This window comes from Helicobacter zhangjianzhongii, from assembly GCF_030249855.1.
Lineage (GTDB): Bacteria > Campylobacterota > Campylobacteria > Campylobacterales > Helicobacteraceae > Helicobacter_B > Helicobacter_B zhangjianzhongii.
The window spans coordinates 1-57,671 of sequence record NZ_JANURN010000008.1 but is presented as its reverse complement, the minus strand read 5'-3'; the positions used below and the strand labels follow the sequence as shown (position 1 = coordinate 57,671).

Below are 57,671 nucleotides of genomic sequence, written 5' to 3'. Positions count from 1 at the left end.
TAATCGCAAGCAGGATAATCCCAAAGGTAGTCTCCATTGTCGTGGATTTGTAGAGATTATTTAGCACAATCTCACTCATCGCATCTCTTTTAAGCTCTATCACCACGCGCATACCCTCTTTATCGCTCTCATCGCGCACTTCAGCGATCCCTTCGATGACCTTATCACGCGCTAGCTCGCTGATTTGCTCTACAAGCTTTGCTTTATTGACTTGGTAGGGGATTTCATCGATGATGATGATGTCTTTGGTCTTGGTTTTTTCTATATGGGTTTTGGCGCGCACGCGGATCCTGCCTCGCCCTGTGCGGTAGGCATCGATTATGCCTTGCTTGCCATAGATGATCCCACCTGTGGGGAAATCTGGTCCCTGCACAAAGGAAAGCAGCTCTTCTAGTGAAGCTTCTGGGCTATCGATCACATACACAAGCGCGTCAATGATCTCATCAAGCCTATGCGGCGGGATACTTGTCGCCATACCCACAGCAATCCCACTTGAGCCATTGACAAGGAGATTTGGGATCCTGCTAGGCAGGACATCTGGCTCTTTTAGACTATCATCATAGTTTGCGACAAACTCCACCGTGTCCTTATCAATATCGCGCAAAATCTCTTCACTCGCAGCTGCCATACGCGCACCTGTATAGCGCATAGCCGCGGCATTATCGCCATCGATTGAGCCAAAATTCCCGTGCCCATCGACAAGTGGCAAGCGCATAGAAAAGTCCTGTGCCATACGCACAAGCGCGTCATAGACTGCAATATCGCCGTGGGGGTGGTATTTCCCTATGACATCGCCCACGATACGCGCGCTTTTTTTATGCTTGGCGCGAGAGTTTGCCCCTAGATCGTCCATCGCATACAAAATCCTTCTATGCACGGGCTTTAAGCCATCTTTGGCATCTGGGAGCGCGCGCCCCACAATCACGCTCATAGAATAATTTAAATAACTCTCTTTAATCGAATCATCAATATGCACATCAACGACACTTTGATCATCTAAAAGATGCTCCATAAACACTCCTTCACTACCCTGTATTGCTAAGTTTGTAAGCACAAATAAGGCAGGGATTGTAGCTAAAATTTGCTTAAAGCCAGCAGGGTGCGACCCCTTTGCTATCATCGCGAGCGAGTAAAATAAGCGTGGCGATCCACACTAGAATCCACTTTTTTAAAAATGTCTTTATCTGTCATTGCGAGCGGACTTGTCCGCGTGGCAAAGCAAGCGCAGCGCAGCTTCTTTAGTAATCCATACATTCTGCGCTAGCAGAATAATCATCGCTAGAATCCACTTTTCTAAAGAAGCTTCGCTTTGCGTTTTTTGTGCTTGTGGATTGCCACGCTTTGCTATCGCAAAGCTCGCAATGACAGAAAAAGGCGTGAAGCGTAAAAAAGGGCTTTAATGTCAAAAGTGGATTCTAGGATTTTGGAGATAGAATCGTGGCTTTTCGAGCCGCGCAAGGAGATAAGACTAGAGGTCTATCGACGCAGCGCGGCGATGAAATCCGCGATTCTAGCCCAAAAGCTGAATCCACCAGCCTCTAGAATCTGTATTCCATTTTCACCAGCCCACTCACCCCCATTCTCCCGCTCATAGTCGCTTGCAAGTTCGCCGCAGCCCCCAAAGTCAGCGCGCCCACTTTATAGTCCCCCATACAATCTAGCTTATATATCATCTCATCACCCTGCAACGCATAGCCGACAAAGCGATTTGCCCCATCTATCCCCACTTGCACATCGCCAGCCCTTGCAAAAGCCTTTTTCCCAGCTCCGCGAATGCTAAAGAAAAAGCTCTTATTTGTGTAGGCATACTCTAGCCCAGCAAGCCCACTTAGCGCGTAGTAGGTATAGTCATTGACCCTTAGCAGATCGAGCGTATATCCTGCCATCATATTCGCCACATACTCTAGCCCTAGCACCGGCTTTATCGCATTGCTCCTGCCTATCTCAAGCGCGTATTTATAAGTCGCATTGACCCCCACGCTATGATTAAGCGTCTCGATCCTATCCACATTTTGCGCGGATTTTTGGCTTAGGCTTGCGACATAGCTGCCATCAAGCTGCAGCTCATTTGCCCCAAGCTTCATCGCGCTATACAGCCCAGCCCCATAGTTCATCGCATTTTCCCTATACGCGCTATTGCTCCCAAAGCTTGCGCCAAAGCTTAGTAGCCCCCCTGCTACCCAGCTTCTCTCCCCACTGCCAAAGCTCCTATCATAGCCCATATTGGTGCTAGTGTATGCTAGATAGCCGCTGCTTGCGCTACCACCTGCGCCATTGAAATATCCGCCCCCAGCGTTGATCCACACATTATTGCGCAGTGGCTTGTTTAAAGCCGCCCTTGTGAGCGACTTATCTGGCACATCGCTTTTAAGCGCGGCAAGGCGGACAGCTTGATTTAGCGGCGCGTCTTTGCGACTAAGCCTAAGAGTGCTTATGCGGTTTGTGATGATATTGTGCTGCTCGTTGATTAGGGCTAGATTGGCATCTTGGCTGACATTTTTAGCGATTTGCTTGGCATTGCTATCAATCCTTTGGATACCTTGTAGCAGCTGCGTAGCCGCTGCGACACTATGCTTATTAAACGCCGCATCAAGCACAAGCTGATGATCTCTCTGTGCGAGTAGCAGGCTATCTAGCAAGATTTTCTGCCTAGAATCTATCTCTTTTATGCTCGGCAGTGTTTTGCTGATGTCGGCTAGGATTTTGCTAGGATCGACTTGATTTATATCTGTGAAGCTTATGTCTATGCCCGTGCTTGTGTGCGTAGCCACAGCCTGTCTTGTGCTGCGGCTAGTCTGCCCAGCAAAGCCCACGATGAGATCGCCCTTGGTCTCTAGCTTTTTAGCCTTTAGCATTGGATAGAGCTTGCTGCCATCGTGGTTTAGAGTCGTATCGGCGAAAAGCTCATCGTGCGTCTTGGCAAACTCCACCCACACACGCGCATTGCTAGCAAAGTGTAGGGTAGTGTTTGGTAAATTTAGGGCTAGGAAGCGATTGTCATCGCTAGTGTTTGCGGAGCTTGTGTCGCCGTTGCCGTTATTTGTGCCGCTTGTGCCACCGACATTGCTAAGGTGTAGCATATCTGTGATTGTAAGGCTTGCTATCGCGCCATTGCTACCGCTTGCGCTACGCGCGCTCGCATTGCTATGCCACGCCATATTCTGCCCTTGTGCGTGGTGGAGAGTCTGTGCCATTATGGTATTACTACCGCCATTGCTAGCAAAATTGATCTTGCCTAAGCTCGTGCTATCGCTCATATACTCAAACCATACTTTAGAGTTGCTTTGTAGGCTTATGCTAGGGATTTGAGAGTCTTTGGCGATATAGAGTGTGGAGTTTGTAGCAGTGATTGTGGGATTTGCTTGGGCGGCTGGGCTAGGAGTCGTGCTTCTAGCAGTAGGTGTTGTGGCGTTGCTTTTACTGAAGTCTTCTTTAGCGGTGTAGAGCGCAGTAAAGGGGCTATCTTTGATAGTAATGCCACTTGTTAGGCTTAGGCTAGAATCCTTATCTATCCATATTAAGCTTTCTACCTTATCAACACTCAAGGACTTCGCGCTAAAGGTGCTGCCATTAAGCAAGGTAAGCCCTCCTGCTAGGAGCTTTATATCATCGTTGGGAGCACTTAAGCTAGATTTATTATCCAAATATACACTTGCTTCAAAGCTTTTGATACCATTTTTGGATTCTATCTTTGAGCTATTTTTTGCGATTATATCGCCTTTATAGGTGATAGTGTCTTTTGTGTTACCATTGTTAAGACTTTGACTCGCTATGTTTTGATTTAGTTGTTTGCTGTCGTGTTTATCAATATAGAGCATTTTGCTATTAAACTCTAGGGTAGAGTTATCAAGTGTGATATTTGCTTTGACATCGGCATTTTTTTCTATATAGAGCTTTGAGCCGTTATCAAGGCTGATATTCCCGCGATACTCCCTTTGCAGCCAATCGGGCTGGTTGAAGCTTACGCCTTGAGTAGTCATATTAGGATATTGAGATTCATATCTATTGATATAATGCCCTACTTTGCACTCTTTAGGAATAGGGATAGGAAACTGACTACCACCTGTGCAACCACCCTCCCAAGTCGCGTGTGGCACAGGTTTGCCTTGCAGCACGATATGCTGACCGCTCCCCTTTAGCTCTTTTATAGCAAAGCCCCCATCAAAGATGATTGCCTTATTGTCGCTTGTGTTATTGTTAGTAGCCTGTGCTTGTATGGTGGTATTGCCGCTGATATGGGCGTGTATCATCGTTTTGCTTGTGTTATTGAGTGTGAGAGTGGAGAGCTTTTCTTCATTTTTATTAGTGATAAAAGCACTCGCATTATATGCTTTAACCCCACTCATCGTAGCATTAAAGCCATTGAGATTGAGTGTGCCTCCACTTTTGCTAAAGCTCACTTGATTATAATCGCTTATCGCCTTTTCATTTTCAATTATCAGCTCACCCTCTCTATTGCCTAGATAGACACTATTAAAGCTATTTTCAGCCCTTAGCCTTACCTTGCCCTCGCCCATACGCAAAGCACCATTTGTTTGCTTAGTTACTTCTAGCTCCCCTTTGCCGATTTTATGTAAATCCCCTTTGACTTCTATACCCCATACTACTTTAGAATCTTTATCATCTATATCTATCCCCGCACCTTTAAAAGAGCCGCTGCCTGTAATGTTAAGCGTTTTACCCCCCCCCTTAAGATTATTCCCCCTATGCCTTGATCTACTGCTTCATCAACCCTAATCGTGCCGCTTTCAGTATATACGCTGTCTTTATCTCGCTCTTGGTGATACTGCCCATCGTCTATTTGTCTTTGTTTTTCAAATTGTTTTTTAAAATTATCAAGCTCTTTTGGATTAACAACAGCCCAAAAAGTATTTACTACACTTTGGTATTTGGGATCTGCTGGCGTAGCACCGTGAACAGTCCCTATAAGCTCCCACTCCTTTGTTTTATTATTAAACACAAAGGCAGGACTCCCACTATCCCCTGTGTTGATAAGCCCTTTAAGAGGACCATAATGATTGCCATTTCGCTGTATCAATAACTGAGCATCGCTAATATTGCCCTTCTTGACAAAAAATAAGCCTCCTGCTCTAACTCCTGTTTTTACAGAATCTCCAGCTCCGGGACCACCATCCCAACGCTGGAAACTCATACGCCCACTACCGCTTCTATATACTAAAATATGCTCTTCGCCTTTATAGCGAGTCATATAATTTTCGGCATTTTGTTTTACATCACGGAGGCTTGTAACTTTATATCCTCCCTCTACGATAAATTTATTGACTCTTGTGTATGCGGAGTCACTTGCGTATATTTTATCCTTTTGATCAGCATACGATGAATCACCAAGCTTAATGTTTGGTTTTGGTATAAATTTATCTCTTGGATGCACGATATGCTTCGCAGAAGCAGTATAAGCTCCACCTACTGAAGTGCGGTTAGAGCCATCAAATTTAGAAAAGTCTGGGAAAGGTAAGTCTGGCAGATCAACTACCTGCCCATCTTTTCTAGTGATTGTGAGATTTTTCGCTCCCGGAGTAAATTGCCCCAAATTCTGCCCAAAGTCTAGGTAGTCGCGCGTATAAAAGTTGGCTTTATCCACATTCATCGCCCACGCCCACTGCGCCACCACCAGCGAGACACATAGCACCTTTACTTTCATACATATTCCTTGTTTTGTCGTTAAAAAGCCGCAATCCTAGCACACGCAACTTTAAGCCAAGCTATAAAAATAGATTGCCACGCTCGCCTTGCTCGCTCGCAATGACAGAGAGTAGATTGCCTCGCTCGCAATGACAGCTCTTTCTCCGTCATCGCGAGCAAGCGCGACAGCGATTGCGTGGCGATCCATTTATTACCAACACCTAGAATTTCTTCGTATTGACATCTTTGATGATTTCTTCTGCGATGTCGCCGACTTTTTGCGTGATGTCGTTTGTATGGCTGGCGATGGTGGCGTTCTCTTGGGTCGATCCCTCGATTTGGGCGATAGACTCATTGATCTGCGCTAGCCCTTCGGTCTGCTCTTTGATAGACTCGCTCATATCTACGATACTTTGGGCAAGCAGATTGACATTAGCTTCAATCTCGCCTAGAGACTTTGTAGTGCGCTCTGCTAGCTTTCGCACCTCATCTGCCACGACTGCAAAGCCCCTGCCGTGCTCTCCAGCACGCGCTGCTTCAATGGCGGCATTTAGGGCTAGCAAGTTGGTTTGGTCAGCGATGTCTTTGATAATGCCCACGATATTGCGGATATCTTCTGTCTGCTGGGTTACTTCTTGTGCCTTGGTGCTGACATTTTGCATAGAGGAGCTGATTTCTTCCACGGCAGCGGCACTCTGCCCTAGTGCTGCTGCTTGCTGGGAGCTAGACTCTGTGAGCCGCTGCATAGACTCTGCTAGCTCGTTTGATCGCTCATTGAGCGAGTTGGCAAAGCTAGCAGATGAGCTTAGCATTTTCTTAATCTCCTGCCCCAAAGTATTGGTTACAAGCTCGACTCGCCCATTTGCATTGGCGATTTCTGTGGTGAAATCAAGCTTCACAAAGCTATCAAACACGCGCTGGATCTCGTTCATATCGCGCCCGATGTGGTTCTGCAAGACATCGAGCATAGCATTTAGGACATTTTTTAGCTCCACTAGCTGGGGGTTATGGGGTATAGCGGTGATCCTAGCACTAAACTTGCCAGATTCTATATCCTTGGCAGTTTGGGCAGACTGGGCGATTGCCTGCTTATCTTGCTCTAAGCCTTTTTGCGTATTGGCGATGTTTTGGTTAATCGCTAGCACCATACCGCCTATCTCGTCATTTGCCTTTGGGGTTACAAGGCTAGGTGGCGTGCTTGTCTCGTGGTTTAGGTATTTGAAGAAATTTACTAATAGATTTGAGACGACTTTGAGCCGAGAGACTACCGCTTGCTTGATGTAGAAAAACACAGAGATGATCACAATCAGCAGGGAAATCACCACGCATAGCACGATCAAATTGCGCAGAGAATACACCGGCTGCATAATCACATCTAGCGGGGCTACCACCATAGCACTCCAATATGTCCCTGTGTTGTAGAGCTGCAAGGAGGATAGCCCTACTAGCGCGTCTCTTTTGTCTATGGTTTTGTATTCATAAATGCCTGAGTCGTGTGCCTTGGCGACTTGCTTTAGGGCTTGGGCGTGCTCATCGGCATTGACTTCTAAAATGTTTTTGCCAAGCGCGTCTTGGTGTGGATGCACGCCTATATCGCCATCTTCTGTCATTATGAAGCGATAGTCTCCATCAAACACGCTCAAATTGCCATTTTGCATCCAAGAATTTACTCGATCCATACTTATCACTAGCCCCACGACCCCTATAACCCTGCCTTGTTTGTCTTTGATAGGGATATTGAGCCCAGAGAGTAGCTTTTGCCCCTTGCCATCAAGATCGGCAAATGTCGGTGTGCCGATGGTGTTGCCCTGTGTTTTTAGAGCCTTTTGCAAGCTTTGGGACTGCAGGATTTGCTCGCTTGCTGGGATTGTGTATAGCCCGCCTTCGTTGTCGATATCGCTATCACCTCGCACGATCATAAACTCGCCGTTTTTCAGGGTGTTGATAGACTTGGAGGGCTTGAAGTGCTTAAGATACAAGTAGCCGAAGTTGGCGTTGTCGTTGGCATCTAGCATATCTTCGATGACTTTTTCTAGCTCAGCTTCTGTGGCTGTGCTGCCATTCAAATTTGCCTCGATAGAGTTATGCACGCCATCAAGAAATGCGAAGGTTTGATTCACACTTCCCATAAGCAAATTACTCATACGCAAGGAGACATTGGTAAGGAGCTTTTGCGCCTCGCGCTTTTGGATAGCGGTGGAAGAGCCGATGATGACGAAAGTCATAGTCGCCATACATACGATGATGATAGCAGCAAGTAGTAGCGATACTCTTGTGCCTAGGTTTAGGTTTTTCAGCATAGGACACCCCTTTAATGTTGTAAAGTATTGGTAAAGTGCGGTTATTGTAAAAACAAAAAAAAAAAAAAACAGCTTAAATTTTTCAAGTTTTGGCATTGCTGTTTCATTTTGCTACCTAGAATAGCACCAGCTTTGGAGTAGATTAAACGAACCTTAAACACTCCCCCTACACCAAGCCCAAAAAATCTGCATAGAATCTGCTATGATTGCAGCTCTATGTTACACAAGGATTGTAAAAAGTGGATTCTAGTAGATTTGGTGCGTTTGCTCATAGTCTGCGTATAGCTCTGCCATATACGCTCTCGATTTTTGTGGGCTATGTGCTTATGGGCGGGGTGTTTGGTGCGCTGCTAGCTCAAGCGGGATTTGGTGCGCTGTGGGCTTTAGGTATGAGTGTATTTATCTATGCGGGGGCTACGCAGTTTGCTTGCGTGGGGCTGCTGGCAAATGGCGTAGGGCTATTTGATACGCTTTTACTCACGCTTATGATCAATGCAAGGCAGATTTTTTACGCGATTTCGTGCTTAAATCTCTTTGCCCCTTATCCTAAGAAAAAGTGGTATCTAGCCTTTGCACTTACTGATGAGACATTTGCCCTAATCCACCTAAAAGCCAAGCAAGCAGAGATTGATACAGGGGCGTTTATGTGTGCGGTGGCGTTTTTGCACCATAGCTATTGGATCATCGGCTGTGTGAGCGGGGCGATCATAGGAGGATATATAGAGATCAATACACAAGGTATGGGATTTGTGATGAATGCGATTTTTATCGTGCTATTTATTGATGTGTGCAAAAGCACTAGATCTTACAAAGCTCCTTTTATGGGGGTGTTTGTGAGCCTAGGCTGTCTTTTGCTCTTTGGGCAAGAGCTGTTTTTGCTCCCGGCACTTGTGCTAATATGTGCTCTGCTGTTTTATGATGTTGTGAGAAAAAAGCCGATACAATAGACCCTTTGCAGTATAAGGATAGGAATGAGAATATGGCTCTTGCTTTTGTGTAGTGTGCTTGCTGTGCAGCCTATGTGTGCGCACCCCATAAGCGACATATCATTACAAAATAGCAAAGCCCACAAAGCAAGCGATAGCGTGCTATATGCCCCTCCTAGATTCTATGTCGCAAAAGCCTCCGCGCAAAACATCTCTTCGCCAAATCTCTCTCCCACAAGGCAAAAGCTGGATTCTAGCACCTCCCCTAAGCCCCCCCTTGCAAAAGCCCTAGAATCCACCTCCGCACTCCACGCTGCAAAATCTCCCGCTTACTACAAGCCAGACTCCCCTAGCACTTATCTTAATACCACCATAGGCTTGCTAGGTGGGGGGATCATTGTGAGTATTATTGGGCTTTACATTATGCCAGAGAGTGTTACAAATTGGGATCGCTCGCGCTTTGGCTTTAAGGCGTGGCTTCAAGATGTGCAAGTAGGACCTGTGATTGATAGCGATAATTTCTGGCTCAATGGTGTAGCGCATCCATATTTCGGCGCGGTGTATTATATGCAGCCGCGCGTGGCGGGATACTCTTGGGCAGAGTCGGCTCTGTTTTCTTTCATCACTTCATCGATTTTTTGGGAGTATGGGATTGAGGCATTTGTGGAGATCCCAAGCTGGCAAGATCTCATCTACACGCCGGCTATGGGCTCGATATTTGGCGAGATCTTTTACCAAAGCACCAAATATATCCAATCTAATGACAATCGCCTCTTTGGCTCTAAGATTCTAGGGCTGATTGTTGTAGGGCTTATGGATCCTATCGGCGTGATTATGCGCGATCTTGGGTTTGCTAAGTTTATGGGCGTGCGCGATGTGCGCGAGATCGCTTCTTATGCTAGCCCTACAAGCGTGGGCTTTGCTATGCGCTTTTAAGCAAAAGCCTGCTATAAAGCAAGTATTTTTACTAAGGATTATTTATGCATACTATTTCTAATCTTGCCAAGCTTCCTACGCGCTATGGCGATTTTCTTATCCAATCTTTTAGAGAGACCCTAGAATCCAGCGGCGCAGTGCTAGAGCATTTGGTCGTGATGACGCCACACCTCCCAGAGAGTCCGCTTGTGCGCGTGCATAGCGAGTGCCTAACCGGCGATGTCTTTGGCTCGTGCAAATGCGACTGCGGACCAGAGCTAGATCTAGCGATGAGAAAAATCGCCCAAGATGCTAAAGATGGAGCTAAAAATGGCGGTGAAAATGGCGGCGGTATGCTTATCTATCTGCGGCAAGAAGGCAGAGGCATAGGGCTATTTAACAAAGTCAATGCCTATGCCCTGCAAGACCAAGGGCTTGATACCGTGGAGGCAAATATCGCCCTAGGCTTTGCAAGCGATGATAGAAACTATGGGATTTTAGAAAAGATTTTTACGCATTATGGGATTAAGCAGGTGCGCTTGCTTACGAATAATCCGCGCAAGATACAAGCCATTAGCGCGTATGTGAAAGTAGAGAGAGCAAGTATCATTGTAGAGAGCAATGAGCATAATGCCAAATATCTTGCAGTAAAAAAGCAAAAGCTAGGGCATTTGCTCTAAAGGCTAGCAATGGAGACGATCACTCTTGCACAAGGTGGTGGCGGTGTAGCGACAAACGCGCTTGTTGAAAGAGTATTTCTCACACATTTGCGTGAATTTTTCGTGTCTTTGGGGGAGGATGCTGGGGTGTTTAGCCCACATAGTGCTATGGCGTGTAGCACAGATAGCTTTGTGATCACGCCTGTGGTGTTTGCTGGCGGGGATATAGGCAAGCTTAGCGTGTGTGGGAGTAGCAATGATGTGGCGATGATGGGGGCAAAGCCTGTGTATATAAACTTTGGCTTTATGCTAGAAGAGGGGCTAGAAATCGCCCTGCTAGAATCCATTATCCAAAGTATCGCTAAAGAATTGCGCCTTACAGGGCTTAAAATCCTTAGTGCAGATACAAAAGTCCTGCCAAAGGGCAGCATTGATAAGCTATTTATCAATACAACTTGTCTAGGTGAGATTCTCCTGCCTAATGTCTCTACGCAAGCTCTAAGTGTGGGCGATAGTATCATTGTTTCCGCGCCCATAGGTGCGCACGGGGCGAGTATCTTTGCCGCGCGTGAAAATATCAAGCTAGAATCCAGCGTGCAAAGCGACTGCGCCCAGCTCTATCCTATGCTAGCCCCACTTTTTGCCAAATGCCCTAGAATCCACACAATGCGCGATGCCACGCGCGGCGGGCTATCTGCGGTGCTACACGAATGGGTGCAAGATAGAGAGCTTTGCATTGAGCTTGATGAAGGGGCTTTGCCTATTGATGAGGGGGTGCAGGGGATTTGCGAGATCCTAGGGCTTGAGCCTAGCCACTTGGCAAATGAGGGCGTATGCGTGCTAGCTGTCGATAAGAGCGATACGCAAGAAGTATGTGATATACTGCGTGGGCATTCTCTAGGAAGCAAGGCTTGCGTGATAGGCGAGGTATATGCTGCAAGCAAGCAGACCAAATCACGCGTAGTGCTTATCAATGAGTGGGGCGGAAAACGATTTATGGAATATCCCCAAGGCGAGCTGCTACCTAGAATCTGCTGACACTAATCTGCCAACAAAGGAGAGATATGCAACCAAAGTGTAATAACCCCTACCCAAAGCTACTATTCATCGCGGATTGCTACAAATATACACACGCTGCAATGTATCCAAGAGGCGTGGAGGAAGTATATAGCGTGCTTTACTGCCGCAATCCTAGACTTGATCTAAGCACGCTAAATGGGCATATTGTAGCCTTTGGTATGCGCCAAGCGATACAAAAGCTTTATAGCTTATATGATGAGTTTATCAATACGCCTAAAGAGAGTGTGCAAGCAGGGCTAGCGTTTTTATATAGCGATTTTATGAAGCTAGATCCTACCCAAGAGTCTTATGCATTTTTGCTAGATAAGTGGCTTGCTTTGCCCAAGGATATGCCACTTCGCTTTAAGCTCCTGCCTGAAGGCAGTTTCATCACTTCAAACACGCCTATTATCACCATTTCTTGCGATCAAGCAAAGCACTGCTGGTTTGTGAATTTTGTAGAGACTTATTTGAATTCAGAGCTATGGAAGAGCTGCTTTGTCGCCACACAAGCCGCGCTGTTTAAGCGCATAGAATACGACTGCGCAGGCGGCTATATCGATGATAGCTATAATTTCCACGATTTCGCCCAGCGCGGTATGAATGGCATCGCTGATTGCTATGCTTCATCAATGGGGCATTTGCTCTTTTTCAGCGGGAGTGATTCTATGATGGCATTGCAAAATGTATGCGAAAACTACGGTGGTGATGTAAGTATGCTAGGCTCGATCCCTGCGAGTGAGCATAGCGTGATGTGCCTAGGCGGGGAGAGTGGCGAGCTGGAAAGCTTCAAGCGCATAATGCGCACTTTTCCTGCTTCTATGGTCTCAATCGTGGCAGATACTTGGAATCTATGGGCGATTATCCAAGCACTAAGAGATGATGAAGAAGCCTATATGATGATACAGAAGCGACCCCAGCCCATCGTGCTAAGACCGGATTCTGGCGATCCTTTTGCGATCCTTACGGGCGATGAAGGAGCAAGTGATCCCCGAGCGCAAAAGGGCGTGATCCGTTTGCTTGATGAGTATTTCGGGCTTGATAGAGTCAAAATCATCTATGGCGATGCGATCACGCTAGATCGTGCTAGGGAAATCTACAAATGGTGCAAGGATAATGCCTATAATCCTACGCAGTTTTTGTGCTTTGGCGTGGGGAGCTACGCGTATAACTCCGGCATACGCGATGATGTGGGGCTTGTGAGCAAGATGACTTGGGCTAGGATCAATGGCAAATCTCACAATCTCATCAAGCAGCCAATCACCGGAAATGAAAAGACCTCTTTGTCTGGCAAAGTCGCCCTAAACGCACGCTATGAGGTCGTGCAGTTTTTAGAGCAAGAAATCAGCGATGATAGGCTCAATACCGATCTTAGCCTGCCTAGCTTACGCGATTTGCGTGCGTTTTGTAAGCAAGAGTTCCTACGCGTGGTGAAATAATCTTAAAAATTTTATTTTAATGTGTGAGAAAACAAAATGGAAATACTTGAAAGCATTGTAGATTTTTTAAACAAGAATGATGAAAATGGTGCGACTAAAGAACAGATTTTGGAGAGTTTGGAAGGGCGGTTTTCACAAGAAGAATTTGAATGGGCTATGGGGCTTTTGCGAGAAAGGCTACTGAATGCTGGGTTATATAGGTCGTTAGGAGAAAAAAATGACAAGTATTGGCTTAGCTATGATGGAAAAAGACATTTGGTGGGGTTTTTACAAGAAAACAAGAAACGAAGATATAAGAATATAAAAGAGTTTCTCTATGATAGAAAGAGAGCTTTAGAAGAGAAAAGAGCAATACTAAACAATGGCACGCAAAATGATGAGATTGCGAAAATAATTTTAGGATTATTGCAAGAAAATGGTGGCTTAGAACTTAATGAGATTGTCAGCGAAATCGCAGAGATAAAAGACAAAAAGCACGGCGATGGATATTTGCTAGGTGTTAGGTCTGTGCTTGATAAAATAAGGATACAAGGGCTTGTTTCTCGTAACGGAAAGCAATTTCAAATCACAGAGATTGGATTACAAGTCTTAGCGGGAAAGGCTTTAGCTACTGAGATTTTTGAACCAAAAAATACAAATGAGTTAAAGCTATCTATTGAGCGAGGCATAGATTTAGGCAAGGTTTCTATTGCGTTTTTAGAAAATTTAGATGGCGTTTTTGAAAACTATACAGGCAGTTTAAGTGGCATTGAAAACTGGGAAGTTACACATATTACTTCAATGAATAGAACTTTTAAAAATGTAGATTTAAATGGGATAAATTTAAGTGCTTGGGATGTCAGTGGAGTTCAATCATTAAACGAAGCTTTTAAGGGAGCAAGAAATATAAGTGGTATAGAGCAGTGGCAAACAAAAAGCTTGGAATCTATGGATAGTGCATTTGAAAATTGTGAGAATTTTAATTTAAATCTTAGTGAATGGAGAACAGAACTTTTAAAATCCCTAAAATATGCTTTTAAAAATGCGAAAGACTTTGAAGGCTATATGCTAAATGACTGGCATTTAGATAGCTTTAATGCATTGGGTGCATTTGATGGCGCAAAATCAGAAGCGGAATGGGCTTATCATAAAAATGTAGAACACGAGTTTTATATCTATGAATTTGATAAAGATATTCCTAGTGATTTTAAGCTTTGCCCTAATGAGAATCTTTTAGAATTAAAAAGGCATTTAAATAGCGGAATTAGTTGGCTAAGAAGTGAAGTGAGAAGCAATATCAAATTTTATTTCAAAGACTTAGAGCAACAAAATGTATCAGGCAGAATCCTGTGAAATGAAGCGATTATTGAAGCCTTTGATAGAAAATATTATATAACTACGACAAAGATTAGTAAAAAAGAAGCCTTTGTGATTTATCTTAATAAATTGAATGGGGAAGAATTTGAAAATAATGATAATGGGGAAGAGTATGTTAATCCACTTATTAGACTGATTAAAAAAGGTGATTATTATTCTACTGGACAAAATAACGATGATATTTACTTTGGATATAAGGGGATATTTGTAGATTCCAAGCGTTTTTCTCTTGCTATGCGAACGATGATACTTTATATCATAGCAAGAGCATATAAAGAAAAGTTAGAAAGCTTTATTGAGGATTCTGCGAAAAAAGGGGCAAATTTGGAGAAAATCAACGAGGAGGCATCAAAATTTAACCTAGAAAAATACTTTTCTATGCCTGTTATTACAAGTGATGGGGCTTTGCAGGCTGGAATTTGGGCTAAGATTTTTGATTTGTATGAATTAGATACCACGCAAGCACAAATAGCGACAAAAATTAGCACAATGGCAAGTATATTAGCAAATAGACACTCCAAAACTCAACAATATATTATCGCTGCTGCAACTGCTATAATCACCGCATTTGTTGGTATCATACCATTGCTCAATGGACAAGTATTCTAAACTTTGAAGTGTGATTTCATAATGTGTAGCATTAGAAATGCAAAAGCACACTAGAAACAATAGTAAAATAAAGAAGCCATACCCTTGTGTCAAATCTTTGCGGAATGACACTACATATTGCCTATAAAAAAGCTTTTCAAGCGAGTATAAATATCTTTATTGCGTTTGTCTATGTCTTCTTTACGCCAGTCATTTTGAGGCAGCTTGGCTAAATCCTGCACTTCTTTTAGGTGGCTGTTTGCAGAATCTACATATTCTTTTTTCTTTTGAGCAAAGAAATTTTCAAGGCAGGCAAGATTGCTCGCACTAGGTAGCAAAATCTTATTGCCTATTTGCTCTAAATACTCTTTATGGCTCTCTTCATCCCAGCCATTAAAATTGGCATTCTGCCACCGCTTTGGCAAAATATGCTCAACTTGCAAATCAGCTACATCAATGGGCTGTGAAAAATCATCATACACATACGCATAAAGATAGAGAATATACTTGGCTTTATTGGCTCTATTTTCCCACATATTTTCAATAAAAGTCTCAAATGATGGGTAAGGAATTTCATCTATTTCTTTAGTTATAGCTTCATTGTTTAGCAGATTGGCGTTTAGTTTAAATACTAATTGATCAATTTTATTGCTAGTGGCTTCTAATCTCAAAAAGAGCAAACTTATTTTTTGAAGCAATTCTAGTAATGCTGCTTCAAATGATTGGCTAATTGCATTTTTGTCAATATTTTTTTGAAACAATAGCTCCTTATATTTCCATACCAAGCAGCTCACAAATGATTTCCAGCCCTTATTTTGAAAAATACTTAGCACATTCATATAGTAAAGAGACTTACCGCATAAGTAATATTGTGGTCGTAGCCAAAAGTCTGCAAGTAAAGCGATAAAAGGCATTGTTTCATCCTTATAAAGCCACTTTTGCGATGATCCCCAGATTTGTATTTTTTTGTTCCCAATTTTTTTAGACTCATCTTTTGAAGTAAAGAAGTCTAAAAATTTTATTGTTGTCGTATTAAAGTCTTTATTTATCGCCCTAATAATGTGCATATACTGCAAAAAGAGAAAATCAAGCCCTACATCTTTATTGCTCTCCACACTCTCTATATTTGTCTCAATCTCACTCCATTGATCAATAAAGCCATCGATATTGCCTTGCTCTTTGTAGTGTTTATATAAATATCCCTTGAGCACATCAGCATTGGAGAGTGGCATTCCGCGAGAATTAAGTGTGTTAAAAATTGTCATTGCAGATTCTTGGCTATCGCATACTACAAATAGCACAAATAAATTTTGCTCTAAAACAAAATCACAAAACTCTCCCCAGCTATTACTTTGGTCGTGCTTAAAGCTGTGTAATTTTTCCAAAAAATACAAATAATTCTGGACATAAGGCGAGCGATTATTTTTTATTTTCTTATTATCTTCTTCTAGGAACTTTTCATCAATTTTTTCACTTAAAATTTGACTAAGATTCTCTTTCTCTCTATCTGTGGCAACTTCGCTCTGTAAATGTCGCTCTGTAAATTCGAGTCCCTTATTATTTACATATTCCCATACGCAACTGCCAAACTCTCTTGGATAATCCTCTTTCTTTTTTTCTGTTTCAAAACATTCATAAAATGCCCGAAAAAGTAGGGTAAAAGTCGTGATTCTCTGTTGTCCATCAATAATTTGAAATTTATTTTTGAAATTGGGATTTGAAAAAGCAATAATAGAGCCTAGAAAATATTCATTTTTTCTGCCTTCATTCTCTCTAAAGGCATTAATAATATCGTTCCACAATGTTTCGCATTCATCTATCCCCCATTTATATGGGCGTTGATATGGTGGGATAATAAATTTTGCGCCCTTATGGCTTAGCATTTCTGCAATGTATTTTTGATCTGATTGAAAAGTCATACATACTCCTTTATATAGAATCTAACTTGGATTCTAACGCAAGGTCGTTTTTTTTTTTTTTGTAAAAATGCGAGAAAAATGGCGTAAAAGCGAGATTATGAGTAAAAAGGTAGCACAATAAACAAGATATAGGGAGATTTGCTAGCAATCGCACAGAGATCACAAGCAATGCAAGAGCTATGGATACTTTGAAACTACTTATGAAAACCTGCTAGAATCCAAATAGACACCAACAGATTCTAGCAGATCTACCCCACATACGCGGTTTTTTTATCAAGGTAGCGCACAAGCACAGATAGGCTAAAGCACACGACAAAATAAATGCTTGCCACCACGCCAATCATCACAAGAATCTCTTCAAAGCTTGTAAGCTGTGCTAGGATAATCTTAGACTGATAGGTAAGCTCGGCGATTTGTAGCCCAGCAAGAAATGAAGTATCCTTAAATGTCGTGATAATTTGTGAAAGCAGTGAAGGGATAACTTTTCTAAAAGTTTGGGGCAAGATGATATAAAACAATGTAAAAAACTGGCTAAATCCCTGCGAATACGCCGCTTCAAACTGCCCTTTTGGGATAGAGTTTAGCCCACCGCGGATAATCTCCGCCATAACCGAGCTTGTATAAAGTGAAAAGCCTATCGTCCCCCACACCGCAGGATCAGCCCTGCCAAAAAAGCTTGGCAAAACAAACACGGCTGTTAGCATCCATAAAAGCAAGGGTGTATTTCTAAACGCCTCTATATAGATAGCCGCTAGAGTGCGTGCGACCCTCCCACCATAATTACGCGTGATGGCAAGAAATGTCCCAAGAATGATAGAAATCACACAAGTAGCCACCGCTACAATAAGTGTCAAATACAAGCCATCAAGGAGAAAGTGGAAGTTGGTCTCATTAAATACATTTTCCATTTTAGATCTCCTTAACGCTTGAGATGGGCGTTTTTCAGCCTATCTTCATAAAATTTTGCAAAATACGCCAACGGATAGCACACGATAAAATACAGCAATGCAGTAAAAAGATAAGCCGGAGCATAATTGCTCGTATCTCCAGCATAGCTATCAGCCACATACATAATCTCCCCGCCCGCTACAATCAAAAGCACAGAAGTATTTTTGATGAGATTGACCATTTGATTTGTCAATGGAGGCAAGATAATTTTAATCGTTTGTGGCAGGATAATATAACGCATTTGCTGCGTGTAGGTGAATCCTTGCGAAGCAGAAGCTTCAAACTGCCCCTTTGGGACAGAGAGTATCCCGCTTCTCACCACCTCGCTCACATACGCGCCGTGATATGCTCCAACGCCCAAAACACCGACACTAAACACATCAAGGTGAATCCCAAGCGGAGGCAAGGCAAAATACAAGAAAAATATCTGTATCACAAGCGGTGTATTTTGAAAAATCTCAACATAAATGCGTGTGTAGGCTCGAAGAATCTTAAATCTGCTTGTCGCCATAACGCCACCGATCGTGCCAAAAATAAGCGCGATCAAAAGAGCAAGGCAACTTACCGATAAGGCATAGCCAAAGCCTGATAGAAACTCATCAGCGTGTGAAAGCATATCTGCAAACTTCCACAACGCAAATGGATTTGAGCTAGGATTGTCCTCATCGTATAAACCCACAGATTCTAAGAAGCTAAAGAGACCCTCCCCCAAAGTCTCACTCCCTGCCATTGCAGTATCCAAGCCTACACTCTCCACTTTTTATAGTCCCCACTTTGTAGCTAGCTCATCAATTTGCGCCTTATTGTCTTGCACAAATTTGTCAATAAATGTAGCAAACTCTTTGTCTTTCTTAGGGCTTACAATGCCGTATTCTTGCGGCTCAAAGCTATCTGGTAGTATCTCGCTCTTATCATCAACATAACCCAAAAGGATAGATTTATCCACGCCAAAGGCATCTACGCGTTTTGCATCAAGGGCTGCTTTGATACTTGGATAGTCTGGAAACTCATTAAACTTCACATTCACACCAAGCTTTTTTGCCGCCTCATCAATAGCTTTTTTTGAAGTTGCTGCTTGGGCTACACCGATGGTCGTATTTTTCATATCAGCGATAGATGCATATCCCTTTTCTTTTAGCACAAGTAAGCCCACAGCGTCCTTATAGTATGGCTGTGAAAAATTATAAGTGCGTTTGCGCTCTGGCGTGATCGTAAAGGTCGCAATAACTGCATCAATGCTACCATTATCAAGCAATGGTCCTCTTGTCTTAGCATTTACAGCCACTAGCTTAATCTTTTTCTCATCACCTAAAATGCTTTTTGCTAAAAGCTTTGCTACATCAACTTCGAAACCTTGAATCTGCTTTGTCTTTTGATCAAGCAAGGCAAAACGCGGCACATCATTTTTCACACCCACAACAATCTCACCGCGTTTTTTAATGTCATCTAGCATTCCTGCATTTGCCTGCAAAGCAAAAAGTCCCGATACAAGAAGCAAACCCGCTACCCTTAGCATTCCTTTAAAACCTAGTTTCATTACGACTCCTTTAAAATAAATTTAGCCTAGTGGCTCAAAATTTTACCCAAAAATGTCTTCGCACGCTCGGTTTTTGGCGATACGAAGAAATCTTTAGGCACGCTTTCTTCCACGATAGCACCATCTTCCATAAAGATGATCCTATCTGCCACCTCCTTGGCAAACCCCATCTCGTGCGTTACGACAACCATTGTCGTATTGCTTTGATGTGAGATCTCACGCATAACATCTAAGACTTCTTGTATCGTCTCGGGGTCAAGCGCGGAGGTAGGCTCATCAAAGAGGATATAGGGCTTTTGCGTGCAGAGACTTCTAGCGATTGCCACGCGCTGCTGCTGCCCTCCGCTAAGTGTCGCTGGATAGACTTGTGCTTTATCTCTTAAGCCGACAACTTCAAGGTATTTGTAGGCAATTTCTTGTGCTTCTTGCTTTGTCTTGCCTCGTAGCTTAATGGGCGCAAGGGTTAGATTCTCAAGCACGCTTAAATGTGGGTAAAGATTAAAATGCTGAAACACCATAGCACAATACTCGCGGCATATCTTTGTCTTTGTCTTGTGATTAAGCGGGATACCGCCGACAATCACTTCACCAGAGCTTACCTCTTCAAGCCCATTCATACAGCGGATTGTAGTGCTTTTTCCACTGCCACTTGGTCCAATGATGACAAGCTTTTCACCATCTTTGATTGTGAGATTTATATCTTTTAGCACGCGGTGCTTACCATAGTATTTATTGACATTTTTTAGCTCGATCACGACTATCCTTGGTTTTGATTTGGTGGGGAAATTGCGAAACTCTAGCACATAAAACCACACAGAACTAGCATAATGCTATAAAATTATGCCTTGCAAGCAAATATTGTTACAAATTGCTATGTTCTTAATCTGCTACTAGAATCTACGCGCTATTTTACACCAAAGAGCAAGCTAGAAAAACTCTCTAATAAGTAGCTGTGTAGAGATAGCAAAGCATAGCACGATCACTGCTGGGCGGATAATCTTAGCCCCGTGCTTGATAGCAAGCTTTGCCCCTAGGCTTGCGCCAATCATCTGCCCCACACACATCATAATCCCCAGAATCCACAATACCTGCCCCCCTAGCAAGAAAAATGCCGTAGAAGAGAGATTGATACTAAAGACTATCCAGCGCGAATGCGCTAGAGCTTTGCTAAGTCCATAGCCAGCCACTACTACAAGTATCGCTAGGATAAATGAGCCAATCCCCACCCCCATAAATCCGCCATACACACTAGCAAGCGCGCAAGAGCCATAGAGATAGGGCTTGTTGATAGATTGCGCACGATCTTGCTCGCTGATTTTTGATGAGAGCAAAAAGTAGATCCCAAGCCCTATCATCACAAAGGGCAATGCCTTTGCCAGCAGATCCAGCGAGATAAACTGCACACTAAAAGCCCCAATGCCAGCAAACACCACCGCGATGATGATAAGCACGCGACTTTGGCTAAAATCCACCAAGCCGCCGTGATAATAATGCGCCGCACTTGTAAAAGAGCCTACGCAGGCTTGAAGTTTGTTTGTCGCTAGGGCTTGCAAGGGGCTTATACCACTAAGCAAAAGCAAGGGCATTGTTACCATACCAGCTCCGCCAGAGAGCGAGCCTACTAGCCCACCCACAACAGAGGCGATAAAAAGCGTGATATACCAGCCAATCCCCAAATCCACGCGACTAGCCTAAAAGTGAGAGATACTCTTGCGTGGGGATAGAATCCACTTTCGCGCTAAAGATCGCATAGCTCTCTAGCACTTCACAGCCACAATAGCTAAAGGTGCTTGTAAGCGGCGTTAGAATCGTCTCTAGGCTATATCCGTGGTGTCCATCATAGCTATCTTTGCTCCCGCCCAAAGTCGTGATGACTTGAAAGCTCTTGCCGTGCAGAAGCTTTGGATTCTCACCATAGAGGATATGCGTCAAAACGCGGTCTTGCCACTCTTTCATAAGGGCTGGCGTGCTAAACCAAAAAAGCGGAAATTGGAAAATGATCTTTTGTGCTTTTTCAAGTAGCTCCACTTCTTTAGCGACATTGATTGTGCCATTTGGATAGGCTACATTGAGATTGTGGATAGTGAGATTGGGGAGAGATTTTGCGGATTCTAGTAATGCCTTATTGACCTTAGAATTGTCCCAAAATGTGTGTGAAAAAAGTAGTAGCGTTTGCATAGGAACTCCTTGTAGTGAATGATCTTATTGTAGCACAACTCGTAAAAGTGGATTCTAGGTGGTAGGCGATTCAGTCTTGGGTGAGCAATGCGGCAGTGTTGCGGCTTATGGCAAAGGCACGAACGCCAAGTTCGCTAACCTTTACCATAAGCCGCAAAGCTACCACAGCCCCCACCGCAATCCTTAGAATCGTGCTGAAGTAAAACAGGCTTTTGAAAAAGTAGATTCTAGGAAAAACGATTCTAAGGGTTGCGGTGGGGCTGTGGGTGTTTTTTACAAATTTTGGGCGGGAGTTACCTTAGCGGTAATGACCGTCCAAAATTTGTAAAATCAATCGCATTGCTCGCCCAAGACTGAATCGCTTAAACGCAAAAAGTGGATTCTATCTAGCCCATAAAAAACTTATACCCAAGCCAAGCGCAGTAGTAGCCAAGTAGCGCGAAGCAATACGCCACAATGCTTGTAAAAATAAAGAGATATGCCACAAACTTTATCCCCCCTGCCTCTCTGCCAAAGGTGATAGTCGCTGCAAAGCAAGGGATATAAAACATCACAAAGACAATAAAAGCAATCGCCGTGGGAAAGGAGATATTATCGCGCAAGTTTTGCTGCAAGGAGGTGGATTCTTCATTGACATCATCGCCTAGGGCGTAGAGGATCCCAAGTGTAGAGACGACCACCTCCTTTGCCGCAAAGCCTGCTACAAGAGAGATAGAGAGCCGCCAGTCAAAATCCAGCGGCGCAAAAATCGGGCGCAAGGCTTCGCCGATTTTGCCAGAGTAGGTTTGGCGCAAGAAGTTTTCGTTGTATTCATTATGCAAATACCATAGAGCTTCTTGCTGATCTTGCTTGCTTAGGGCCTTAAACTGCTTTGATTGCATTAGGGCTTCTTGGCTAGCGGTGTATTGCTCTTCTAGCTCTGGGGATTTGGGGTATTGAGAGGCAAACCAAATCAATATCGACCCTAGGAAGATAAATCCTGCCGCCTTTTTCAAAAACATCACCACCTTGCTCCATACGCTAAACCACACCACACGCCAATTGGGCATTCGATACTTTGGCATTTCCATTACAAATGGCTCTTCGTGCCCGGTAAATATCGAGAGCTTTAGCAGCTTGGCAAGTAGTAGTGCAATGATCGCGCCAAAAAGATAGATCCCAAAAAGCACGAGCCCGGCGTGCTTTTGATCAAAAAATGCCCCGATAAATAGCACATAAATGGGCAGTCTAGCACTACAGCTCATAAAGCCTATGACAAAGAGCGTGATAAGCCGCTCATTGCGATTTTTGAGCGTTCTTGTAGCCATATAGGCTGGCACAGAGCAGCCAAAGCCCGCTACAAGCGGGATAAAGCTCTTGCCGTGCAAGCCAAATTTATGAAAAAAGCCATCGAGCAAAAAGGCTATGCGCGCCATATAGCCACTACTCTCTAGCAGTGCTATCCCAAAATACAGCACAGCAATCAGTGGCAAAAATGCCAGAATCGTCCCCACGCCGCCGATCACGCCATCACACAGCAAGGAGGCAAATGCCTCTACCACAATATGCTCTCTAATCACTTCTGCTAGATTCTCAAAGCCTAGCTCAATATAGTCTTTAAAAAACCCGCCCACATAAAAGGTCGCTTCAAATAGCACAAACATCAGCACAAGAAAAATAGGAATCCCAAAGCGTTTATGTAGCAAGATAGAATCCACATTTTTTGTCTGCTCTAAAGTGGATTTTGGGTAGGTGATAGTCTCTTGCGCGGCACCTTGGGCATAGGCTATGGCATCGTGGTGGAAAAGCCTTGCGATATTTTGCTCATCGCTTGCTAGGGAGAGTTCATTGCGCGCGGCATTGACATATTGCACAATCTCGTGGTAGCAGGGCTTATCGTGCAAGTAGGCATATAATGCGCCATCTTGCTTGATGAGCAAAATCGCAAGCCCTCTAGCAGATAAAGGCGTGCTGGCTTTGGGATAGGCGTGTAGCTCGTAGAAAGACTTTTGCGTGATAAATTGCTCTACTTGGGCTATGGCTTTTTCTATCTTGTCATTATAAACGCGCTTTGGCGCACACAGGGGCTTTTGCGCATAGGATAGGAGCGTATCAAGCAAGAGAGATAGATTCTCGCCTGTGCTAGCAGAGATAGGCACACAAGGCACACCTAGAATCTCACTTAGTAGCTTGTGATTGACTATAACCTGCTCATCTCGCGCTTCATCGATCATATTTAGCCCTAGCACGATCTTTATCCCAAGATCCATAATCTGCCCTGTAAGTGCGAGATTACGCGCGAGATTGGTAGAATCTAGCACATTTAGCACGATGTCATACTGCCTAGATTCTAGGAAGTCTTTGGTGATTTTCTCTTCTGGGGAGTAGTGGTTGAGCGAGTAGGAGCCGGGCAGGTCGATTATGGTTATATGCGTGTTTTGGTAGGTGAAGCTTGCTTGGGTTTTTTCAATCGTTACACCGCTAAAATTCCCGACTTTTAAATGCGAGCCGCTAAGGGCATTTATCAGCGAGCTTTTGCCGACATTTGGCTGTCCTACAAGCGCGATAGTAAGAGTGCGCTTAGGGCTTGTGGCGTGCGACATAGAATCTATCCTTTAGTATTGTTCTTAATAATTTGCGGGATACTTATGTAAATCAAGATTGATTATTATAACCCACAAAAGTATAAATTGCCATACTTTCATCGATGGCACTTACCATAACTTGCGCCTATCTTGCTTGATTTTAAGCTTGGCGCATTACAATAGCACCACATCTACACTATCCCAAACAAAGAGTCTAAATGCTATCCTTACAAGCCTTGCAGCAGGCACAAGAACGGCTTGCGCCAATCATTGAGTATATCCCGCTTTCTCTTGCTCCTAAGCTGTCTTTGAGATTTGATGCACATATTTATTTGAAAAAAGAAAATCTCCAGCGCACAGGAGCGTTTAAAATCCGCGGCGCGTTTAATAAAATCGCTTCTATGAGCGCAGAGGATCGCGCTAGGGGTGTGATCGCCGCAAGTGCTGGGAATCACGCCCAAGGCGTGGCGTATTCTGCTAGGCATTTTTCTATCCCTGCGGTGATTGTGATGCCAGAATCCACGCCCTTGCTCAAAGTCCAAGCCACCAAGGAGCTAGGCGCAGAAGTGGTGCTACACGGCAATAATTATGATGAGTCCTATGCCAAAGCGTGTCAAATCGCGCAAGATAGGGGCTTAAGCTTTATCCACCCCTTTGCTGATGAAGCTGTTATGGCGGGGCAGGGAACTATCGCGCTTGAGATGATTGCAGAAAGGGAGCTAGATATAGTGCTTGTGCCTATTGGTGGAGGAGGGCTTATCGGCGGGATCGCTGCAGCATATCATTACCTAAGCCCCACTACTAAGATCATAGGCGTAACGGCAAAGGGTGCGCCCGCTATGGCAGAGAGCTTTAAATCTGGCAGTATGCACAATGCAGAATCTGTGCGCACGATTGCCGATGGTATCGCTGTGCGCGATGTCAATGCGCTAAATTTCTCCTATGTAGAGTCATTAGTGAGTGATATTATACAAGTCGATGACGAAGAGATCGCTTCAGCGATTTTGTATCTTTTAGAAAATCAAAAGCTTGTGGTAGAGGGGGCTGGGGCAGTGGGTGTGGCAGCTCTTTTACACAACAAGCTTGCCTTAAACGCCAATGATCGCGTGGGCGTGGTGCTAAGTGGGGGGAATATTGATGTAACAATGCTTAATTTGATTATCCAAAAGGGCTTAGTCAAAACTATGCGTAAATTCCAATTCCAAGTGCTGCTTGTGGATAAGCCCGGGGCATTGCAGGCATTAAGCGATATTTTTGTCCAAGCAGGAGCAAATATCGTGCAAATTGATTACGACAGGACTAGCACAAATCTCGCCTATGGCGATGCGTATGTGATCATTTCCCTTGAAATTAAGGGGCAAGAACACAAGCAGGCAATTTGTGATTGCTTGCGTGCAAATGGCTATGACTTTACAGAAATTCTCTAGTGTTATGCGCTTGCATTTTGCGCGTGCAGCTTTGCAAATGCGTTTGTGGCTACATAGATATGCACATATCAAGTGGCGTAAATATGATGTGGTGGATTTTGGGTTTTTGCTAGTGCTGTGTGCTAGCGTGGGGCTGCTGGTGTATATGATTAGCGAGATTTCTATCAGCTATAAAGAATTCATTAAGCTCCATAGCAGTGAGTCGTGGCTCTTTGTGTGGTTACGAGTGTGTGTAGAGATTTTTGGGAGTAGTGATTATGCCTTGCGCTTTAGCTTGATTGTCGTGCATATAGGCAATATGTCGCTAATGTATCTAATAGGTAGAATCTACTTGCGTAAAAGGCGCGATAGTCTCTTTCTAGTGCTGTTATATGCACTTTTGCCGGGTGTGAATCTATCAGCCTTGCTGCTCTATGAGAGTGGGTTTATTATTTTTGTTTTGCTAGCTATTTGCTTTGTGCAGCTGCGTTTTAAGAAAATCCCTTATGTGCTTATTTGTTTGGCTGGGCTATTGGATCTAGTGTTTTGCGTGCTGTTTATCGCGCTTGGTGTGTATGCGATTTTGCATAGAAAGAGCAAGATGCTATTGACCTCTCTTGTGGGCTTTGGGGTCAATATGTTTTTGTATTCTAGCTCTATTGCTGGTGTGCCACAAGCGTATGCGCTTGATGTGCTAGGGGCATTTGCTATGCTCTTTTCTCCGCTTTTGTTTTTGTATTATATCTATACGCTATATGCGGCTATCACAAGGCATAAAGACTACTCTCTAATGGTGCTAATTAGTGTGAGCGGGCTTATCTTTAGCCTGCTTCTATCCCTGCGTCAAGAAATTGACATCACCAAATTCGCGCCCTTATGTGTCGTGGGGCTACCTGTTTTGGTGTATGGATTCTACAATGATATGCGTGTGCGCTTGAAAATGTATCGCACGCGCTTTAGGGTGCGTATGGGGCTAGTCTTTTTGGTGCTATGCTTTGAGAGCTTTTGTCTCTTTGGCAATAAGATCACCTATCTCTTTAGCCCCCAGCCCAACTTCGCACGCTCCTACTACATAGCAAAAGATGTCGCCAACGCCCTAAAAAGCCGAGGTATAGAGCATTTAAAGGTAGAAAATAGTGCATTAGCTCTGCGCCTTAGCTTTTATGGGATTGAAGCAGGTAGTGCGGCGTGTTTGTATGAAGAATCCACGCCCATATCACATAAAGGCGAGATGATAGAAATCGCGTATTTAGGCAAGATCGTGGCGAGATATAAGCTTGTGAGAAGTAATGCGTGCCGCATTTAGTGTGCTTGAGCTAGTTATTGCTATTGTGATTTTAGGTGTGTTTGCAAGCTTTGCTATGCCAAGCTCTAAGCACGCATTGCACCAAGCTGCCCTAACCACCCTAGCCTATATCCGCTATACACAGCATCTAGCTCTAAATAGCTCCTTAGAATTTGCCACGCTTAAGCAGACTTCTACGCTTACTGCATTGCACCCTTCTATTGATCCGCATAAATTATTGGATTCTAGTAAGAATTTTTGGCAGATCCAATTTCATCAAAGTGGAATCTATACGCTAAATAGCTTTAGTGTGTTTTTTGACACGCCTAGATTTTCGCCTACGACAGATAGAGATAATCAGCCCCAGCCCGGCGATATTATCGCAATAAATGGCAAAAATAGGCGGTGTCTATCAGGATATAGTAATGATAATATTGCCACAGAGTGCCGCAATAATAGCGAGATCTTAGTGCGGCTATATGAGAGCTTTGGGGTAGAATCTATCATCTTAGAATCCGAATTTGCCTGCCAAGAGATCAATACATTTCGCATAGGCTTTGATCGATTTGGCAAGCCCTTTTGCGCTAGAAATATTAGAGCCTTGCAAGCCCCTATGCAAATCGCACTAAAAAAGGGCGCATATACAAAGTATATATGTATCTTGCCGCATAGTGGCTATGCCTATATCGCCCCTAGAGGGTGCTGATTTGGCGAGTTTTGCTATAATTTGGCTTATTTATGCAAAGGTGGATTGTGCGTGAAAGCGTGGTGTGAGAGAGTTTGTAGGATTCTAGTGCTTGGGCTTTTGTGTAGCTCTTTGGCGCAGGCTGCGCCAGAGCAAGCTTCTACACTGATAAATCCCCTTAACACAGAGCATAAAGACTCTACTACAATGTCGCAAAAAGAGCTACAAGATGAGCTAGTATCTATCAATACCACCTTGACACAGAGCAATAATCCTTGGCTTAAACGCTACACAGATTATGCAAACTACAATCGCATAATGCGCCAAATGCACACTTTGCAAGATGAGATTTTGCATATAGATGCTACAAACATTAGCGCGCTTAATGAAAAGCGTCTAGCCATAGAAACACTAGAGCGGCAGCTTGATTTGCTAAAGGACGCTAAAAGTGATCCCTTTAAAGACCTAATCCAAAAGCCAGAGATAGGCGATCTCCCTAATATCACCAATCCTTTTGCCATTATTAGTGGGCTATCTTTTATCAACAATTTGCAAAACACAAAGGCGGCATTTGAGAGCAATAAGCAGAGCCTAGAGATCGTGCTGACACTCATTGAGCGCAAATATAGCCTACTTGAGCAGCTTAGTAAAAGCCACAAAAACTATGCCAAAGAGCTAGCCCTTGTCCAAGCAGAATTGCTAGAGTTTCAAAGTGCTTATAATATCATCTCCACTAGCATTGATATTTATAATAAACGCTATGATGAGGTCTATGCCTTGCTCTCTCATCAAATCCACAAGCAAACCTTCAAGCTTATGTATATCGCCTTGGCGATTCTTATTAGTATCGGGCTAGCCCTGGGGCTTAAGCTTTTAATCAAGCGATATATCACTGATAATGAGCGCACCTACACAGCAAATAAAATTATCAATTTTTTTAATATCACTATTATCGTGCTTATTTTGCTCTTTGCTTACTTGGAGAATGTTACTTATCTTGTCGCGGTGCTGGGCTTTGCCTCTGCTGGGCTTGCGATTGCTATGAAAGATTTGTTTATGAGTATTTTGGGGTGGTTTGTGATCGTGCTTGGAGGCAGTGTGCATGTGGGTGATAGAGTTCGGGTAGAAAAAGATGGCAGTATCTATGTAGGCGATGTGCTAGATATTTCTATGCTACGCATTACAATGTATGAAGATGTAACGCTCACAAGCTTCGCGCATAATCGCCGCGCCGGACGCATTGTCTTTATCCCTAATAACTTTGTCTTTACGATGATGATTGCTAATTACACGCATAATGGTATGCAAACAGTGTGGGACGGGATAGATTTTTGTATCACCTTTGATTCTAATGCGCAAAAAGCCCAGCAAATCGCGCTTGATATTACAGCCAAGCATTCTAAATCCTACACCCAGCTTACCAAAAGTCGCTTGCGTAAAATGCGCGATCGCTACTCGCTCAAACACGCCAATGTCGATCCTAGGGTGTATAGCTTTATCGCTACAAATGGGCTTGTCATTTCTGTGTGGTATCAAACAAACGCCTATGCCACGCTCACACTCCGCAGTCAAATATCGCTAGAAATTATGCAGGCTATCTTGCAAGAGCCAGATATTTTCATCGCCTATGAGACGACAAAATTTGTCCAAACGCCTTATGATGGCTTTGGCGATAAATCCCACTAAGAAAGCATTGTATGAAAGAGATAAAACAAGAGAAAAAAGTATTTTTCAAAACCTTTGGCTGCCGCACTAATCTCTATGACACACAGATTATGCGCGAGAATCTAGGCGATTTTGCCCATACTTTAGAAGAGGCGCAAGCAGATATTGTTGTAATCAACTCTTGCACGGTAACAAATGGCGCAGACTCAAGCGTGCGCAGCTATGTGAGAAAAGCAAGAGATCTAGGGAAATCCGTGGTCTTTGCAGGCTGTGGAGTGAAAACTCAAGGCAGAGAGCTGCTAGAAAGGGGCTTAGTCGATGGCGTGCTAGGACATAGTCATAAAGAGTCTATCGCACAGGCTTTAGACAAGCTAGCACAAGGGCAGAAGTTTTTCTATGAAGATAATTTAGCGCATTTGGATTCTAGTATTGTGAGTGAGTTTGTGGGCAAATCGCGTGCTTTTATCAAGATCCAAGAGGGCTGTGATTTTGCGTGTAGTTATTGCATTATCCCTTCAGTGCGGGGCAAATCACGCTCCTTGCCTTTAAAGCAGATTGTAAAGCAGGTGCAAGTGCTGGTGGATTCTGGGGTGCAAGAAATCGTGCTTACAGGCACAAATGTCGGTAGCTATGGCAAGGATAGCAATAGCTCTATTACAAAGCTTTTGCACACACTCTTTGCTATCCCTGATCTAAAGCGCGTGCGTATCGGCAGCCTTGAGCCAAGCCAAATTGATGAAGAATTTTGCGAGCTATTAGCTCACCCTAAGCTAGAGCGGCATTTGCATATTGCCTTGCAGCACACGCACAATGCAATGCTAAAACTAATGAATCGTGCTAATTGCTTTGAAGAAGATTCTAGGCTTTTGCACACAATCGCAGATCTAGGCTATGCCATTGGCACAGATTATATTGTAGGACACCCCGGAGAGAGTGAAGAGATATGGGAGCAAGCTTTTAGCAATGTCCGCACACTCCCGCTTACACATATCCACCCTTTTGTGTATTCTATCCGCTCTGGCACAGCATCTGCTAGTATGAGTGATCGTGTCAATGGCGCGGTTGCTAAAGAGCGGCTACATAGTCTAAATACGCATATACAAGAAGCAAATCTTGCCTTCCGCCGCAAAAGACAGGCACAAGACAAGCCCTTGCAAGTGCTGATTGAGAAGCAATTAGGCGGCGTATATGTGGGGCTTGATGAGCATTTCAATAAGATCTTTATAGAATCCACCCAAGAGCTAGGGCAGTGGGTGGAGATCACAGAGTATGACATTAAGGAGCATAACTATGCCAAAATCTAAGCATTTGTGGGTGGGACTTAGCGGAGTGGTGATCGTGCTGCTTTTGTGCTTGGTGCTTGTGCTAAAGGATAATGCCAAGATTATTTCAGCTGCTGCATTAGAAAATGCCTTGCAAAAAAACTTCATCATAAAGCTTTGGGAGAGAGATGACTACCTCTATGCCCAAGCCAAAGATAGCCAAGTGTATAAAATCCTGCTCTCTCAAGTCAATCCCGCCATTATCAAAACAATGCCCATTGATAAAACAAGCACGAAGTGGTTTATTTGGGGGATTGTGATTGTATTTATCCTGCTTGTGTGTGGGGTGGGGATAGCTCTAGTTGCATCGCGTAAAAATCGCGTGCATATCACGCCGATCAACGCTGCTGCAATTAAAGATCCCCCAGAATCCACTTTTGCGCCATTGCACTCTAGTATGCGATTTAGCGATGTGGCAGGCATTGATTATGTCAAGGCAGAGCTGCTAGAGATTGTGGATTTTCTCAAAAATCCGCAGAAATACCAGCGATTTGGCGTTAGTCTGCCAAAAGGCGTGCTACTTAGCGGATTGCCCGGGGTCGGCAAGACACTTTTAGCCAAGGCTCTTGCAGGCGAGAGTGGCGTGCCATTTTTCTACCAAAGTGGCGCGAGCTTTGTGGAGATGTATGTGGGCGTGGGAGCTAGGAGGGTAAGAGAGCTTTTTAGCAGGGCAAAGGCTAGTGCGCCTTGTATTATCTTCATCGATGAGATTGATGCCATAGGCAAGGCGCGCAAGGAGGGTAGCAATAATAGCGAGCGAGAATCCACTCTCAATCAACTGCTAGTGGAAATGGACGGCTTTAGCGATAATAGCGGCGTGGTCGTGCTTGCAGCGACTAATCATATCGATGTGCTTGATCCGGCACTTTTACGAAGTGGGCGATTTGATAGGAAGCTTTTCATCGAGCTGCCTAATAAGCAAGAAAGAGAGCAGATCCTATCAATGTATCTTGCTAGCAAGCCTAATAATCTCCACCAAGACATCGCCCAAATCGCTAGTGAGACTTCAGGCTTTAGCGGTGCGAGTCTTGCCACGCTTGTCAATGAAGCCGCGCTTAATGCCCTGCGCAATCACGCTCAAGAAATCAGTATGCGTGATTTTGATGCTGTGTATAGCAAGATCCATAGCGGGCTAAAGCGGCTACCGCTACTAGAATCCAGCTTGCGCGATGTGTATGCGATTTACCACGCGAGCAAATATCTCTATGGGCGTTTTTATCAGCTTAGTATGCAAAAGGTAAGCTTGTTTGAGAGTGTGCTACTAGAATCTAGCATTGATACACTAAGTCGCACGGAGCTATTGCGGCATATTGGATTCTACCTTGTGGGCGATAGGGCGGTGCGCACTCTATGCAAAGATAGCTTTGGCGTGTTTGGTAGCGATTATCAAAAGGCGCGTGAGCTAGTTACAAAAGGGCAGGAGCTTGGGCTATTTAGCACACAAGAGAATGTGGGGGATACCCTTATCTTTCACGCTTCTTGTAGTGGGATTGAAGTTTTAGATACGCTTATGGACTTTATCACACACCATAGAGAAGGCATACTTACCATAGCAGCACTACTGCTACAAGAAGAGCGGCTAGATTCTAGCCTAGAATCCACTTTTTCTACCGCGATACAAGCGTGTGAGAAAAGGGTAGATCGCGCGATTTTAGCGCGATTGCAAGAGCGATTATTAGGCTAGACTATTTGATATAGCCTAGCTTGTAGAGCTCATTGGCTATGCGCACGACCACAGGTCCGGCATTACCGCCGCTTTGCCCGTGCTCGATAAGGATCGTTATGGCGTATTGGGGATTTTGCGCTGGGACAAAGGCTGTCATCCAGCCGTGTGAGCGGTGGAAGTAGGCTAGCTCACTTTCTTTGGCGCGTTTTTTTACTTCTTGCGGGATAGAAGTAACTTGCGCGGTGCCGGTTTTGCAAGCGATTTTGACTTGTGAGCCATAGACTCGGCGCGTGCCTGTGCCACCCGGGGCATTGCAGGCTTCTATCATACCTTTTTGGATAGCCCCTAGCTTAGATTTTTGCAAGTCATTTAGGACATCTTCTGGCTCTATGATATTGTCATCATTATTTTGCTTTTTTAGGAAGTGTGGCGTGGGGAGCTTGCCACTTGCTAGCAGGGCGGTGTAGCGTGCGATCTGCATAGGTGTAGCCAAGAAATAGCCCTGCCCAATGGAGGTTTGCACGGTATCTCCCACATACCAAGTAAGCCCATATCGCTGCGCTTTCCAATTTGGCGTGGGAAGTATCCCGCTAGACTCCCCCGGGAAATCCACCCCCGTGCGCTCGCCAAAGCCCATAGTCCCAAGCACATTTGTCATATTACCAATCCCTACCACTTGTGAGAGTTTGTAGAAATACACATCAACAGATTCTCGCAAGGCTTTAAACATATCCGAGCTGCCGTGTCCGCCTTGCTTCCAATCGCGAAACTGCCATTCGCCGATTTTGACAGAGTAAGGCGTATCGATTTTGGTGTATTCATTGACATCGCCATATTCTAAAATCGCCATTGCTACGCCCATTTTGATGACAGAGCCGGGAGGGTATTGCCCATTGATGAAGCGATTGATAAGTGGAGTGTGTGGATTATCAGTAAGGGCGCGCCATTTAGCCACGCTAATGCCTCCTACAAAGTCATTTAGGTCATACTCCGGGTAGCTTCCAGCCGCAAGGATCTCGCCACTTTTCACATCAAGCACGATAGCCGCGCCATTTTGCTCGCTATATTCTTCATCGATTGTTTGCTGGAGCTTGGCATCGATGGTTAGGGTGATGTTGTTTTGCGTTTGTGGGAAGAACTCTTCTGCTTTGGATACGCGTTGATTATAGGCATTGACAATACTATTGCGATAGCCTAGCTGCCCTTGCAAGATCGTATTATAGTGCCGCTCTATGCCCTCTTTGCCGATGATAGAAGTGTATTTGCTAACCGGATCATAGAAGACATCATTTTTATCCGCTCTGCCGACATAGCCGATGATGTGCGAGGCAAGCGAGCTGTGCGGATAAAATCGGCGGAAGGTAGGCTGCACGCGGATATTGTCTTCTTGCATAAGAGCTGCATAGGCTGTTTGTATGTCGTTGCTTGGGATATAGTCGATGACTTTGATTAGATCGTGGTTATAGGCAGAATTTTGCTTTGTGTAGGTTTGCAAAAGCTCATCGAAATTTTGATCCGGGAGATATTTGATAATCATTGCAATGGCATTGCGCAAGTCTTTATCACTAAGCAGTGGCTCTAAATAAATGCTAAAAAACAGCTCATTGACCGCCAAGGGCTCGCCATTTCTATCAAAGATCAGCCCCCTAGCTGGCACAAGCACTTCTTGCTTAGAGATATTGCGCTTGGCGATTCTTTCATAGTGGTCGTGTCGCTGGATTGTTAGGATAAAAATGCGCAGTATTAGGATAATCCACACAAGCACAAAAATGAGTAAGACAATTTTATAAGGGATACTAATATTTTTCATTCGCTATCTTTTTGAGCTTTTCATACACAAGCCCCAAGCACGACTCACACACAAAATACACGATAAAAATACTATGCATTTTAAACTCAAGCCCAAAGCCAAACATCTCAAAAATATACATCACAAAAAAGTAGCTAAGATATAGCACGCCTACATACCAGAAGACAAAAAGCGCGTTATGCCCAAAGATTAAATTAAATTTTTCTGTGATGATATAGCGCACGATGAGAAATACCAAAGGCAAGATCCCTAGCGGGAGCTGGTTTTGGGCTTCAAAGATCACAAGACAGATGAGAATCCCAATGGTAGCAATGAGATTTTTTCGCTGATAAACATCCATAAAAATGATAAAAAGCAGCCCGATCATCGGCGGCAAAAACAAAAATATGCGATTACACATAGTCCAGATGAAAAAGACAAAACACAGCAAAGCGACTTTGGCGATTTGCTTGTAGGTGTTGTGCTTCATCTCTTGGATCATAGCTATCCCTTGTTTGGCATATCGGTGCTTATATCGCCTAAAAGCGCGTAAAAGATACGCTCTCTTATCATATCAAGGAGAGTTGGATCTTGTGGGGATTTTGGGCGATAGATTGTGCGTGCTATTGTAGCGTTATTTGTGGTGATTAGTGCTGCTTTTTGCTTGAGCTTTGCTAGGTCGTTTTTGGTGAGTTTATCGGCTTTGGTATAGATAGGGAGTAGAATCTGATCGCCGCGTAATATTGCTTGAATCTGGCTGGCTAGATTGCTATCAATGGCAAGCTGCTGATGTCTGGCATCAATTAGGTGGATAAAGAGCTTGATACTGCTTCTTTGCTGCAAAAACTCCCACAAATTGCGCTGCCAGAGAGTAAGCTCCTGCTTAGAGACTTTGGCATAGCCGATACCAGGCAAGTCGATAAGCGATATAGGGATATGCAGGTCCTTTTCTTGATCGTGCCATATTGATGTGAAAAAGTTTATAAGCCGTGTTTTGCCCGGTGTGGAGGAGCTTTTAGCAAGATTGGATTCTAGGAGCGTGTTGATAAAGGTGCTTTTGCCTACATTGCTTCGCCCTAGCATAACAATCTCGCTTGTCGTAGGGGCAGGACACTCGCTAAGCTTACTTGCAGAAGTGAGAAAGTGCGCGTTTGTGATTGTGATCATTGCGATGGGGTAGAATCCACTTTTTTGGATTCTGGGGATTTTGGGCTATTGGATGGGGTATTTTGCATATCGTTTAGATCGATGATGACACGCACAGGGGCATTGCTATTGCTCTCTACATTGGCAATGCCATTGTCGTTGTTTAAGACAATTTTCTCCCCTTTTAAGAAATTGGGCTTGCCGATTTCTTGCACTTGAGCGTTGCCAATTAGCTGGTATTCATTGGCTTCTATGAGATAGATAAGCGTATCGCTCTTGCCCTTAAGCCTTCTGCCATCTTGGGTGAGTAAGAGGAAATCTACATTGCCTATGGCTTCAAACTTAAGCGGCTTGCGATTTTTATTGACATAGACATTGACTTTATCGGCATTGAGCTTGTCCTCGCCTTTTACCATTTTGACCTTGCCCGTAGCGGTGGTAATGCCCTTTTTCTCATCGGCGAAAACTTGCTGGGCTTGTATATCAAGATTTTCTGCTGCCGCAGCCACACATAGCCCCAAAAATACGCATATATATGCAAAAGTGGATTCTAGTGTAAAAGAATATTTCATTTGCTATCCTTATGTGCTTGTAGATCGATTGTAGCGGTGATATTGCTGGCAGTTGTGGTTTGAAGCTTTTGGTTATAGATGATATTTTGCCCTTCTATGCTGCCCTCCACCGAGCTTGCCCAAAATGCCCCAATCCCTGTGAAAATCTCGCTTGATAGATCGTATTTCGCGCGTTTGCTATAAAAGACCTCGCCGCTATTTTTAGCATAGACCCCGCCTTTGTTGAATGTGTAGATGTTGTTTGTGCGCACTATTTCTTGCCCATAGAGATACTCTACTATGCGTGGGGTGTTGCGGAGCTTGGGGGAGATTTTACGCAAAAGTGTTTCAAAGCTTTGTTCATATTCTGCATAGCGCAGGGCTTTTGTGCCTTGGATATGGACTTGCACGCCTGTGTCGGTGGTTTGATAGATAGAAAAATCATAGAGTTCTACAAGGGGCATTTGGGCTTGTTTGAGCAAGATGGCTTGCGTATCTTTGGCAAAAGTGATGATAAAAAGACAAACCCCAGCAAAGATGAAAGCAAAAAACCAATGCACACTATAATCAGCATTGCAATAAGGCTTAAGCATATCAATAATCTTGCGTGCTAGGGCTAGAATCTTACTCATAGAGGGCTAAAAATTCTTGATATTCTTCTTCATTGCGCTGCAAGATAAACTCTATCATCTCTCGCACAGCCCCATTGCCACCGGTATGTGTGAGCAAGACATCTGCTTGTGAGCGTAGGTAGGCATTGGCATTGGCTGGGGCAAAGCGCAGTCCAGATTCTCTAAACATACCTAAGTCATTTATATCATCGCCTATACAGGCTACTTCATCTTTGGAGAGATTAAGCCCAGAGATGATACTTCTAGCGATGACAGATTTATCCTGCACACCCATAAAAATCCTAGTAACCCCTAGCTCACTTGCTCGCTTCCGCAAGGCTTTAGACTCTCTCCCAGAGATGATCGCCACCTCTCGCCCAAGCTTAAGCCACGCGGCAATCCCTAAGCCATCGTGGATATGAAAGGACTTAGACTCATAAATGCCGCTATCTAGCTCAAGGAAGTTGATTGTGCCATTTGTCAGTGTGCCATCGACATCAAGTAGCAGCAAGCGTATCATAAGCAGCCCTTTGTGCTAGGGATCACCACGCGCTCATTCTTGCTTAATGCCCTGCGCAGTGCCACGCCAAATGCCTTAAATGCCGCTTCTGTGATGTGGTGGAGATTTTTGCCCCTTTTTAGCACGATATGTGCGCTCAAATTGGCATTAAAGCACATCGCACGAAACCACTCTTCTACAAGCTCTACATCAAACTCCCCCACCTTGCCACAATACGCTTTTCCCATATCAAAGTGTAAAAACGCGCGATTGCTAATATCAATATCACACTCCACACACGCCTCATCCATTACCACAGCGGCATTGCCAAATCGCTCTATACTGGATACAGGGTAAATACTCTGGGCTAAAAGCTTGCCCAGCACGATCCCACAATCTTCCACGCTATGATGAAAATCCACTTCTATATCGCCTTTGCATTCTAGTGTGATGTCAAAAAGCGCGTGCTTGCTAAAGGCTTCAAGCATATGGGTGAAAAACCCAATACCTGTGTGTATTGTGCTTGTGCCGCTGCCATAGATCTCTAGGCTTGCAGTGATTTGTGTTTCTTTGGTCGATCGCTCTAGGTGCTGCATATTGCTCCTTGTAGTGTAAAAGTGGATTCTAGTCGCGCACGATAACGGGACTTAGACTATGGGATTTGGCGAAGTCTTGGGCTTCTTCTTCACTTTGAAATCCTTGTAAAAATACCCTATACAAGCCGTCTTGCTCTTTGATTATGGCATTATAGTTTGTGTCGCTGTATTTTTGCTTAGTGGATTCTGCGCCACCCTTTTGCTTAAACACACCTAGTTGTAGTGAAAATGACCCCCCAGAGACTGCTTGACTCTCATCGCTCCCTACTTCAAATTCATCTTGGATCGCTTCATTTGAGACATTAAGGGTGTTTTGATAGTGCTTATCGACTTTGCCCCCAAAGCCTATGACTTCTATACGCACCTTTGCCGTGCCTTTTTGCACCATATCAATGTCCTTTGCTGCGGCGTTGGAGAGATCGATTATGCGTCCATCGACAAATGGACCGCGATCATTGATACGCACAATCGTTGTCTTGCCATTGTCTTTGTTAAAGACTTTTACAATGGTATTCATCGGCAGGGTTTTGCTAGCAGCAGTGTGAGCGTGCATATTGTAGGTCTCGCCATTTGAAGTGGCTTTGGCGTGGAAGTTTGGACCATACCAGCTAGCGATCCCATCAAAAGTCTTGCCTACTTTGACCTGCGTGGGGTAATACCACTTCCCAGCGATTTGGTAAGGGCGCATAGTCGCTCTTTGGATCGCTTCGCTCTCTCGCATACCGCGCAGAAGTGAAGCATTTGACCCGCTGAAGCTATCACTTGGGGCATTGCTCGCGCTAAAGTTACTGCCATTTTTCCCAAGCGTGAAGACATCGCCACCAAAGGCTTGATTGATATAGTTTGCCGTAGGAGAGCTTGTGGAGCGATAGGACTGCAAGCTATCATAATCGCTAAATGCCCCAATCCCTCCGCGATATACGCTTTCATTCGCACAGCCTAAAATCCCAAGCATAGCCAAAAGCCCTAGAATCATAGCACTGAATGCTTGTAGTAGCAGTATGGGGCGGGCTTGTGCTGTCATTTTAGTTTTGCGCGATTTGCTGCAATATGGGGATTACTATTTTTTGATTGGCAAAGATTGTTTGCTTGCTTGAGAAATTATTGCTAAGTTTTAGCTCCTCCATACTTATGCCATATTTCTTAGCAATGGAGGCAAGACTCTCGCCCTTTTTGACCTTGTGAAAGATGAAGTTCGCGCTAGGCAGCGCGTTTGGATCGTAGTTTTGCTTAAAATGCGCGAGCCTATCATAAGGGATATAAATGGCGTATTGCTTGCTTGATTTTGGGAGGAAATTATAAGTTAAGTGGCGATTGTATTTTTTAATATCTGCTAGGCTCATTCCAGCTCCTGCTGCGATACTTGCTAGCAGTGTGCCGCCCTTTATTTGCACTTGGGCTAGGGTATCAAATGCCCCTCGATTTAGGAGATACTCTCTATCAACGGCTTGCATTTTTTGCGTGTTGCTAAAGGCTAGGGACATACTCAATATCGTGCGGATATATTGGCGCGTCTCGCCGGGTAGATACTTTTCTCGCTCATCAAGTAGCACCTCTAGCTCACTGCTTCCAGCGCGTTCAATCGCCTTTTTGAGTCGCCCAAGCCCGCAGTTATACGCCATTGCTGCGAGATACCACTGCCCTGTGGCGTTATAGAGAAACTGCAAATACTTGATCGCTGCTTGCGTGCTTTTGATAGGATCTCTACGCTCATCGACATAGTCGTTTATCACAAGCCCTAAATCCTTTGCCGTATAGGGCATAAACTGCCAAATCCCTACCGCGCGTTTCTTGCTATATGCTCTTGATGAGAATCCAGACTCCGCCATCGCTAGGAATAAAAACTCCTGCGGAATCCCCGCTTGCACGATCATTGAGCGGATAATGGGGATAAACTCATAGCTTGCATCAAATTGCTGCACAAAGCGTGTCCATCGCGTATCTGTGCTAGCAGATTGCAAGATAGCATTAGAGTGCAAAGAGCTTAAAAACTCCACGCCAACACCTAGAGAATGCAGTGTAGAAGCTGTGTGATTATCAGGGATAAAGCCCCCACTATGCGCACTTGTCATTAGGCTAGCAAGCAAGAATCCTTTACAACAAGCCTTGCGCACACGCACTAAGGGTGAAAATCTGTGTAATACTATTGATGAAAATGATGATACAAGCGACAATGCGCACTCCTTAGATATGGCAATGGATTTACTAGAATCTATGCGGATTTAAAAAGTGGCGATTATAGCAAAAATTTTAAGCAATCTATAAATGGCGCATTATCTAGCTTGCTTGGATACCAAAGAGAGTGCAGGCATTACTTGTGCTAATATCTGCTAGCTGCTCTTGTGTGATTGATAGGATCTCTGCGACTCTTTGGGCGATTAGCGGGATATACTCTGGGCTATTGCGCTGCCCTCTGTGTGGGTGGGGGGTGAGATAGGGGGCATCAGTTTCTAGGACAATGCGATTTAATGGGATTTTAGGCAGGGCTTCTAGGAGTCTTCTAGCATTTTTAAATGTCGCCACCCCACCAATGCCATAGTAAAAGCGATCACTAAGCTTTAGCAAAATCTCATCGGCATTGTAGCAGTGCAGCACACCGCGTGCCTTTGGATATTGGGATAAAATCTCATAGGCATCATTGCTTGCTTCTCGTATATGCACAATTAGGGGCAAATCCCGCGCTATTGCCTGCTCAATATGCGCGATAAAAACTTCTGCTTGGTTGCGCTTTTGCTCCTGCTTAGAAGTGGATTCTAAGAAGTGGTAATAATCTAGCCCACATTCACCTATGGCGATACATTGTGGCTCATCAAGTAGGCTAAAGCACTCTTGCAGGGTGGAGCGATTGCTTATGCTAGCATTCTCGTGGCTAATCTCGCAAGGGTGCAGTCCGCAAGCGAAGTAGATATGCGGATATTGCTGGGCTATGTCTCTAGCGCGATTAAGCGTAGATGGGCTAGCAGCTGGGATAATGCACGCCTTTACCCCAAGCTCTTTGGCTTGTGCTATAACTTGCGCTAGATCTGTTATATAACGCTCATCATCAAGATGGCAGTGTGTATCGATAAATAGTGGCATTGTGGCTTGCATTGTGTCTCTCTTGAAGTTTTTGTGTATTGTAGCTTAAATTTGCATACTGCCTAGTTTGCTATACAAAGTTTTGCTACAATCCACACTTATCAAGATTACACATTAGGATTCTAGTATGTTTAGTGGATTGGTGCGAGAGATCGCAAAGGTGCGTGCGTTAGAAAACAACATCTTGCGACTTGAGAGCACATATACACCGCAAATTGGCGATAGTATCGCGGTCAATGGTATGTGCTTGACAGTGATCGCACTTCATAGCGATGGCTTTTCCCTAGAGATTTCTAAGCATTCAGCCCAAAGCGTAGCTATGGAGAATTACACTAAGTGTGTGCATATCGAGCCTGCACTGCGAGCGGACTCTCGGCTAGATGGGCATTTCGTGCAGGGGCATATTGATAGCATTGGCACAATCACCGCCATAAATCCCCACGCTAATCAAACGCTTTTTACCATAGCAGCAGATGAGCCTACACTGCAGCTTGCTATCCCACAAGGCTCTATCACAATCGATGGCATTAGCCTAACGATTTCTAGCGTGCAGCGCGATAGCTTCACACTCACACTTATCCCCCACACAATGCAAAACACCTTGTTTGCAAGCTATCGCGTAGGGCGCAGGGTCAATATTGAAACAGATGTGCTTGTGCGATCAGTGGCACATATCCTTGCCAAAATGAGCAATGCAGAATCTATGCGTGCCTTTGCCGCAAATGCCCTAAACACTAAGCCAAAGCCAAGCTGGAGCGAGCTTGATGATATTGCCCTAAGGTATTAGCGCGTATGCAAAAAGCAGCAGCCCTAGCCTATAACGCCCAGCAAGATCGCGCCCCAAAGGTGCTAGCAAGCGGCAAGGGTAGTATCGCAGAAAAAATCATCGCTAAGGCTAAAGAATACGATGTCCCTTTGTTTGCTAATGAAGAGCTAGTGGATATGCTTTTGCAAGTAGAGATTGAAAGCGAGATTCCAGTGGAGCTGTATGAAGCGGTGGTGAGAGTGTTTGTATGGCTTAATCGCCTAGAGTCTAATGCCCAGCTAAGTCGCATATAATGGAGCCTTTATGCGAGCGGTAGTGTCCTTGAGGTTTGTTGTTTGTGTCGGTGTTTGTGGTGTGTATGTGCAGGGCTGCTTTTTGCAAGACTTTAATGCACACGCCCGCCAAGCAGGCTATGTTTCTAAGGATTCGGTCTTGGGTAGGCATAGCGGCGATTTTAAGGATTTTAGGGGAACTGCAGACCATCAGTCTAGCTCCCCCCTAAAATCCTTAAAAAGCCCCACTAGCCCCACCGCAATCCCTAGAATCCGTGAAGAAAAACAAGCTAAAATCCTAGAATCCCAAAACGACAATAAAAAAGTGGATTCTAGTGTGGTTGGCGCGCTCCTCTCCCAGCAGAGTCGCTGGAAATTTACGCCCTATGTCTCTGGAGGTGTGAAAAGGAGCGGAGCAGACTGCAGTGGCTTTGTGCAAAGTGTGTTTAGTGAGAGCTTTGGGACACAGCTCCCTCGCACCACGATTGATCAAATGAAAGGCGGCAAAAAGATCAAGCAAAGCAAGCTACAAGCGGGGGATTTGGTGTTTTTCAAAACAGGGCGAGGTGCGCTTGGCTATCATGTGGGGATTTATCTACAAGATGGCGAGTTTCTGCACCTATCAGCAAAAGGTGGCGCGAAAATTGCTAGTCTTTCTCATAGCTATTGGAAGCCTAAGTTTATCAAGGCTGTGCGCTATGATATTCCCTAGATATGCAAGGATAATGTTTGAAGATATTATGTAGAAGTTTGTGTGTTTATGCTGTGTTTAGCTGTGTGGCTTTGGGCGGATTGTCGCTAGAAGAAGCCATCGATAAAGCCCTGCGATACTCAGCAAAAGTGCAGAGCCAAATGCACTATGTCTCTGCTGCTACTTACAACAAATACTCCACCTACGCGAATTTTTTGCCCACGCTTAGTAGCGGCTATACATATAGCTACAATGCCCCAAGTCTCTCGCCGCACTATTCTTTAAACGACATAAACTTAAGCGCGAGTATAAATCTCTTCCGTGGATTTAAAGACTATTTGACCACCGCAGAATCTAAGCAAAATCTTGTCCGCCAGCAGTTTTTGCTCCATAGTGCTAAAGCAGATATTATCCTAAACACTAGACTTGCGTATATCAAAATCTTGCAGAGCAAGGCGTTGCTAAACACCGCGCAAGAATCCGCCCGCTTGCTTAATGAGCAGCTTAAAAAGGCAAATTCTTTCTATCAGCAGGGCTTGCGTGCCAAAAATGAAGTGCTTACAATGCAGCTACAACTCTCCAATGCCAATATTTCCCTAGAAAATGCCAAGATGAATCTAACCTACGCGCTTAATGAGCTAGAGAATTTGCTTGGGGAGAGTGTGCAAGCAGAGCAAATAGAAGAGATACAAAAGGTGCATTTACACATTTATGACAAGCAGCATTTAATCGCAGAGATTCTAGAGCGCAATCCTGACTATCTCCTAGTCAAATCCCAAGTCAAATCCGCGGATCTAGCCTTCCAAATGACAAAGGCGCAGTTTCTCCCCCAGCTTGATCTAACAGGCATTAAACATTGGTATATCGATGGCGCAGGCAGGGCAAACAACTACTACGGCTTGCAATCACAAGTGCGGCTAAACTTCACGCTAAATTTCTTCAACGGCTTGCGCGATGGCTTTGCCTATCAGGTCAAAAAGTATGATTTATACGCGCTTAGGCAAAATCTCTTGCAGTATGAGAGAAATGCGAGCTTGCAAATCGATGGGCTTTTGCGTGATTATGCCAATGCCAAGCACCAGCTTACTATCTCGCAAGATTCTCTCCACCAAGCCAAAGAAAACTACATCATCACAAACAACCGCTATTTGCAAAATCTCTCCACTTACACCGAGCTAATCAACGCCCAACTACTGCTTACAACAATGCAGACAAACATCAACCAAGCGCGTTATAATATCGTGAGCATTCAATCTAGGATCGAGCGTTTAGTCAATCCATAGCCTAGGCAGATGATTGCAGTGCTTTGCTTACTAGAATCCACTTTTAGCTATGGCAGGTGTAAGAGATCAGGTTGTAAGAGATTGCAAGCGGCAAAAGCCGTGCGTGAAGCATAGTAGAATCCAGAAGGTGTGAAATGTTTGCAGTGATTAGACATAATCTTGGCGTGTATTTTATGGTGCTTGCCTGCCTAGAGTTTGCTCTTATAGGTATGTGTGCAAAGATTTTAAGTCAAGAGGGGTTGCCTAGCATTGAGATTATGTTTTTCCGCAATGCTATTGGAATGGTATTTATGCTCTATCTGCTAAGTAAAGTCAAAATCCACAAGGCTGGGGGGCATTTTTTCTTACTGCTTTTTCGAGGACTTGTGGGGACGATTTCTTTATATTTGTTTTTTTATAATGTCGCGCATATTTCGCTTGGTGGGGCATTTGCTTTTCAAAAGACCTCGCCTATTTTCATCACGCTTATTGCGTTTTTCTTGTTTAAAGAAAGCATAGGGCTGCGCGGTTGGGTGGGGATTTTCATCGCGTTTGCTGGGGTGCTGTGTATTTTCCAGCCCTTTGATGCTAGCCTAATACAAATTGATAGCAAAAATGCTATGCTTGGTGTGGTGAGTGGGTTTTTTGCCGCATTGGCTCTTGCGAGTGTGCGTAGCTTGCGCAATTTCTATCCCACAGAGTATATCGCCTTTTCATTTATCGCTATTGGGACGATTCTGCCACTTTGCTCTATGATGATAGGGGCATTTTACGCCCCTAGTGGTCTGGATTTTTTCATCGCGCCTTTTGTTATGCCAGATGTAAAGTCGTGGGTGTTTATCGGGGCTATGGGGATTATTGGCGTGCTGTATCAAATCCACATTACCAAAAGCTATGGTGTAGCCAAAAAGGCTGGCATAGTCGCAGGCGTGAGCTATCTTGATGTGGTGTTTTCTGTGCTAATTGGCGTGGCGTTTGATGGCGTGCCTAGCGCGCTAATGCTGCTTGGCATTGGTGCGATTGTCTTTGGGGGGCTAATCTTAGTCTATCGAAAAACTTAGCCTTTGCTATAATTGCATTAAAAACTAAAGGGGATAAATGATTCTTAGTGTGCCTGCTACAAGTGCTAATTTGGGACCCGGACTTGATGTGCTTGGGCTTAGCCTAGATTTTCGCAATGAGTTTCATATCACAAGGGCGCGTGAGAGTAGCGTGGAGATCTATGGAGAGGGGCAGGGGGTGCAGCGATTTTTAGCGGATAATATGTTTGTAAAAATTTTCCGCAAGACCTTGGAGCATTTGGGGGTAGATGAGAGAGAATTCCGCTTTGAGTTTTTTAACAAAATCCCTGTATCAAGGGGTATGGGCAGCAGCTCGGCAGTGATTGTGGGGGCGATCGCAGCAGCCTATAAGGTGGCAAATCTCCCTATAAACAAGCAAGATATTTTAGAGCAAGCCCTAGTTTATGAGCCACACCCTGATAATATCGCTCCAGCGGCGTTTGGGGGATTTACTATCTCTATGCTAGGGGGCAGAGTGGATTCTAGGAAGGTAAGTGTCATTACGCATACTATGCCTGCATATTTACGCGCGGTTATGGTGATCCCCAATCGCTCTATCTCGACTAAATACTCTCGCCAAAGCCTGCCTAAAAAATACGCTAGCCAAGATGTCATCTACAATATGTCGCACACAAGTGTCTTAAGCGCGGCGATTATGCAAGAAAAGTGGGATTTGCTAAGGCTAGCAAGCAGAGATAAGCTCCACCAAGAGCGCAGAATGCGCCAATATCCTGTGCTTTTTAGCGTGCAAAAATGCGCGCTAGAAAATGGCGCGCTAATGAGCACACTTTCAGGCAGTGGGAGTAGCTTTTTTAATCTCTGTTTAGAGGGCGATATGAGCCGCTTGCTTCAAGCCTTGCAAGATAGATTCCAGCATTTTCGCGTGATCCCTATGCGACTTGATAATGATGGGCTTATTTTTAGCGATGAGAAGATATAGATTCTAGCTAGGATTCTTGCGGGTCTAAAAATCGCTCATCACTAAAGCTATTTGCGTGTATATTGCTAAAGGCATTTTTTAGCGATTTGAATAAAAGTGGATTCTCAAGCTCTAGGGTTTCTAGCATTTTTTTGGTGTTGGCGCGAGATTTGGGGCGTTTGTCTTCAGGCAGCCAATTTATCGGGCAGTTGCAATCAGGGGCTATGTAGATGTTGTTATGAGCGATAAAATCACGGATCTGTCGCTCACGCACGAAAATCATCGGTCGCAGGACATATAAGCCATTTTGCGCGCGATAAATGGGCGGCATAGAGCGCAGCGCACCATTAAAGCTAAGATTCATAAAAAAGCTCTCCACCGCATCATCTAAGTGATGTCCTAGGGCGATTTTGTTAAAGCCGCCTTCTAGTGCAAGCGTATAGAGACTGCCGCGGCGCATTCTAGAGCAAAAGCTGCAGTAAATCGTGCCCTCTCGTTTATGCTCTTCTAAAATCTTATAAATATCTGTGCGGATTCTCTCATAAGGGATATTGTTTTGCTCACAATACTTGATGATGTAGTCATACTCCCCACCTCTGCCATAATCAATCGTAACTGCCTTAAAGTCAAAGGAAAAAGGCGCGTGCTTTTTCATATACGCAAGGATTGTAGCAAGCAGCATAGAGTCCTTGCCTCCACTTAGCCCTAGTAGGATTCTATCGCCCTCTTGTATAAGCTTGTATTTGGCATTGGTTCGCCCTACGATGTTTAGGATTTTTTTGCTAATTATAGGGGCTGTCATTGGGGCTTCTTTATGGTGTCGGCTATGGCTTGGGCATTGTGCGTATCAAGTATATCGCTATTGTATTTTAAAACAATCACGCCTTCTGTGTCGTTGGTGTAGATTTCGATAATGCCATTTGTGGATTCTAGGGTAGCGATTTTGTCGCTAGCATACTCGCTTATGGGGAGATAGAGATTTTTCTGCTTTGTGGGGTTTGCTAGGAAGAGCAAAGAGCCTAGCCATAGCACACAAATGATTGAGACAATAATCCCTATCCACATAATCCCAAAATGGTGGTATAGCACGCCCCCTAGCACCCCACCTGCAAACGACCCTGCATACGCGTAAGTGGTGAAAACTCCTAATGCCTTGCCTCTCTCGTGCGCCTTAGCATACTTGCTTGTGAGTGATTGCATTATAGGCTCTAAAGTCGCAAACCCTATGAAAAATAGCGTGATCCCAGCCACAAAAAGCCATAAGTAGTTTTCCGCCCCACCAATGGCAAGCAGCATATATGCGATCAAAAATAGCCCCACACCATAGCCTAGCACGAGCTTCGCCCTGCCATACTTCTCTGCCAAAATACTCGCAGGTGCTAAGGCGAAAATCCCACAAAGTGCCGCTGGAGTGTAGATCTTCCATAAATCTTCTTTGTGCGATCCTAGCTCATTGACAAAACACAGAGGAATCACCACAAAAATAAGCGTCATAAACATTTTTTCTAAAAAGGAGCTGCAATTCATAATGGTGAGATTGAGATTGCGCGCGCTTTTTTGTGGTTTTTGCTTAAAAGAGTAGGAGATTTTAGGTGTAGCAGGGACTACAAGGAGCAAGATCATTGAGATAACTGTCAGTAGTGCTGTAAGCCAAAAGAGCCACGCCACGCCGACATAGCCGCCGATGATTGGACCAATAAGCATAGCAAGTGTAAAGCTAGCAAATATCCCCCCACCCATAATCGCCATAGCCCCTGTGCGCTGCTCTTCTCGCACAAGATCAGTGATCTGCGCGCTTACCACACCGCCTATCGCACCTGCTCCTTGGATAAATCGCCCAAGGATAAGCGTATAAATATTATCGGCTAATGCGCAAATAACAGAGCCGATAAGAAAAATCAAAAGCCCTGCCATAACGACCTTTTTGCGATCGATTTTATCGCTTAGGATTCCAAAGGGCGTTTGGAAGATGATTTGCGTAAGATATGCCCCACTCACCGCTAGCCCTAGCAAGATCGCTGAAGTCTCGCCAAATTCTGCAACATACAAAGAAATCACAGGTAGCACGATAAATAGCCCCAAAAATCGCAAAAATACCACGAAGCTTAGGGGGAGAATTGCCTTGAACATTGGATAATCCTTGAGTTAAGTTGTGTTAAATCTGCTATTATAGCTGGTTTTTATCAAAGCTTGGCTTTGTGCTTGTGAGAGTATTTCATCATTTAGGAGTGCAGATGTTTCAGTTTATTGTCGCTAGTGGTAATAATGGCAAAATCCGCGAGATCCGCGAAATGCTTGGGGATTTGGGGCAGGTGATTAGCCAAAAGGATGCAAATATCTTGCTAGAGCCTGAAGAGTGGGGATCTACTTTTAAAGACAATGCCCTTATCAAGGCAAAAGCTGTGTTCAACGCCCTGCCCGGGAATCTGTATAGTGTGTTTGTGATAGCCGATGATAGCGGGATTTGTGTCGATGCGCTAGGTGGAGAGCCCGGAGTTAAAAGCGCGCGCTATGCAAGCACTACACATAGAAATGCCGAAGATGGCGCGAACCGCTGCAAGCTTATCATCGAGCTAGAGAAAAGAGGGGTTACTAGCTCTAGGGCGCAGTTTGTAGCTTGCGTGGCATTAGTAGGCATAGGATCGCGCGGCGAGTATGTGGAGTATGTGGCAAATGGCGTGTGTGAAGGAGAAGTGATCAATAAAGAGAGGGGGCATAATGGCTTTGGCTATGACTCGATGTTTATCCCAGATGGATTCTCACAAACCCTAGCAGAGCTACCCTCTGAAGTGAAAAACTCCCTATCCCACCGCTATAAAGCCCTGCTGCAAATCCGCGACCGCCTAGCACACGCCTAGAATCCACTTTGCAATAGGCGGTCAAAAGGGTCGGTGGCAATGCAACGATGAAAGGAGCTAATGTGAAAAAAGTGCTACAAATGAGTGCGGTGAAATATGCCATTGTCGGCGGGATCAATACGCTTGTGTGCTGGGTTGTGATCCTTGTGCTAATGTGGTTTGGCGTGATCCCAGAAGTGGCAAATGTCCTTGGCTATGCGGTGGGATTTGCCAACTCATATATACTTAATAAGACCTTTACTTTTCAATCTACCAACTCTCACAAGCAAGATCTTATCCGCTTTGGCGTGGCTATGGGGCTAGCCTATCTCATCAATCTTGGCGTGCTGATTGTGTGCCATCGCGTCTTTTTGGTAGATAAATATCTCTCACAAATTATTGCCGCGGTGTTTTATACAGCAAGTGGGTATATTATCAGCAAGTTTTGGGCGTTTAAGCAGTAGGGCGTTGCGGTTGAGCGATTCAGTCTTGGGCGATTTAGTCTTGGGTAAGCAATGCGATTGATTACGCTATTTTTAGGACAACCGCAGACCTCTAGTCTTGCTCTGCCCTAAAAATAGCGTAAAACAACCACGGTCCCCACCGCAACCCTTAGAATCGTGTTGAAGTAAAACAAGCTTTTGAAAAAGTGGATTCTAGGGTTGTGTTATGGATCGCCACGCCTTGCTAGCGCAAGGCTCGCGATGACAGATTGAGGCGTTTTTACTAGAATCCACTTTTTACACTTCGCTTAATTAGGATTCTAAGATTTGCTAGAATTGTAGCTTTCAATATGGAATCCTTTTTGCTTTAGGATTGTCAAATCTTCAAGCAAGGATCAAGAAGTGCTAGAGCAAGTAAGTAAGATTGATGCTGTTAAAAAGACTCCGTTTCCTGTGGATCCCCCCAAGCAAGCCGCACCTAAGGCTGAGTTTGTGCCAGATTTTAAAAGTGTGCTTGAGCAATCACTAAAAGCCCAAGACACAGCCCCACAAGCAAAGCCAGCAAATGCGTCCATAGCCAAAGCCACTAAGCCTATAACCCCTGCCTTACAGGCAAATGCAAAATCTAGCACACCTAGCCCAAATCTCCCTGCCACTAGCACTCCTGCTCAAGCGCAATCTATCTCCACACCACCTAGCACGCCCCCTAGCCCAAATACGCCTGCCAATAAGGCAAACGCCCCTACTCAAGCCACTTCTGCCAATCTCCCGCAAGCAAGCAATCCTTTGGGGGCTGCGCTGCAGGCTTCTGCATCGCAAATCTCTGGGCAAGTCTCTGGCAATGCACCCAAATCCCCCACTCAAAATGGGCAAGCTAAAAGCGAGCAAGATGCACTAGAATCTAGCCTTGCAAAAAGTCTAAAGCCCCAAACCCCTGCCCTAGTGGATTCTAGTCCGCAAGCACCGCAGAAAAAGAGCTTAAATGATATGGCAAAGCAAGAGCCACAAGAGAGCTTCCTATCAAAAATCACGCAAAATGCCAATAAGGCAGATTCTAGCACTCCTGCTACCCCCACTCCCACAAACGCCCCTACTCAAAGCCTAGTGGATTCTAGCGGGGCTGAAGTAGCGCAATCTGGCATAGCCGCTTTGCAAGCTAGCGGGGCTGCTGCAGCTATGGCACAAGATATGGCGATCAAGGATTCTAGCAAGATAGGCGCAGGATCTAGTGTAGGATCTAGCGCAGGCGGGGGCAGCCCTCTAGCCAATGCCCAAGCCAATGCGCCAAAATCTAATGCCCCCACCCCTGCCAACCCTACTGCAAAAGCCCCGACATTAGGCGATGTGGTGCAAAAGGCGCAAGATCTCGGGCTAAACCCTAGCAAAGCAGAATTTACCCAGCAAGAAGATGAGTTTAAAAACTCTGTGCAAGCACGCACGGGCTTGCGCCAAGCCCCAGCAAGTGAAGGGATCAAGCAGTTTTTTGACAAGCAAGATGAGATGAGCTTGCGCCCGTTTTTTTCTATGCTTAGTGCGGCAAATGCCCTTGATGCAGCAGCACGCAGAAGCGGCAAGGCTAATCGCATAGAATACGCCATTGAAAGCAAAAGTGAGAAAATTGCTATCATCAATCGCGGCAAGACACTGCCCAAAAATATCACAGAATCTAGGATTAAAAACGAGAGACAAGAAAGAGTCTTTGAGCAGATACAAAAAGACATTATCGCAGGCAGGGAGCTGGACTTAGAGCAGATTAAAGCTGAGCTTTTTGCTAGCAAAGAGAGTGATATAGCCCCAAAAGCACCTATACAAGGGCTATCCCAGCCCACACAAACTGCCCAAAGGCTCGCAAGTGCTAGTGCAGCTATGGCTGCTCCAGCTTTGGTCCAAAGTGCGCAAGAAGCCCTAAAAGAATCCCAAAAATCCAACAAAGATCCAAAGGATCAAAACGCACGCACAAAGGCTGTGACTAATGCAAAAGACAAAGCCAGCCCCACTGCACAAGCAGGCAAAGAAGCTAGAGTCCTAAGCCCAGAGCCAGAATCTAGTGTGCAAAAGGAGCTAGCCCGCGCTATGGAGATGGAATCTAGCCTAGCAGAGCCTATGCAAGAGCTTGAGCCTATGCCTAAAGAGCTCCAAGAGCTTGGCAAACCCCAAAAGACTGATAAAGCTAGCGAGCAAAAGCTAGATTCTAAGCCAGAATCTAAGCTTGCTGCAAGTGCGGCTTTGGGGGCAAGTGCGATGAAGCAAGAGCTAAGCAAGCCACAGGTTAAAGAGATGATCACTTCATTTGTCAATCAATTTGACCAAGAGGTGAAAAAATTCAAGCCCCCGATGAATAAGATCTCCCTAGAGCTTAATCCCAAAGAGCTAGGCAATATCGAGCTTACAATCACGCAAAGGGGCAATAACTTGCATATAAGCGTAGTATCAAACCCTCAAGTGATCAATATCTTTGCGCAAAATCAGCTAGATTTACGCCAAAACCTTATCGCCCAAGGCTTTGATGGCATAGATCTAAGCTTCTCGCACGATTCTAGCTCACAAGGTGGATTTGGTGGCGATAGCCACAATGGCGCAGATCAAAACGCTAGAGACAATCAACAAGGCTTTGTGCCTTTGGCGAAGGATTCTAGCGAGCCTAGTATGGAAATCACCCTACCGCTGTATGCGTAGCATTTAAACAAGGAAGTAAGGAGAGAGTATGGCACTTGATTTAGCAGAAGTTACAGGGGCAAAGCAGGCAAGCGAGATAAAAAAAACGCAAGAAAAATCCCCCAAAATCGCCAATGGACTAGATAAAGATGCCTTTATGAAGCTCTTTTTAGAGCAGTTGAAAAACCAAGACCCCACCGCGCCTATGGAGACGGAGAAAATCATCACCCAAACCGCCCAGCTCACCCAAGTCGAAATGCAAGAAGAAAACAAAAAAGCGATGAAAGAAATGGTGGATTCTATGAAAGTTATGCAAGAGAGCAATGAAGAGTTCAAAAACTTCCAATCCACACTCAAAGAGACTATGGATAAGCTAGGAGAAGGCGTGGATAATAGCATTGAAGCAGCAGGGCAAATGGCGCAAAGCTCGGCGTTCCAAAGTGTGGCTATGGTAGGCAAGATCGCTGAAACTGATGTGAGCGGCGTGAATTACACAGGAGAAGGCAAGGTGCATTTCTCGCTCTTTTTTGATCGCCCCATTGATACGAGCAAGGGCAAGGCAGTGGTGCAGATCTTTGATGAGTCTAAGCAGCTGGTGCGCACAATCGCACTTGATGATAAAAATGGGCAGCAAGGCTATTTGGACTTTAGCTGGGACGGGCTAAATGACAGGGGCGAGCAGATGGATTCTGGCTCTTACTCTGTGGAGGCAGAATACAACCTTGACCCAAAGACCAATCACTACCTAACAACGCGTGTGGGGCGAGGCGAGATCCAAAGCGTGCTGTTTGACAAGGGCAAGCCGCTTATCCGTATGGGCGAGCTGATCTTGCCGCTTAGTGCTGCGCTTGAGTTTTATGACAAAGATAAAGAGCTAGTGCGCTAGGGCAAGGCGCGTAAAGGAGCAAGTATGGCTATGAATGATACGATTTTAAACTCTTATAGCGGTATGAAGACCCACCAATTTGGGCTGGATTCTATCTCTAATAACATCGCCAATGTCAATACCAATGGCTTTAAAGAAAATATCCCTGAGTTTAAAAATCTCTTTAGTGCGCAAATGGACACCCTAAACTCCAGCACCATCACCAACAACGACCGCTCCTATGGCGCGACAGGAGCTAGCAATGCCATTTCTACCAAAAATGGCAATTACCACCCAAGTGATGGGCAGTTTGATGTGGCGTATATGGGGAAAGGCTGGTTTGTCGTGGGCGAGAAGCAAGATGGGAGCTTTGAAGTCAAAGAAGATGGCTATGAAATGCCCCAGCCCATTTACTTCACGCGCAATGGCGGATTTAATCGCGACTCTGATGGATATTTGGTAACTTCTAGCGGGCAGTATGTCTATGGTGTGAATCTTGATAAGATCAAAGATGGAGTCTTTACCTCAAATCCTAGCGAGCAAGATCTCTCCTCTCTGCCAACAGGGCAAATGCACCCCTTGCAAATCCCCCAAGAGCTGAAATTCCACCCCGTAGTAACGACCAAAGTCGATGTAGCGGTCAATCTCAATGCCAAGTCCAACTTCAAGAGTGCGCAGGAATTTCTCGTGCCAAATGGCGTGATTGATGAATCGCGTGTGAAAAGCCAAGATGTCGCCTCCTTTGCCGATGATGATGGGCAGCCCTTTGACCCGCGTGCATTTAGGGACATCATCATCACTATCAAAAAGGGTGAAGAAGGTAGTGAGAGTGAAGAGACCTTGCGCTTTAGCTATGGTAGCGGCGGAGCTAGTGCTAATGAGTTTCGCACCATAGGTGAGCTTATGGAGCTTTTTAGCAAAAGTGGGCTAGAGCTTAGCCCCACACTTGGGGCAAGGGGGAATCTAGCCTTTAGTGTCAAAAACCCCCAAGCCCAAAAGCTTGAAGTAACTATTGGCGGTGCGCTCTCAAATCGCATAGGCATTAGCACTTCTGCGATCCCCCTAGCTCAAGATGAGCATATCCAATCCAAAGACCTAAAGATCGCTACTTACTCCACTTCGCTTGATATTTATGATGAAGATGGGGGGAAGTTTTTGCTAAAGAGTGAGTATTATCTAATGGACGCTGGCGATCCTACCGGCACACCGCCAATCCCGCAAAGATGGCTTGTGCAAAGCGCAGTGTATGACTTTAGTGGTGAGTTTATGATAAGCAAAGAGCCTGTTACCCAAGAGCTAGTCTTTGACAAAGACGGCAAGCCAGAGTCCGCCCCTATGGAGCTTGACTTCAAAGACTCTAAGATCACCTACTCAATCACAGGCAGCGATAAATACACCTCAAGGAATCTGCCTTATGAGGATTCTAAAATGCTTGAAGCAAGCCAAGATGGCAAGGCAGAAGGCTCGCTTAAAGATATTAGGATCGATGAAAATGGCATTATTTTCCTAGCCTTTAGTAATGGCGTGAGCGAGCCTATGGGGCGGCTTGGTGTGGTGGCGTTTGTCAATGATCAGGGCTTGAAAAAAATGGGCGATAATGTGTATAGCCTAGGGACAAATGCCCTTGGCGGGCAAAACAGAGTCCTAAGTGGCAATCCAATCCTAGGCTGGAACAATGAAGGGAATCTCAAATTTGGGCAAATCAAGCATAAATACCTAGAGACAAGCAATGTCGATGTGGGCAATGCTTTGACAAATCTTATTCTTTATCAGCGTGGCTACTCGATGAATGCCAAGGCATTTAACACCGGCGATGACTTGGTCAAAGAAGCAATCGCGCTGAAAAAATAGCCGCATTGCTAGAATCCATTTTTGAAACAACGCCCCCACTCTGTCATTGCGAGCCGCTTTAGCGGCGTGGCAACACACAAAATACAAAAAGCGGATTCTAGTGTGGATCGCCACGCGGTGCAAGCGGTGTGCCAATGACAGAAAAACGCGGCAAGTCAAAAAGTGGATTCTAGGAAGCAAGCCTATTTTATGTCATTGCGAGCGGATTGAAAATCCGCGCGGCAAAGCAAGCGTAGCGCAGCTTCTTTAGTAATCCATAAATTTTGCGCTAGCACAATAGACATTCCTAGCATTTCCTAGAATCCGCTTGCGCGGATATGTGGATCGCCACGCAATCGCTACCGCGCTTGCTCGCGATGACAGAGGGGGTAGCGTGGCGCAAGGCTCGCGATGACAGAATTTGGGCTTGCTTCCTAGAATCCACTTTTTACACATCGCCTTTCTTATCTAGCAGCTCATTAGCGCGTTTAAGTATCTCTTCATCTTGGCTCAAGTCCGCCCACACCCACTGCGCTCCACTTTGCCTCTTACCATCAAGCAAGTCCCCACCTTTGCGGTATTTCAAATCAATTTGAGCTATGTCAAACCCACTCAAATGCGCTGCGAACTCTTGGAGCCGCGTGGATTCTAGCGCGTGCGTATAAAGATAGCAGTAGCCCTTAAGCCCATTGCGGCTCACCCTGCCTCTTAGCTGGTGCAAAGTCGCTAGCCCTAGCTTCTCTGGGGCGATGATGACAATGGTAGAGAGCTTTGGCAGTGAGATCCCCACTTCTATAAGCGTAGTAGCGAGCAATATACTGCCATTTGCCGCAAACTCTTCTAGCACCTTTTCTTTGTCTTTATCCTGCCCTGAAGTGCTATACACGCGCGCAAATCGCGCCCTCCAAAAGCCCTCGCCCTCTTTTAGCGAGAGATATTGGCTGCTCTGGCTCTCTTCTACAAGCGGATAAATGATCGCTACTTGATGCTCCTTAGCCACTTCTGCTTGGATATGCGCGAGTAGCTGGCTGAATTGTGGCTTGCCTATGATAGTGGTGGTAATGTCTTTAGGATAAGGTAGCTCATCGATAATGCTTACATCAATCATTTTAGATTCTAGCATAGCCATTGTGCGGGGGATTGGCGTGGCAGAAAACTGCAAGATATGGGGCTTGCTCTTAGAATCCACTTGCGCAAGCTGCTCGAGATAATACCGCTGCTTCACGCCAAATCTATGCTGCTCATCACTCATCACAAGCGCGACTTCTTCCGCGCTGATCTCGCGATAGAGCAAGGCTTGTGTCCCGATGATAAAATCCACTTGAGAAGCAAAAAGCCCCTGTAAATCCTGCTTAGATTCCGCGCTAATGTAGGTGATATTGAGCGATTTTGGCAAATAGAGCAGAGCCTGCTCATAAAGCTGCTTTGCTAGCACGCTTGTAGGTGCCATAAGCAAGGACTTCTTAGGATAGCTCATCATCACACTTGCCAAAATCACCATAGTCTTCCCGCAGCCCACATCGCCCATCACAAGCCTTTTAGCCGCTTTTTGGCTGGCAAGATCGCTGGCGATTTGCGCACATACACGCTGCTGGGCATTAGTGAGAGTAAAGGGCAGGCTCTTTACCCAGCTTTGATAATCCCCTGTGCAAGAGTATTTAGCCGGATAGTCCCTGCGCTTACTTGCCAAACGCGACAGATGATAAAAAATCTCGCAAAATTTCAGCGCATAAAGACTCTTCTCATCAAAGCCCTTATGCGCACAAAAAGCGTGGAAAAACTCTTTATCCGGGTGGAAAATCCGCACAAGAGAGCCTGCCACATCACTAGGTAGCCCGCACTCTTGCAGGGCTTCTTGTGTGATTAGGCTTTGGGTTAGGCTTATCATATCTGCATTTTTATGCGTGGTCTTAAACTTTGGGATTATGGCATTGATCTCGCGGATAGTCTTTGGCTGGATCATCGAAAATCTCCCCCCATCATCGCGCAAAGCTCCCTGCACAAACACCACAGAATCTAGCGGAAAAAGCCTTTTGATATAGGGCTTTGGGTGGAAAAAGGTCAGCGTGATGGGCTGGGAGAAAGCAAGCATATAAGCAGAGATTTGCAGCACTTTGGCATAGCTTCTATGGGCTAGGATCCGCACTTCAAGCACGCCTTGTGCGCCACTACGCAAATCATCTATAAGCATTGTGCTTTCATAACTATATGGGGCAAAGGTCGCTAACTCTAGCAAATGAGAGAATCCAAACTTCTGCAACTCTTGCGCGATCATACTGCCTCCGCCCTAGAATTAGCGCGATTATAGTATTTTAGCCCTCTGCTTGCAAGATAGATCGCAGTAGCTTGATAAAGGCTATGGTGTGTAGCTCTACGCCGTGCTTGTTAAGATGATAGCCTGTATCATAGAAATATTTGCGATCAAAATGCGCATCTTTCCACGAGTTTGCAAAGCCTATGCCACGCGCTAAAAGCTGGGATTCTAGGCGGTTTATTTTCTCTAGTGTCTTGCTATCATTATGGCTAAAGAGTGGATTCTCCATACTCACAGGATAGAGCAAAAACACCTTAATACCGCTTCGTTTAGCAAAGTCTTGCAAGCGCGAAAACTCTTGGATAAAAAAGCGCGAGAGCGTGGCTTCAGCATAGATATATGGCTCATTTGCCGCCAAGCTTGTAGCGGTGTATTGCGAGCAAAAATCCCCATTTGCACTAAGCGATCTATAACTATATCCGTAAAATTCCTGCCCACAAGGCACAATCTGCAAACCATCTTTTAGCAACTTTTTAGTGGGGGTGGCAGTGGCTTTAGGTGTGGCTGGCTCTTTGGTTTTAAGGAGAGAGCGCACAAGGATTTTGGCTAGATTTTGAAATATCCGCATAGGATCATTATAAAGATATGCTAGGAATACAGACTTTTTTGTGATGAATTTATCATACTCCTTATCCCAAGAGATCATATTTTGGACATACCATAAATCTTCATAAGGCTCTGTGGCAAAAAACGCGCTAAATACAGGCGAGTAGAAGACAATATCCCCACTCCTTGCTGTGTGTAGGATTTTATCCACTTGGTAGTTGATCGGCAGCCCCGCGTGTGTGCCATAATTGATAAAGCGGACAGGGACATTAGCCTCTATCATCGCCCCATTAAAGCCAAAAAGCACATTTGACCCACCAAAGATAAGCACGCGCGGGCGTTGTGTGGGCTTTTTGTTTAGCCTATCTTTCATCGCATAGACATCTTTTAGCCACACTTCAGCATTTTTTAGCAGTGGCATTTGGTAGCGCACACCAACTACCAGCATAGCAAAATACCCCACCACAGCCACCAACACAGATATACCAAAACCTATCACCAATCGCTTATACTCCATAACCGCCCCTAGAAATTAAAGTATAAAAACGGCGAGCTAGCACCTCTATCGCCGATGATTTTTAGCAAGCAAATCGCACAGCCCACACCAGCAAAAATAACGCCCACCCTGCTGATATGCGTGCTTAGGGCTATGCTATTTTTACACGCTAGAGCTAGGATAAACGCTAGGAAAATCCACCCCCACACTTCGATAGAGTTTGTGCTAACTGTGCCAGAGTCTGTGAGCCTAAGCCACACCACCTCTCCGCCAAACATTCCTTTAAGCAGGTTGATTGCTCCTTGCACATTTTCAGCTCTAAAAAACACCCAAGCGATATTGACACAATTAAAAGTAAGCAGCCAGCACAGAAGGATATAGGCT

General features: G+C 44.9%; 52 protein-coding genes and 3 pseudogenes (1 of these 55 running past the window's edge). 25 read left to right on the top strand and 30 right to left on the bottom strand.

Going from position 1 to position 57,671, the window contains the following annotated elements; translation table 11 throughout:
- Both gyrA and NYG90_RS08490 read right to left on the bottom strand, forming a co-directional pair.
- On the bottom strand, positions 1-1,012 hold the start of the coding sequence (gyrA, locus tag NYG90_RS08495) for a DNA gyrase subunit A (RefSeq protein ID WP_285257571.1). It extends 1,475 nt beyond the left edge of the window; only the first 1,012 of its 2,487 coding nucleotides appear in the window; the start codon lies at positions 1,010-1,012; the stop codon falls past the left edge of the window.
- Between the two features lie 226 nt (positions 1,013-1,238).
- Positions 1,239-1,406: a hypothetical protein gene (locus NYG90_RS08490; protein WP_285257572.1), complete on the bottom strand. Its 168-nt coding sequence runs from the start codon at positions 1,404-1,406 to the stop codon at positions 1,239-1,241.
- Between NYG90_RS08490 and NYG90_RS08485 the strand changes: the two genes are divergently transcribed.
- A complete protein-coding gene (locus NYG90_RS08485; protein WP_285264938.1) occupies positions 1,400-1,594 on the top strand; it encodes a hypothetical protein in 195 nt (64 codons plus the stop codon). The two genes, NYG90_RS08490 and NYG90_RS08485, sit on opposite strands and share 7 nt — an antisense overlap.
- Here NYG90_RS08485 and NYG90_RS08480 read toward each other — a convergent pair.
- From NYG90_RS08480 to NYG90_RS08465, 4 genes are all read right to left on the bottom strand, one after another.
- A complete protein-coding gene (locus NYG90_RS08480; protein ID WP_285264937.1) occupies positions 1,539-4,517 on the bottom strand; it encodes a hypothetical protein in 2,979 nt (992 codons plus the stop codon). The two genes, NYG90_RS08485 and NYG90_RS08480, sit on opposite strands and share 56 nt — an antisense overlap.
- A gap of 113 nt (positions 4,518-4,630) precedes the next feature.
- Complete coding sequence (locus tag NYG90_RS08475) at positions 4,631-5,662, bottom strand: S6 family peptidase (RefSeq protein ID WP_285264936.1); 1,032 nt, start codon at positions 5,660-5,662, stop codon at positions 4,631-4,633.
- Positions 5,663-5,713: 51 nt separating this feature from the next.
- Positions 5,714-5,851, bottom strand: a complete 138-nt coding sequence (locus NYG90_RS08470; protein ID WP_285257575.1) for a hypothetical protein — start codon at positions 5,849-5,851, stop codon at positions 5,714-5,716.
- 13 nt (positions 5,852-5,864) lie between these two features.
- A complete protein-coding gene (locus NYG90_RS08465) occupies positions 5,865-7,943 on the bottom strand; it encodes a methyl-accepting chemotaxis protein (RefSeq protein WP_285264935.1) in 2,079 nt (692 codons plus the stop codon).
- 239 nt (positions 7,944-8,182) lie between these two features.
- Between NYG90_RS08465 and NYG90_RS08460 the strand changes: the two genes are divergently transcribed.
- The 7 genes from NYG90_RS08460 (at position 8,183) to NYG90_RS08430 (ending at position 14,906) form a co-directional block, all read left to right on the top strand.
- On the top strand, positions 8,183-8,890 hold the full coding sequence (locus NYG90_RS08460) for an AzlC family ABC transporter permease (protein WP_285257577.1): 708 nt from the start codon (positions 8,183-8,185) through the stop codon (positions 8,888-8,890).
- A gap of 24 nt (positions 8,891-8,914) precedes the next feature.
- Positions 8,915-9,805, top strand: a complete 891-nt coding sequence (locus NYG90_RS08455) for a DUF3943 domain-containing protein (protein ID WP_285257578.1) — start codon at positions 8,915-8,917, stop codon at positions 9,803-9,805.
- 44 nt (positions 9,806-9,849) lie between these two features.
- Entirely contained in the window at positions 9,850-10,464 is a 615-nt protein-coding gene (ribA, locus tag NYG90_RS08450; protein WP_285257579.1) for a GTP cyclohydrolase II, read from the top strand.
- Between the two features lie 9 nt (positions 10,465-10,473).
- Positions 10,474-11,481 (top strand): hydrogenase expression/formation protein HypE, encoded by a 1,008-nt coding sequence (gene hypE / locus NYG90_RS08445; protein ID WP_285257580.1) that lies wholly within the window; start codon positions 10,474-10,476, stop codon positions 11,479-11,481.
- A gap of 26 nt (positions 11,482-11,507) precedes the next feature.
- Positions 11,508-12,941 carry a nicotinamide phosphoribosyltransferase domain-containing protein gene (locus tag NYG90_RS08440; protein ID WP_285264934.1) on the top strand — a complete coding sequence of 478 codons (1,434 nt, stop codon included), beginning with the start codon at positions 11,508-11,510 and terminating at the stop codon, positions 12,939-12,941.
- A gap of 36 nt (positions 12,942-12,977) precedes the next feature.
- On the top strand, positions 12,978-14,273 hold the full coding sequence (locus NYG90_RS08435) for a BspA family leucine-rich repeat surface protein (protein ID WP_285264933.1): 1,296 nt from the start codon (positions 12,978-12,980) through the stop codon (positions 14,271-14,273).
- Between the two features lie 75 nt (positions 14,274-14,348).
- A complete protein-coding gene (locus NYG90_RS08430) occupies positions 14,349-14,906 on the top strand; it encodes a hypothetical protein (RefSeq protein WP_285264932.1) in 558 nt (185 codons plus the stop codon).
- 110 nt (positions 14,907-15,016) lie between these two features.
- Here NYG90_RS08430 and NYG90_RS08425 read toward each other — a convergent pair whose 3' ends face one another.
- The 8 genes from NYG90_RS08425 to feoB all read right to left on the bottom strand — a co-directional run bounded on the left by NYG90_RS08425 (position 15,017) and on the right by feoB (position 24,049).
- Positions 15,017-16,804, bottom strand: coding sequence for a DUF262 domain-containing protein (locus tag NYG90_RS08425; RefSeq protein WP_285257583.1), 1,788 nt, complete (start codon positions 16,802-16,804; stop codon positions 15,017-15,019).
- A 248-nt stretch (positions 16,805-17,052) separates the two neighbouring features.
- Positions 17,053-17,712: an amino acid ABC transporter permease gene (locus tag NYG90_RS08420; protein WP_115011286.1), complete on the bottom strand. Its 660-nt coding sequence runs from the start codon at positions 17,710-17,712 to the stop codon at positions 17,053-17,055.
- Between the two features lie 11 nt (positions 17,713-17,723).
- Positions 17,724-18,482 (bottom strand): amino acid ABC transporter permease, encoded by a 759-nt coding sequence (locus NYG90_RS08415; RefSeq protein ID WP_285264931.1) that lies wholly within the window; start codon positions 18,480-18,482, stop codon positions 17,724-17,726.
- Between the two features lie 30 nt (positions 18,483-18,512).
- Positions 18,513-19,289, bottom strand: a complete 777-nt coding sequence (locus NYG90_RS08410; protein ID WP_434062737.1) for a transporter substrate-binding domain-containing protein — start codon at positions 19,287-19,289, stop codon at positions 18,513-18,515.
- Between the two features lie 26 nt (positions 19,290-19,315).
- Positions 19,316-20,044 (bottom strand): amino acid ABC transporter ATP-binding protein, encoded by a 729-nt coding sequence (locus tag NYG90_RS08405; RefSeq protein WP_285257585.1) that lies wholly within the window; start codon positions 20,042-20,044, stop codon positions 19,316-19,318.
- A 171-nt stretch (positions 20,045-20,215) separates the two neighbouring features.
- A complete protein-coding gene (locus NYG90_RS08400; protein WP_285257586.1) occupies positions 20,216-20,971 on the bottom strand; it encodes a TSUP family transporter in 756 nt (251 codons plus the stop codon).
- A 4-nt stretch (positions 20,972-20,975) separates the two neighbouring features.
- Positions 20,976-21,467 (bottom strand): NAD(P)H-dependent oxidoreductase, encoded by a 492-nt coding sequence (locus tag NYG90_RS08395; protein ID WP_285257587.1) that lies wholly within the window; start codon positions 21,465-21,467, stop codon positions 20,976-20,978.
- Positions 21,468-21,853: 386 nt separating this feature from the next.
- Positions 21,854-24,049, bottom strand: coding sequence for a ferrous iron transport protein B (feoB, locus tag NYG90_RS08390; protein WP_285257588.1), 2,196 nt, complete (start codon positions 24,047-24,049; stop codon positions 21,854-21,856).
- A 200-nt stretch (positions 24,050-24,249) separates the two neighbouring features.
- Here feoB and ilvA point away from each other — a divergent pair, with 200 nt between their 5' ends.
- The 6 genes and pseudogenes from ilvA to NYG90_RS10610 all read left to right on the top strand — a co-directional run.
- Positions 24,250-25,458 carry a threonine ammonia-lyase gene (ilvA, locus tag NYG90_RS08385; RefSeq protein WP_285257589.1) on the top strand — a complete coding sequence of 403 codons (1,209 nt, stop codon included), beginning with the start codon at positions 24,250-24,252 and terminating at the stop codon, positions 25,456-25,458.
- A complete protein-coding gene (locus tag NYG90_RS08380) occupies positions 25,412-26,743 on the top strand; it encodes a hypothetical protein (RefSeq protein ID WP_285257590.1) in 1,332 nt (443 codons plus the stop codon). Before ilvA ends, NYG90_RS08380 begins: the two co-directional genes overlap by 47 nt.
- Positions 26,727-27,428, top strand: a complete 702-nt coding sequence (locus NYG90_RS08375; RefSeq protein ID WP_285257591.1) for a pilus assembly FimT family protein — start codon at positions 26,727-26,729, stop codon at positions 27,426-27,428. The genes NYG90_RS08380 and NYG90_RS08375 overlap by 17 nt, the downstream gene beginning before the upstream one ends.
- Positions 27,429-27,479: 51 nt before the next feature.
- Positions 27,480-29,093 (top strand): mechanosensitive ion channel domain-containing protein, encoded by a 1,614-nt coding sequence (locus tag NYG90_RS08370; protein WP_285257592.1) that lies wholly within the window; start codon positions 27,480-27,482, stop codon positions 29,091-29,093.
- Between the two features lie 11 nt (positions 29,094-29,104).
- Positions 29,105-30,376: a tRNA (N(6)-L-threonylcarbamoyladenosine(37)-C(2))-methylthiotransferase MtaB gene (gene mtaB / locus NYG90_RS08365; protein WP_285257593.1), complete on the top strand. Its 1,272-nt coding sequence runs from the start codon at positions 29,105-29,107 to the stop codon at positions 30,374-30,376.
- Positions 30,363-31,472: pseudogene (locus NYG90_RS10610) on the top strand (AAA family ATPase); the annotation flags it as partial. The gene mtaB and the pseudogene NYG90_RS10610, both read left to right, overlap by 14 nt.
- 607 nt (positions 31,473-32,079) lie before the next feature.
- Here the strand turns inward: NYG90_RS10610 and mrdA are convergent.
- From mrdA to NYG90_RS08310, 10 genes are all read right to left on the bottom strand, one after another.
- A complete protein-coding gene (gene mrdA, locus NYG90_RS08355) occupies positions 32,080-33,870 on the bottom strand; it encodes a penicillin-binding protein 2 (RefSeq protein WP_285257595.1) in 1,791 nt (596 codons plus the stop codon).
- Positions 33,857-34,351 carry a hypothetical protein gene (locus NYG90_RS08350; RefSeq protein ID WP_285257596.1) on the bottom strand — a complete coding sequence of 165 codons (495 nt, stop codon included), beginning with the start codon at positions 34,349-34,351 and terminating at the stop codon, positions 33,857-33,859. Before NYG90_RS08350 ends, mrdA begins: the two co-directional genes overlap by 14 nt.
- 2 nt (positions 34,352-34,353) lie before the next feature.
- Positions 34,354-35,016 (bottom strand): ribosome biogenesis GTP-binding protein YihA/YsxC, encoded by a 663-nt coding sequence (yihA, locus tag NYG90_RS08345; RefSeq protein WP_285257597.1) that lies wholly within the window; start codon positions 35,014-35,016, stop codon positions 34,354-34,356.
- Entirely contained in the window at positions 35,013-35,567 is a 555-nt protein-coding gene (gene lptA, locus NYG90_RS08340; protein WP_285257598.1) for a lipopolysaccharide transport periplasmic protein LptA, read from the bottom strand. Before lptA ends, yihA begins: the two co-directional genes overlap by 4 nt.
- Complete coding sequence (locus NYG90_RS08335; protein ID WP_285257599.1) at positions 35,564-36,178, bottom strand: hypothetical protein; 615 nt, start codon at positions 36,176-36,178, stop codon at positions 35,564-35,566. Before NYG90_RS08335 ends, lptA begins: the two co-directional genes overlap by 4 nt.
- Positions 36,171-36,677: a KdsC family phosphatase gene (locus tag NYG90_RS08330; RefSeq protein WP_285257600.1), complete on the bottom strand. Its 507-nt coding sequence runs from the start codon at positions 36,675-36,677 to the stop codon at positions 36,171-36,173. Before NYG90_RS08330 ends, NYG90_RS08335 begins: the two co-directional genes overlap by 8 nt.
- Positions 36,674-37,252: an imidazoleglycerol-phosphate dehydratase HisB gene (hisB, locus tag NYG90_RS08325; RefSeq protein WP_285257601.1), complete on the bottom strand. Its 579-nt coding sequence runs from the start codon at positions 37,250-37,252 to the stop codon at positions 36,674-36,676. Before hisB ends, NYG90_RS08330 begins: the two co-directional genes overlap by 4 nt.
- A 28-nt stretch (positions 37,253-37,280) precedes the next feature.
- Positions 37,281-38,276: a septal ring lytic transglycosylase RlpA family protein gene (locus tag NYG90_RS08320; RefSeq protein WP_434062736.1), complete on the bottom strand. Its 996-nt coding sequence runs from the start codon at positions 38,274-38,276 to the stop codon at positions 37,281-37,283.
- Position 38,277: 1 nt separating this feature from the next.
- Complete coding sequence (locus tag NYG90_RS08315; protein WP_408938841.1) at positions 38,278-39,324, bottom strand: lytic transglycosylase domain-containing protein; 1,047 nt, start codon at positions 39,322-39,324, stop codon at positions 38,278-38,280.
- Positions 39,325-39,529: 205 nt separating this feature from the next.
- Positions 39,530-40,342, bottom strand: coding sequence for a TatD family hydrolase (locus tag NYG90_RS08310; RefSeq protein ID WP_285257603.1), 813 nt, complete (start codon positions 40,340-40,342; stop codon positions 39,530-39,532).
- 115 nt (positions 40,343-40,457) lie between these two features.
- On the opposite strand from NYG90_RS08310, the gene ribE reads away from it, so the two are divergent.
- From ribE to thrB, 6 genes are all read left to right on the top strand, one after another.
- Complete coding sequence (ribE, locus tag NYG90_RS08305; protein ID WP_115011267.1) at positions 40,458-41,117, top strand: riboflavin synthase; 660 nt, start codon at positions 40,458-40,460, stop codon at positions 41,115-41,117.
- Positions 41,118-41,122: 5 nt separating this feature from the next.
- Complete coding sequence (locus tag NYG90_RS08300) at positions 41,123-41,389, top strand: EscU/YscU/HrcU family type III secretion system export apparatus switch protein (protein ID WP_115011266.1); 267 nt, start codon at positions 41,123-41,125, stop codon at positions 41,387-41,389.
- Between the two features lie 10 nt (positions 41,390-41,399).
- Positions 41,400-42,080, top strand: a complete 681-nt coding sequence (locus NYG90_RS08295; protein ID WP_285257605.1) for a C40 family peptidase — start codon at positions 41,400-41,402, stop codon at positions 42,078-42,080.
- Between the two features lie 17 nt (positions 42,081-42,097).
- Positions 42,098-43,342 carry a TolC family protein gene (locus NYG90_RS08290; protein WP_285257606.1) on the top strand — a complete coding sequence of 415 codons (1,245 nt, stop codon included), beginning with the start codon at positions 42,098-42,100 and terminating at the stop codon, positions 43,340-43,342.
- A gap of 134 nt (positions 43,343-43,476) precedes the next feature.
- A complete protein-coding gene (locus tag NYG90_RS08285; protein ID WP_285257607.1) occupies positions 43,477-44,382 on the top strand; it encodes a DMT family transporter in 906 nt (301 codons plus the stop codon).
- A gap of 37 nt (positions 44,383-44,419) precedes the next feature.
- A complete protein-coding gene (gene thrB, locus NYG90_RS08280) occupies positions 44,420-45,322 on the top strand; it encodes a homoserine kinase (protein WP_285257608.1) in 903 nt (300 codons plus the stop codon).
- A gap of 7 nt (positions 45,323-45,329) precedes the next feature.
- On the opposite strand, the gene NYG90_RS08275 is transcribed toward thrB, so the two are convergent.
- On the bottom strand, positions 45,330-46,103 hold the full coding sequence (locus tag NYG90_RS08275) for a tRNA 2-thiocytidine biosynthesis TtcA family protein (protein ID WP_285257609.1): 774 nt from the start codon (positions 46,101-46,103) through the stop codon (positions 45,330-45,332).
- Positions 46,100-47,431: an MFS transporter gene (locus NYG90_RS08270; RefSeq protein ID WP_285264930.1), complete on the bottom strand. Its 1,332-nt coding sequence runs from the start codon at positions 47,429-47,431 to the stop codon at positions 46,100-46,102. Before NYG90_RS08270 ends, NYG90_RS08275 begins: the two co-directional genes overlap by 4 nt.
- Before the next feature lie 104 nt (positions 47,432-47,535).
- Here NYG90_RS08270 and rdgB point away from each other — a divergent pair, with 104 nt between their 5' ends.
- From rdgB to NYG90_RS08245, 5 genes and pseudogenes are all read left to right on the top strand, one after another.
- Positions 47,536-48,159 (top strand): RdgB/HAM1 family non-canonical purine NTP pyrophosphatase, encoded by a 624-nt coding sequence (gene rdgB, locus NYG90_RS08265; protein WP_115011259.1) that lies wholly within the window; start codon positions 47,536-47,538, stop codon positions 48,157-48,159.
- Between the two features lie 62 nt (positions 48,160-48,221).
- A complete protein-coding gene (locus NYG90_RS08260; RefSeq protein ID WP_181814177.1) occupies positions 48,222-48,602 on the top strand; it encodes a GtrA family protein in 381 nt (126 codons plus the stop codon).
- 381 nt (positions 48,603-48,983) lie between these two features.
- The gene (fliK, locus tag NYG90_RS08255) at positions 48,984-51,257 is read left to right on the top strand and encodes a flagellar hook-length control protein FliK (RefSeq protein WP_285257611.1); all 2,274 of its coding nucleotides are present in this window, start codon (positions 48,984-48,986) and stop codon (positions 51,255-51,257) included.
- Between the two features lie 28 nt (positions 51,258-51,285).
- Positions 51,286-52,110: pseudogene (gene flgD / locus NYG90_RS08250) on the top strand (flagellar hook assembly protein FlgD); the annotation flags it as partial.
- A 36-nt stretch (positions 52,111-52,146) separates the two neighbouring features.
- Complete coding sequence (locus tag NYG90_RS08245; RefSeq protein ID WP_285257612.1) at positions 52,147-53,952, top strand: flagellar hook-basal body complex protein; 1,806 nt, start codon at positions 52,147-52,149, stop codon at positions 53,950-53,952.
- Positions 53,953-54,238: 286 nt separating this feature from the next.
- Here NYG90_RS08245 and NYG90_RS08240 read toward each other — a convergent pair whose 3' ends face one another.
- The 4 genes and pseudogenes from NYG90_RS08240 to NYG90_RS08225 all read right to left on the bottom strand — a co-directional run.
- The gene (locus NYG90_RS08240; protein WP_285264929.1) at positions 54,239-54,376 is read right to left on the bottom strand and encodes a hypothetical protein; all 138 of its coding nucleotides are present in this window, start codon (positions 54,374-54,376) and stop codon (positions 54,239-54,241) included.
- 3 nt (positions 54,377-54,379) lie between these two features.
- Positions 54,380-56,206: an ATP-dependent DNA helicase RecG gene (gene recG, locus NYG90_RS08235; RefSeq protein ID WP_285257615.1), complete on the bottom strand. Its 1,827-nt coding sequence runs from the start codon at positions 56,204-56,206 to the stop codon at positions 54,380-54,382.
- A gap of 37 nt (positions 56,207-56,243) precedes the next feature.
- The gene (locus tag NYG90_RS08230; RefSeq protein WP_285257616.1) at positions 56,244-57,308 is read right to left on the bottom strand and encodes a hypothetical protein; all 1,065 of its coding nucleotides are present in this window, start codon (positions 57,306-57,308) and stop codon (positions 56,244-56,246) included.
- 8 nt (positions 57,309-57,316) lie between these two features.
- A pseudogene (locus NYG90_RS08225) lies at positions 57,317-57,671 on the bottom strand (MBOAT family O-acyltransferase); the annotation flags it as partial.

What these genes read in the sequence shown, in the direction of transcription:
- recG (WP_285257615.1), bottom strand. Translation starts at nt 56,206, where the DNA reads ATGATCGCGCAAGAGTTGCAGAAGTTTGGATTCTCTCATTTGCTAGAG.
- NYG90_RS08285 (WP_285257607.1), top strand. Translation starts at nt 43,477, where the DNA reads ATGTTTGCAGTGATTAGACATAATCTTGGCGTGTATTTTATGGTGCTT.
- NYG90_RS08415 (WP_285264931.1), bottom strand. Translation starts at nt 18,482, where the DNA reads ATGGCAGGGAGTGAGACTTTGGGGGAGGGTCTCTTTAGCTTCTTAGAA.
- NYG90_RS08245 (WP_285257612.1), top strand. Translation starts at nt 52,147, where the DNA reads ATGGCTATGAATGATACGATTTTAAACTCTTATAGCGGTATGAAGACC.
- NYG90_RS08485 (WP_285264938.1), top strand. Translation starts at nt 1,400, where the DNA reads ATGTCAAAAGTGGATTCTAGGATTTTGGAGATAGAATCGTGGCTTTTC.
- NYG90_RS08350 (WP_285257596.1), bottom strand. Translation starts at nt 34,351, where the DNA reads ATGATCCAAGAGATGAAGCACAACACCTACAAGCAAATCGCCAAAGTC.
- NYG90_RS08230 (WP_285257616.1), bottom strand. Translation starts at nt 57,308, where the DNA reads ATGGAGTATAAGCGATTGGTGATAGGTTTTGGTATATCTGTGTTGGTG.
- NYG90_RS08320 (WP_434062736.1), bottom strand. Translation starts at nt 38,276, where the DNA reads ATGACAGCACAAGCCCGCCCCATACTGCTACTACAAGCATTCAGTGCT.
- NYG90_RS08275 (WP_285257609.1), bottom strand. Translation starts at nt 46,103, where the DNA reads ATGACAGCCCCTATAATTAGCAAAAAAATCCTAAACATCGTAGGGCGA.
- yihA (WP_285257597.1), bottom strand. Translation starts at nt 35,016, where the DNA reads ATGATCACAATCACAAACGCGCACTTTCTCACTTCTGCAAGTAAGCTT.
- NYG90_RS08410 (WP_434062737.1), bottom strand. Translation starts at nt 19,289, where the DNA reads ATGAAACTAGGTTTTAAAGGAATGCTAAGGGTAGCGGGTTTGCTTCTT.
- mtaB (WP_285257593.1), top strand. Translation starts at nt 29,105, where the DNA reads ATGAAAGAGATAAAACAAGAGAAAAAAGTATTTTTCAAAACCTTTGGC.
- NYG90_RS08465 (WP_285264935.1), bottom strand. Translation starts at nt 7,943, where the DNA reads ATGCTGAAAAACCTAAACCTAGGCACAAGAGTATCGCTACTACTTGCT.
- NYG90_RS08435 (WP_285264933.1), top strand. Translation starts at nt 12,978, where the DNA reads ATGGAAATACTTGAAAGCATTGTAGATTTTTTAAACAAGAATGATGAA.
- lptA (WP_285257598.1), bottom strand. Translation starts at nt 35,567, where the DNA reads ATGAAATATTCTTTTACACTAGAATCCACTTTTGCATATATATGCGTA.
- NYG90_RS08315 (WP_408938841.1), bottom strand. Translation starts at nt 39,324, where the DNA reads ATGACAAGTGCGCATAGTGGGGGCTTTATCCCTGATAATCACACAGCT.
- feoB (WP_285257588.1), bottom strand. Translation starts at nt 24,049, where the DNA reads ATGTCGCACGCCACAAGCCCTAAGCGCACTCTTACTATCGCGCTTGTA.
- NYG90_RS08335 (WP_285257599.1), bottom strand. Translation starts at nt 36,178, where the DNA reads ATGAGTAAGATTCTAGCCCTAGCACGCAAGATTATTGATATGCTTAAG.
- NYG90_RS08440 (WP_285264934.1), top strand. Translation starts at nt 11,508, where the DNA reads ATGCAACCAAAGTGTAATAACCCCTACCCAAAGCTACTATTCATCGCG.
- NYG90_RS08270 (WP_285264930.1), bottom strand. Translation starts at nt 47,431, where the DNA reads ATGTTCAAGGCAATTCTCCCCCTAAGCTTCGTGGTATTTTTGCGATTT.
- NYG90_RS08395 (WP_285257587.1), bottom strand. Translation starts at nt 21,467, where the DNA reads ATGCAAACGCTACTACTTTTTTCACACACATTTTGGGACAATTCTAAG.
- thrB (WP_285257608.1), top strand. Translation starts at nt 44,420, where the DNA reads ATGATTCTTAGTGTGCCTGCTACAAGTGCTAATTTGGGACCCGGACTT.
- ribE (WP_115011267.1), top strand. Translation starts at nt 40,458, where the DNA reads ATGTTTAGTGGATTGGTGCGAGAGATCGCAAAGGTGCGTGCGTTAGAA.
- mrdA (WP_285257595.1), bottom strand. Translation starts at nt 33,870, where the DNA reads ATGAAAAATATTAGTATCCCTTATAAAATTGTCTTACTCATTTTTGTG.
- NYG90_RS08475 (WP_285264936.1), bottom strand. Translation starts at nt 5,662, where the DNA reads ATGAAAGTAAAGGTGCTATGTGTCTCGCTGGTGGTGGCGCAGTGGGCG.
- NYG90_RS08480 (WP_285264937.1), bottom strand. Translation starts at nt 4,517, where the DNA reads ATGGGCGAGGGCAAGGTAAGGCTAAGGGCTGAAAATAGCTTTAATAGT.
- NYG90_RS08375 (WP_285257591.1), top strand. Translation starts at nt 26,727, where the DNA reads ATGCGTGCCGCATTTAGTGTGCTTGAGCTAGTTATTGCTATTGTGATT.
- NYG90_RS08455 (WP_285257578.1), top strand. Translation starts at nt 8,915, where the DNA reads ATGAGAATATGGCTCTTGCTTTTGTGTAGTGTGCTTGCTGTGCAGCCT.
- ilvA (WP_285257589.1), top strand. Translation starts at nt 24,250, where the DNA reads ATGCTATCCTTACAAGCCTTGCAGCAGGCACAAGAACGGCTTGCGCCA.
- NYG90_RS08420 (WP_115011286.1), bottom strand. Translation starts at nt 17,712, where the DNA reads ATGGAAAATGTATTTAATGAGACCAACTTCCACTTTCTCCTTGATGGC.
- NYG90_RS08330 (WP_285257600.1), bottom strand. Translation starts at nt 36,677, where the DNA reads ATGATACGCTTGCTGCTACTTGATGTCGATGGCACACTGACAAATGGC.
- rdgB (WP_115011259.1), top strand. Translation starts at nt 47,536, where the DNA reads ATGTTTCAGTTTATTGTCGCTAGTGGTAATAATGGCAAAATCCGCGAG.
- NYG90_RS08470 (WP_285257575.1), bottom strand. Translation starts at nt 5,851, where the DNA reads ATGGATCGCCACGCAATCGCTGTCGCGCTTGCTCGCGATGACGGAGAA.
- hisB (WP_285257601.1), bottom strand. Translation starts at nt 37,252, where the DNA reads ATGCAGCACCTAGAGCGATCGACCAAAGAAACACAAATCACTGCAAGC.
- NYG90_RS08310 (WP_285257603.1), bottom strand. Translation starts at nt 40,342, where the DNA reads ATGCAAGCCACAATGCCACTATTTATCGATACACACTGCCATCTTGAT.
- NYG90_RS08425 (WP_285257583.1), bottom strand. Translation starts at nt 16,804, where the DNA reads ATGACTTTTCAATCAGATCAAAAATACATTGCAGAAATGCTAAGCCAT.
- NYG90_RS08300 (WP_115011266.1), top strand. Translation starts at nt 41,123, where the DNA reads ATGCAAAAAGCAGCAGCCCTAGCCTATAACGCCCAGCAAGATCGCGCC.
- hypE (WP_285257580.1), top strand. Translation starts at nt 10,474, where the DNA reads ATGGAGACGATCACTCTTGCACAAGGTGGTGGCGGTGTAGCGACAAAC.
- NYG90_RS08295 (WP_285257605.1), top strand. Translation starts at nt 41,400, where the DNA reads ATGCGAGCGGTAGTGTCCTTGAGGTTTGTTGTTTGTGTCGGTGTTTGT.
- ribA (WP_285257579.1), top strand. Translation starts at nt 9,850, where the DNA reads ATGCATACTATTTCTAATCTTGCCAAGCTTCCTACGCGCTATGGCGAT.